The 41,204-nt window shown below is 35.3% G+C and carries 35 protein-coding genes, 1 pseudogene and 1 riboswitch; of the genes and pseudogenes, 29 read left to right on the top strand and 7 right to left on the bottom strand.

The window, feature by feature from the left end:
* The first annotated feature begins 30 nt into the window (after positions 1-30).
* Positions 31-143, top strand: a riboswitch (SAM riboswitch).
* A 249-nt stretch (positions 144-392) separates the two neighbouring features.
* The 3 genes from IQ05_RS07510 to metF all read left to right on the top strand — a co-directional run bounded on the left by IQ05_RS07510 (position 393) and on the right by metF (position 6,009).
* A complete protein-coding gene (locus IQ05_RS07510; RefSeq protein WP_144891596.1) occupies positions 393-1,442 on the top strand; it encodes a homocysteine S-methyltransferase family protein in 1,050 nt (349 codons plus the stop codon).
* A 428-nt stretch (positions 1,443-1,870) separates the two neighbouring features.
* Positions 1,871-4,972: a vitamin B12 dependent-methionine synthase activation domain-containing protein gene (locus tag IQ05_RS07515; protein ID WP_144891598.1), complete on the top strand. Its 3,102-nt coding sequence runs from the start codon at positions 1,871-1,873 to the stop codon at positions 4,970-4,972.
* 80 nt (positions 4,973-5,052) lie between these two features.
* Entirely contained in the window at positions 5,053-6,009 is a 957-nt protein-coding gene (gene metF / locus IQ05_RS07520; protein ID WP_144891600.1) for a methylenetetrahydrofolate reductase [NAD(P)H], read from the top strand.
* 119 nt (positions 6,010-6,128) lie between these two features.
* Here the strand turns inward: metF and gldA are convergent, their stop codons facing one another.
* On the bottom strand, positions 6,129-7,025 hold the full coding sequence (gene gldA / locus IQ05_RS07525; RefSeq protein ID WP_144891602.1) for a gliding motility-associated ABC transporter ATP-binding subunit GldA: 897 nt from the start codon (positions 7,023-7,025) through the stop codon (positions 6,129-6,131).
* A gap of 187 nt (positions 7,026-7,212) precedes the next feature.
* On the opposite strand from gldA, the gene IQ05_RS07530 reads away from it, so the two are divergent.
* The 14 genes from IQ05_RS07530 (at position 7,213) to IQ05_RS07595 (ending at position 21,211) form a co-directional block, all read left to right on the top strand.
* Positions 7,213-7,821, top strand: coding sequence for an outer membrane beta-barrel protein (locus IQ05_RS07530; RefSeq protein ID WP_144891604.1), 609 nt, complete (start codon positions 7,213-7,215; stop codon positions 7,819-7,821).
* Positions 7,822-7,931: 110 nt separating this feature from the next.
* The gene (locus tag IQ05_RS07535; RefSeq protein ID WP_144891606.1) at positions 7,932-9,179 is read left to right on the top strand and encodes a dicarboxylate/amino acid:cation symporter; all 1,248 of its coding nucleotides are present in this window, start codon (positions 7,932-7,934) and stop codon (positions 9,177-9,179) included.
* Positions 9,180-9,573: 394 nt separating this feature from the next.
* The gene (locus tag IQ05_RS07540; protein ID WP_144891608.1) at positions 9,574-10,401 is read left to right on the top strand and encodes a prephenate dehydratase; all 828 of its coding nucleotides are present in this window, start codon (positions 9,574-9,576) and stop codon (positions 10,399-10,401) included.
* A 43-nt stretch (positions 10,402-10,444) separates the two neighbouring features.
* Complete coding sequence (locus IQ05_RS07545; RefSeq protein ID WP_144891610.1) at positions 10,445-11,590, top strand: aminotransferase class I/II-fold pyridoxal phosphate-dependent enzyme; 1,146 nt, start codon at positions 10,445-10,447, stop codon at positions 11,588-11,590.
* A 211-nt stretch (positions 11,591-11,801) separates the two neighbouring features.
* Complete coding sequence (locus IQ05_RS07550; protein WP_144891612.1) at positions 11,802-12,659, top strand: prephenate dehydrogenase; 858 nt, start codon at positions 11,802-11,804, stop codon at positions 12,657-12,659.
* A 71-nt stretch (positions 12,660-12,730) separates the two neighbouring features.
* The gene (locus IQ05_RS07555; RefSeq protein ID WP_144891614.1) at positions 12,731-13,813 is read left to right on the top strand and encodes a bifunctional 3-deoxy-7-phosphoheptulonate synthase/chorismate mutase type II; all 1,083 of its coding nucleotides are present in this window, start codon (positions 12,731-12,733) and stop codon (positions 13,811-13,813) included.
* Positions 13,814-13,907: 94 nt separating this feature from the next.
* On the top strand, positions 13,908-14,573 hold the full coding sequence (locus tag IQ05_RS07560) for a hypothetical protein (RefSeq protein WP_144891616.1): 666 nt from the start codon (positions 13,908-13,910) through the stop codon (positions 14,571-14,573).
* A gap of 137 nt (positions 14,574-14,710) precedes the next feature.
* Complete coding sequence (gene rsgA, locus IQ05_RS07565) at positions 14,711-15,688, top strand: ribosome small subunit-dependent GTPase A (RefSeq protein ID WP_144891618.1); 978 nt, start codon at positions 14,711-14,713, stop codon at positions 15,686-15,688.
* A gap of 81 nt (positions 15,689-15,769) precedes the next feature.
* A complete protein-coding gene (gene dtd / locus IQ05_RS07570; RefSeq protein WP_144891620.1) occupies positions 15,770-16,222 on the top strand; it encodes a D-aminoacyl-tRNA deacylase in 453 nt (150 codons plus the stop codon).
* A gap of 1 nt (position 16,223) precedes the next feature.
* Positions 16,224-16,550, top strand: a complete 327-nt coding sequence (locus tag IQ05_RS07575; protein WP_144891622.1) for a nucleotide pyrophosphohydrolase — start codon at positions 16,224-16,226, stop codon at positions 16,548-16,550.
* A 100-nt stretch (positions 16,551-16,650) separates the two neighbouring features.
* Positions 16,651-17,892 (top strand): 3-phosphoshikimate 1-carboxyvinyltransferase, encoded by a 1,242-nt coding sequence (locus tag IQ05_RS07580; RefSeq protein ID WP_144891624.1) that lies wholly within the window; start codon positions 16,651-16,653, stop codon positions 17,890-17,892.
* 141 nt (positions 17,893-18,033) lie between these two features.
* Positions 18,034-19,083: a tRNA preQ1(34) S-adenosylmethionine ribosyltransferase-isomerase QueA gene (gene queA, locus IQ05_RS07585; RefSeq protein WP_144891626.1), complete on the top strand. Its 1,050-nt coding sequence runs from the start codon at positions 18,034-18,036 to the stop codon at positions 19,081-19,083.
* 313 nt (positions 19,084-19,396) lie between these two features.
* The gene (gene kynU / locus IQ05_RS07590; RefSeq protein ID WP_144891628.1) at positions 19,397-20,695 is read left to right on the top strand and encodes a kynureninase; all 1,299 of its coding nucleotides are present in this window, start codon (positions 19,397-19,399) and stop codon (positions 20,693-20,695) included.
* A gap of 87 nt (positions 20,696-20,782) precedes the next feature.
* The gene (locus tag IQ05_RS07595; protein ID WP_144891630.1) at positions 20,783-21,211 is read left to right on the top strand and encodes a YMGG-like glycine zipper-containing protein; all 429 of its coding nucleotides are present in this window, start codon (positions 20,783-20,785) and stop codon (positions 21,209-21,211) included.
* A 60-nt stretch (positions 21,212-21,271) separates the two neighbouring features.
* On the opposite strand, the gene IQ05_RS07600 is transcribed toward IQ05_RS07595, so the two are convergent.
* Positions 21,272-22,804: a cryptochrome/photolyase family protein gene (locus IQ05_RS07600; protein WP_144891633.1), complete on the bottom strand. Its 1,533-nt coding sequence runs from the start codon at positions 22,802-22,804 to the stop codon at positions 21,272-21,274.
* A 2-nt stretch (positions 22,805-22,806) separates the two neighbouring features.
* Positions 22,807-23,448 carry a flavin reductase family protein gene (locus IQ05_RS07605; RefSeq protein WP_144891635.1) on the bottom strand — a complete coding sequence of 214 codons (642 nt, stop codon included), beginning with the start codon at positions 23,446-23,448 and terminating at the stop codon, positions 22,807-22,809.
* Between the two features lie 166 nt (positions 23,449-23,614).
* Between IQ05_RS07605 and IQ05_RS07610 the strand changes: the two genes are divergently transcribed.
* On the top strand, positions 23,615-26,002 hold the full coding sequence (locus IQ05_RS07610) for a penicillin acylase family protein (protein WP_144891637.1): 2,388 nt from the start codon (positions 23,615-23,617) through the stop codon (positions 26,000-26,002).
* A 63-nt stretch (positions 26,003-26,065) separates the two neighbouring features.
* Entirely contained in the window at positions 26,066-27,448 is a 1,383-nt protein-coding gene (locus IQ05_RS07615) for an FAD-dependent oxidoreductase (RefSeq protein WP_144891685.1), read from the top strand.
* On the opposite strand, the gene IQ05_RS07620 is transcribed toward IQ05_RS07615, so the two are convergent.
* The 3 genes from IQ05_RS07620 to IQ05_RS07630 are packed head-to-tail and all read right to left on the bottom strand — an operon-like array spanning position 27,449 to position 30,650.
* On the bottom strand, positions 27,449-28,705 hold the full coding sequence (locus IQ05_RS07620; protein WP_144891639.1) for an NAD(P)/FAD-dependent oxidoreductase: 1,257 nt from the start codon (positions 28,703-28,705) through the stop codon (positions 27,449-27,451).
* 44 nt (positions 28,706-28,749) lie between these two features.
* Positions 28,750-29,112, bottom strand: coding sequence for a cupin domain-containing protein (locus tag IQ05_RS07625; RefSeq protein ID WP_144891641.1), 363 nt, complete (start codon positions 29,110-29,112; stop codon positions 28,750-28,752).
* Positions 29,113-29,129: 17 nt separating this feature from the next.
* Entirely contained in the window at positions 29,130-30,650 is a 1,521-nt protein-coding gene (locus tag IQ05_RS07630; RefSeq protein ID WP_144891643.1) for a helicase HerA-like domain-containing protein, read from the bottom strand.
* Between the two features lie 371 nt (positions 30,651-31,021).
* Between IQ05_RS07630 and IQ05_RS07635 the strand changes: the two genes are divergently transcribed.
* The 7 genes from IQ05_RS07635 (at position 31,022) to IQ05_RS07670 (ending at position 37,557) form a co-directional block, all read left to right on the top strand.
* A complete protein-coding gene (locus IQ05_RS07635) occupies positions 31,022-31,840 on the top strand; it encodes a MotA/TolQ/ExbB proton channel family protein (protein ID WP_144891645.1) in 819 nt (272 codons plus the stop codon).
* A gap of 73 nt (positions 31,841-31,913) precedes the next feature.
* Positions 31,914-32,525 (top strand): ExbD/TolR family protein, encoded by a 612-nt coding sequence (locus IQ05_RS07640; protein ID WP_144891647.1) that lies wholly within the window; start codon positions 31,914-31,916, stop codon positions 32,523-32,525.
* A gap of 18 nt (positions 32,526-32,543) precedes the next feature.
* The gene (locus tag IQ05_RS07645) at positions 32,544-33,089 is read left to right on the top strand and encodes an ExbD/TolR family protein (RefSeq protein ID WP_144891649.1); all 546 of its coding nucleotides are present in this window, start codon (positions 32,544-32,546) and stop codon (positions 33,087-33,089) included.
* A 37-nt stretch (positions 33,090-33,126) separates the two neighbouring features.
* Positions 33,127-33,927: an energy transducer TonB gene (locus tag IQ05_RS07650; protein ID WP_144891651.1), complete on the top strand. Its 801-nt coding sequence runs from the start codon at positions 33,127-33,129 to the stop codon at positions 33,925-33,927.
* A gap of 230 nt (positions 33,928-34,157) precedes the next feature.
* Positions 34,158-35,066: a PstS family phosphate ABC transporter substrate-binding protein gene (locus IQ05_RS07660; RefSeq protein WP_144891656.1), complete on the top strand. Its 909-nt coding sequence runs from the start codon at positions 34,158-34,160 to the stop codon at positions 35,064-35,066.
* The gene (locus IQ05_RS07665; protein WP_244289543.1) at positions 35,056-36,756 is read left to right on the top strand and encodes a tetratricopeptide repeat protein; all 1,701 of its coding nucleotides are present in this window, start codon (positions 35,056-35,058) and stop codon (positions 36,754-36,756) included. The genes IQ05_RS07660 and IQ05_RS07665 overlap by 11 nt, the downstream gene beginning before the upstream one ends.
* Positions 36,757-36,924: 168 nt before the next feature.
* Positions 36,925-37,557 carry a 7-carboxy-7-deazaguanine synthase QueE gene (locus tag IQ05_RS07670; protein ID WP_144891658.1) on the top strand — a complete coding sequence of 211 codons (633 nt, stop codon included), beginning with the start codon at positions 36,925-36,927 and terminating at the stop codon, positions 37,555-37,557.
* Positions 37,558-37,605: 48 nt separating this feature from the next.
* Here the strand turns inward: IQ05_RS07670 and IQ05_RS07675 are convergent, their stop codons facing one another.
* Positions 37,606-38,328, bottom strand: coding sequence for a class I SAM-dependent methyltransferase (locus IQ05_RS07675; RefSeq protein ID WP_144891689.1), 723 nt, complete (start codon positions 38,326-38,328; stop codon positions 37,606-37,608).
* Positions 38,329-38,401: 73 nt separating this feature from the next.
* Here IQ05_RS07675 and IQ05_RS07680 point away from each other — a divergent pair, with 73 nt between their 5' ends.
* From IQ05_RS07680 to IQ05_RS07690, 3 genes and pseudogenes are all read left to right on the top strand, one after another.
* Positions 38,402-38,896 carry a YkgJ family cysteine cluster protein gene (locus IQ05_RS07680; RefSeq protein ID WP_144891661.1) on the top strand — a complete coding sequence of 165 codons (495 nt, stop codon included), beginning with the start codon at positions 38,402-38,404 and terminating at the stop codon, positions 38,894-38,896.
* 63 nt (positions 38,897-38,959) lie between these two features.
* Positions 38,960-40,186, top strand: coding sequence for an ABC transporter permease (locus IQ05_RS07685; protein WP_144891663.1), 1,227 nt, complete (start codon positions 38,960-38,962; stop codon positions 40,184-40,186).
* 41 nt (positions 40,187-40,227) lie between these two features.
* A pseudogene (locus IQ05_RS07690) lies at positions 40,228-40,440 on the top strand (1-acyl-sn-glycerol-3-phosphate acyltransferase); the annotation flags it as partial.
* Positions 40,441-41,204: the final 764 nt, after the last annotated feature.

A 41,204-nucleotide genomic window follows, 5' to 3' on the forward strand; every position in this document is an offset into this window, starting at 1 on the left:
GTTCCTTTGCACTGTTCCTATATTTATTGAAAGTTATCACGAAAGGCGGAGGGAAAGACCCAATGAAACCTTAGCAACCCTTTATTTTTTAAAGAAGGTGCTACATTCTACTTTATACAATCAGTATCAAAGATAGATAACACAAGAATACTTCTACAGTATTTCTCAAACCTTTTCTTGACAACATATCGAATTTTTTAGAGCAGATAAATGGCACTTTTCAGTCATTATCGTTCCTGCTGTACGCTATATCTTTTTATTCGCCGAAAAAAGGCGAATAAAAAGGATGCCGCTGCCATCAGGGCTAAAAAGAAAAATAGTGAACTTTTGGAAATAGTAATCAAAAGTAAAAATCACCATTTCAAATTGTGATTTACAAGAAATAAAAAGTTATGTCAAGCATTTCAAAAGACAATTTAGGAGTTCCCCCTTCGGGGGCTAGGGGGCTTATTCACGAAGCCATTACAAAAAACATACTCATCCTTGATGGAGCTATGGGAACCATGTTGCAACGTTACAATTTCTCCGAAGAAGATTTTAGAGGAGAACGTTTCAAAGATTTTCCGCATTCGCTAAAAGGAAACAACGATTTGTTGTCGCTCACTCAGCCACAAGCTATAAAAGACGTTCACGCCGCATATTTTGAAGCTGGAGCTGATATTGTTGAAACCAATACATTCTCTGGAACCACCATCGGTATGGCAGATTACTATCTGGAAGAATATGTGTATGAATTGAACTATGAGTCGGCAAAAATAGCTCGCGAAGTAGCCGATGAATTTACCGCTAAAAATCCAGATAAACCTCGTTTTGTTGCGGGTTCCATTGGACCCACGAACAGAACAGCAAGCATGTCGCCAGATGTAAACGATCCCGGATACAGAGCTGTAACTTTTGATGATTTGCACATTGCGTACAAGCAACAAGTAGAAGCGCTTATGGATGGTGGTTGCGATTTACTTTTGGTAGAAACTATTTTTGATACCTTAAATGCCAAAGCAGCGCTTTTTGCCATTGAAGAAGTAAAAGACGAACGCAATCTTGATATTCCTATTATGGTTTCCGGAACCATTACCGATGCGTCTGGAAGAACACTTTCGGGACAAACCGTTGAGGCTTTCTTAGTTTCGGTGTCGCACATACCTTTGTTGAGTGTAGGATTCAATTGCGCACTTGGTGCCGATTTGCTCAAGCCATATTTGCAAACTTTGTCACAAAACACATCGTTCAACGTATCGGCGCATCCAAATGCAGGTTTACCTAATGCCTTTGGAGAATACGATGAAACACCAGAACAGATGCAAGCTTTTATCAAAGAATATCTCGATGATAATTTGGTCAACATCATAGGGGGTTGTTGCGGAACAACACCAGCCCACATCAAGTTAATTGCCGATATCGCAAAGGAATACAAACCGAGGGTTTCGACTGCTGTGATGTAGTTTTTGGTTGGGTATTGCTGTTTTTAATGGAAAGAAAAAAATGCAATTTAGTGGTTAGTTTGTCATTCTGAGGAACGAAGACCTAAGCGATAGCGAACTGTCGAAGCAATCTTTATTATGTGAGCAACTTGTTTAGGTCTTCGTTCCTCAGAATGACAAAATTGAAGAATAAAAAACGGAAGAATCAATAAAAAAAAAGAAGTGTGTTGTTAGCACAATGCCCGCGTGAGGGATAGTAGTGGCATCCTTTTGTGAAGCGATAGCGGAGCAAAAGATAGAACGAATAGCCCGACCCGACTTTTTTTGGAGGGACACGCCCAAAAAAGAATTGAAATAAAATGGTAAGGTTTTGAAAACTTTGCAGCAAATGATATCATAAAAACAACTCAGAACCTATGCTACTTAGGATCTTAGTAACTTAAATTAAAATGGCAGAAAAAAGAAGAAACCTAGTATTATCAGGATTAGAACCCTTAATCATAACACCCGAAAGTGTATTTGTGAATGTGGGGGAACGAACCAATGTAACGGGTTCGCGAAAATTTCTTCGATTGATTAAGGAAGAAAAATACGATGAGGCGCTTGATATTGCGCGCCAGCAAGTAGAAGGCGGTGCACAAATCATCGATATCAATATGGATGAGGGAATGCTCGATGGCGTTTATGCGATGACCAAATTCCTGAATTTGATAGCGGCTGAACCGGATATCTCGCGTGTGCCGATTATGATTGACAGCTCGAAATGGGAAATCATTGAGGCGGGTTTGAAAGTCGTACAAGGGAAATGTGTTGTAAATTCGATTTCGTTGAAAGAAGGCGAAGAAGCTTTTATTCACCATGCTAAACTGATAAAGCGTTACGGAGCGGCGGTAATTGTGATGGCTTTTGACGAAGTGGGTCAGGCTGATAATTACGAAAGGCGTGTTGAAATTTGTCAGCGTTCGTATGATATTTTGGTGGGAATTGGATTTCCGCCACAAGACATCATCTTCGATTTGAATATTTTCCCAGTAGCAACAGGTATGGAAGAGCACCGCTTGAATGCATTGGATTTCTTTAGAGGTACTAAGTGGGTTCGCGAAAATTTACCGCATGCACACATTAGCGGTGGGGTGAGTAACGTTTCGTTTTCGTTTAGAGGAAACGATACGGTTCGTGAGGCGATGCACTCGGTTTTCTTGTACCACGCCATTCAAAACGGAATGACAATGGGGATTGTAAACCCAGAAATGTTGTCGATATATGATGAGATTCCGAAAGATTTATTGGAACATGTTGAAGATGTAATCTTAGACAGACGCGATGATGCGACAGAACGTTTGCTTGATTTTGCCGAGAATGTAAAAGGCGACGGATCTAAAACAAATGAAAAGGCGGTATTAGAATGGCGTTCTGGAACGGTTCAAGAAAGAATCACGCACTCATTAGTAAAAGGAGTGGATGCGTTTATAGAAGAAGATGTTGAAGAAGCCCGACAAGCTGCTACAAAACCCATTGAGGTGATCGAAATCAACTTGATGACGGGAATGAATGTCGTGGGTGATTTGTTTGGTTCGGGTAAAATGTTTTTGCCACAAGTGGTAAAGTCGGCACGTGTAATGAAAAAAGCAGTAGCTTATCTTTTGCCGTTTATTGAAGCGGCAAAGCAAGTTGGCGACAAATCAGGGAACGGAAAAATCCTGATGGCTACCGTAAAAGGTGATGTTCATGATATTGGAAAAAATATTGTTTCGGTGGTATTGGCTTGTAATAATTATGAGATTGTCGATTTAGGTGTAATGGTGCCTCCAGAAAAAATCATTGCAGCAGCTATTGAACATGAAGTAGATATTATTGGATTGAGCGGATTGATCACGCCGTCTTTGGACGAAATGGTGTATCTCGCTAAGGAATTAGATAAAAGAGGACTGAAAATTCCAGTCATGATTGGTGGTGCTACAACTTCGCGTGCGCATACGGCCGTGAAAATTGCGCCTCAATACAGCCAAACGGTAATTCACGTGAACGATGCCTCGAGAGCGGTAACGGTTGCGGGTAATTTATTGGATCACAATCGAAAAATATATGCTAGTGATATTCGTGCAGAATACGATGCGTTTAGAGAAACGTTTTTGAATCGTTCCCGCGACAAGAATTTCTTGACCATTGAGCAAGCCCGTAAAAATAAATTACAATTGGATTGGGATAATTTCACGCCCGTGAAACCTAAAGTAATTGGCAAGCAAATCGTAGAAGTTGAGTTAGAAACTTTGGTGCCTTATATCGATTGGACGCCGTTTTTTAGAACATGGGAATTGTTTGGGAAATATCCAGCGATTTTAACTGATGAGGTAGTGGGTGAACAAGCGACTTCGGTTTTTGCAGATGCACAAGCGATGCTGAAAGTTATTTTGAAAGAGAAGAAATTAACTGCCAAAGGCATTTACGGCATTTTTCCGGCAAATCAAATCAATGATGATGATATTGAACTATACGAAGCCCCCCCCGCCCCCGAAGGGGGAGCTACTCTCGAAACAGCAAAACAAACTTGGGAAACAGCAAGTCCTATTATGTATGATGTTTTAAAAGAACGTGCTAAAGAGATGAGAAACAAACCAACAGAAGCTGAGAAAATGCTATGGAATGTTTTATCTAATAGAGGAGTAGAAGGATGTAAATTTAGAAGGCAACATGTAATAGGGGAATATATAGTTGATTTTGTGTGTTTGGAAAAAAAGCTAGTTATTGAAGTAGATGGATCTATTCATAATCATCCCGAACAAATTGAACTTGATAAAGAGAGAACTATTTGGCTAGAATCTAAGGGTTTTAAAGTGGTTAGATATACTAATAAAGAGGTGTTGAATAATTTACATGAAACAATTGAAAAAATCAGCAAGGAGTTGTCTACAAAGGAGATAGTTCCCCCTTTGGGGGTTAGGGGGCTCTTTTTGACTTTGCGTCAGCAATCACAAAAAACTAAAGGTGCTCCAAATATTGCATTGTCTGATTTTATTGCGCCAAAAGAAAGTGGGAAAGTCGATTATATGGGAGCTTTTTGTGTGACTACTGGTTTTGGTGTGGACGAATGGGCGGCTGAATTCGAAAAGGATTTAGATGATTATAATTCGATTATGGTGAAAGCATTGGCTGATCGTTTTGCAGAAGCTTTTGCTGAATATTTACACGAGAAAGTACGTAAAGAATTTTGGGGTTATGCCGCAGACGAAGATTTATCTACCGAAGATATGATTGATGAGGTTTATAAAGGAATTCGACCAGCGCCAGGATATCCAGCTTGTCCGGATCATTTAGAGAAACCAACAATTTGGAAATTATTAAATGTTGCGGAAGAAATTGGTGTAACCTTAACCGAAAGTATGGCTATGTGGCCGGCTTCATCAGTATCGGGTTATTACTTTGGGAATCCAGAAAGCAAGTATTTTGGACTCGGAAAAATCAAAGAAGATCAAGTAATTGACTACGCCAAAAGAAGAAATGTTTCCACTGATGTAGCCATGAAATGGTTGAACCCGAATATAGCAGACTAATTTAGTCATAAAGTCAAAAGTCATAAAGTCTAAAATAGACGTGGCTTTCGACTTTTGACTTTCAAACTTTAAGACTTAAAATGAAAGTAACACAACATATAGAAAAAGCAAAAGGAGAAACTTTGTTTTCATTTGAAATTATTCCGCCTCAAAAAGGGAAGAGTATTCAAGAATTGTATGACAACATTGATCCTTTGATGGAGTTCAAACCGCCATTTATTGATGTGACTACCTCACGCGAGGAGTTTATTTATGTTGATAAAGGCAATGGTTTATTGGATAAAAAGCTAACTAGAATGCGACCAGGAACTCTCGGAATATGCGCTTCGATAACCCATAAATACAACGTAGATACGGTGCCTCATGTATTGTGTGGCGGTTTTACCAAAGAAGAAACAGAGTATTTATTGGTAGATTGTCATTATCTGGGAATCAATAATGTGATGGCGTTGCGTGGTGATGCGATGAAGGACGAACAATCCTTTGTTCCGAAAGCGGGTGGAAATCGCTTTGCTATTGATCTAGTGCAGCAAATCAAATTATTGAACGAAGGCAAGTACTTGCATGAAGTTATGCATGTTGATAATAAGGCTGATTTTTGTATTGGTGTGGCTGGATATCCTGAAAAACATTTGGAATCTCCATCGTTACTTTCCGACTTGAAAAGGCTAAAAGAAAAAGTGGAAGCAGGTGCTGATTATGTGGTGACACAAATGTTTTTTGACAATGCTAAATATTTTGAATTTGTTGCTAAAGCCAGAGAAATGGGAATTACAGTACCTATTATTCCTGGCATCAAGCCATTGGCGGTGCAAAGACATTTGCAAATTTTACCGCAAATTTTCAGAATTGATTTGCCCGAAGATTTAATTGATGCAGTAGACAAATGCAAAACAAATGCAGATGTGAAACAAGTGGGTATCGAATGGGCTATTCAGCAATCCCGCGAACTAAAGGCTGCTGGAGTTCCTGTTTTGCATTATTATTCGATGGGTAAATCAGAAAATATCCGTCAAATTGCGAGTCAACTTTTTTAGCAATTTATTCTTTATATTTAAAAAGCTTCTAGTTCGCAAAGTCGAACTAGAAGCTTTTTTATTGTTTGAATTTTAAGAGAGTTTGTTTTTTAATCGAAAACATAACTGAACACTGCCAACTATTTAGTGATCTCCCTAAAGACCGCTTCTAAGTTTTTATTCTTTTGATTGAGTTGTAAGGTTTTCAAACCATTGTTTTGAGCAAAATCAAAGACTACAGAACGCATGTCTTTATCTGATTTAAAAGTCAGTTCCCACATCATATCGTGAACGTTTACATACGAAACAAGATTTTCAATTTTAGAAATTACTTGTTCCTCGACTTGAAAATCAAATTCCACTTCAATTACTTGTTCCTTATCTTCAGAAATTAAATTATCCAGCTTTTTATCGGTAACAATTTTTCCATTGTTGATGATGATAACACGATCACAAATAGCCTCAACCTCTTGCATAATGTGCGTAGAAAGAAAAACAGTCTTGTCTTTCCCTACGTTTTTAATCACATTGCGAATTTCCATCAGCTGGTTCGGATCTAAACCAGTTGTAGGTTCGTCAAGAATCAATACATCAGGATTGTGCAGTAGAGCATTGGCCAATCCGACACGCTGGCGGTACCCTTTAGAAAGTTGGCCTATTTTTTTGTGGCTTTCGGTACTTAAACCAGTCAATTGAATTACCTCTTCGATTCGAGATTTGGCAACTTTGTATACATCAGCGTTAAAGGCTAAATATTCACGAACATACAAATCCAAATACAACGGATTGTGCTCTGGCAAGTACCCAATAGAAAGTTGTACGGCTTTTGGATTGGTGTTTACATCCTGCCCGTTTACCGTGGCAGTTCCTTCATCAGCGGTAATGTAGGTAGTTAAAATTTTCATCAAAGTTGATTTTCCAGCTCCATTTGGGCCTAAAAAACCAACAATTTCTCCTTTGTTAATTGAAAATGAAATGTTATCTAATGCTTTTTGAGCACCGTAGCTTTTGGATATGTTTTTTACCTCTATTGACATAAAACTTTATTTGTTACAAAAGTAAATAGAAAATATATAGTTCTTCATTAATCGGCAAAATTTATATTTTAAGTACAAAGGATCCGAAGAATTAGTTTATAAAAAATAAATTTGAAATGTATGAAAAATATTAAGTAATGGTACAGTTCTTGTTAACAATTATTAATTTTTAACTATAAAATATACTATGAAAAAAACATTATTAATTCTTGCAATGGCTATGATAAGCTTTGCTAATGCACAAAAAGGAACGGTCTTGGTGTCTGGAAATTTGAGTTTTTGGTCTGATAAAAATTCTAATCAAGGGAGTGAATCTAAGGGTGAAAACTTTAATTTTTCTCCAAAATTAGGGTATCAGTTAAAGGATAATTGGACAGTAGGGGCGGAAGCTGGATTTTCATCTTCTAAAAATGAATACACTTACCTAGAAAATGCATTGAATAATCAAGAAAGAATAACTAAAAACTTCTCAGCCGGAGCTTTTGTTCGGTATTCAAAATCACTAAGCCAAACATTTTTGCTATATGCTGACCTAGGTGCGGGTTATAAGACTCTTAAAGAAACTGGTACTAATTCTTTTTCTGATCCAGAGTCTTATACAACCACGTTTGATGGTGTTTATGCAAGTTTTGCACCTGGTTTATTTCTAAATATTAAAAATAATTTTGGATTAAATTTTGGTATTGGTGGTTTGACATATTCAAATACAAAGAGTGATCAAAATAATGGAAAGAATAGTAATTTTTATTTCAATTTTGGGCAGTCATTTAATATTGGAATTTCAAAAAATTTTTAATCCCTATTCTCTATAAAATTAAAAAAAAAGCATTCATGACTTCATGGAAGCTTTTTATTTTTAGAATAATCTCATTTAGATTTATATATTTACAATTAAACTAAATCAATATGGGAAATAATCAATCGGGCAGTTTCTTAAAAAATTACAACAGTAATATTTTGCTGCTCGGTGGGATTTTTGTGGGGAGTATTTTAGGTTTGGTTTTTGGAAAAGGAGTGGAGGTCATTAAGCCGCTAGGTGATATTTTTCTAAATCTATTATTCACTGCAATAATTCCGTTAGTGTTTTTTACCATATCGGCATCAATTGCTAGTTTAGAAAAAACCGAAAAACTAGGAAAGTTATTCTTAATCGTAATTGGAGTCTTTTTGTTTACGGTCTTGGTATCTGCAATCCTTATGGTGGTAGGAGTTTTGATTTTTCCAATCCATCAAGATATTATTATTTCTAAAATTCCGCTAGAAATTGTAGCCGAAAATAGCACTGGCTCTCAGATTACGCAATTGCTCACCGCGGGTGATTTTTATGAATTGTTGTCGCGAAAAAACATGTTGGCGCTCATTCTTTTTTCCTTTTTAGTAGGTTTTGCCAGCTTGCAATCTGGCGAAAAAGGCAATGATTTCAATAGGTTTTTACGATCTGGTAACGAAGTAATGAAACAATTGCTACACATTATTATGCAAACAGCACCCGTAGGTTTAGGTGCCTATTTTGCTTACCAGGTGGGTATTTTTGGTCCGCAACTGTTTGGTGCTTATGCCAAGCCGCTAGGGCTTTACTATGCTGTTTGTGCTTTTTACTTCATTGTATTCTTTAGTTTATATGCCTACATGGCGGGCGGCAAATTAGGGTTTAAAGTGTTTTGGAAAAATAATATAACGCCTTCGTTAACAGCTATTGGTACGTGTAGCAGTATTGCAACCATTCCCGCAAATCTTGAGGGTGCCGAAAAAATGAATATTCCTGCTCACATTAGGAATGTCGTTATTCCCTTGGGTGCACCTCTGCATAAGGATGGTTCGAGTATGTCCTCCATTATTAAGATTGCCGTTATTTTTGCGATGTTTGGTAAGGATTTTACGGATCCAATTACGATTCTTACCGCTTTAGGAATTACAGTTGTGGTTTCTGTTGTTGAGGGCGGAATTCCTAATGGTGGCTACATAGGCGAAATCCTAGCGATAACCGTTTATGGTTTCCCCATGGAACAAGCCTTACCAGCAGCAATGATTATTGGAACTTTGGTTGATCCAATGGCAACTTTGTTAAATGCTAATGGAGATTTGATTTCGGCAATGCTGGTGGCAAGAATCGCCGAAGGAAAAAAATGGCTTTCTGAAAAAGCACTACTATAAATCACGTTCCATATTGTGTGTTGCAAGATAACTGAGGCTTGTTTGTACTTTACAACACAAGAATTGCAGTTGTATGAATGGTATTTTTAAAGGCTTTTTTTAAACATTACATAATTAATAACCAACTTTTTAGCGAATCCCTTTTTTGTGTCATAAAATTAACTTTTTTTTGGGTGCAGTAAAAAATTATGTATACATTCGCAGAGTAAAGTGATAAATACAAAAAATACAACAACATGTTGAGTAACCGATTTTATTTTAGCAACTCTTATTATTTCTTCTGGAAAGTAGAAAGGGATTGTTGCATGGTTATTTAATTCAAAAATTAAATTGATACTATAGATATACAATCCCGATGCAAATCGGGATTTTTTTTTGCTTAAAAGTGTGTAAAATGAATACAATTATAGGAATACAAGGCATTACGGGCTCGTTTCATCATCAAGTAGCTCAAGAATATTTCAATCATGAATATGTTCTTGACGAGTGTTTGTCTTTTGAGGAATTGGTAGACAGCTTGTTAGCGGGCAAGTCAGAGCAAGCAATTATGGCTATAGAAAATTCAATTGCAGGTCCAATTATTCCGAATTACGCGCTAATTGACAAGAATAATTTACATATAATTGGCGAGCATTATTTGAATATTCATCAAAATTTAATGGCGTTGAAAGGTCAAAAAATTGAAGATATTCTCGAAGTACATTCGCATCCGATGGCATTGTTGCAGTGTATGGATTTCTTGAAAAAATATCCCAATATCAAATTGGTTGAAGACAAAGACACTGCTGAAACAGCACGAAGAATTCAAGAAAAGCAACTGAAAGGAATAGCGGCAATTGCAAGTAAAACAGCTTCGGAAATGTATGATTTAGAAATCATTGCTCCAGAAATCCAAACGATTAAGAACAACATGACACGCTTTGTGATTATCAAAAAAGAAAATTCATTCGTTCCCGAAAGTGAAATCAACAGAGCATCGATAAAATTTGAACTGGATCACAAACGCGGGAGTTTAGCAGCTGTTTTAAACGTAATGAGCGATTGTAAATTGAATTTAACTAAGATTCAATCTTTGCCTAAAATTGAAACACCGTGGAAATATTCCTTTTTTGTGGATGTCACTTTTGAGAAATACGAAGATTATGCTAAAGCAAAATCATTATTGAATATAATGGCCGAATACTTTAAAGTCTTGGGTGAGTACAAGAATACTAAAATATAAATAACCTCAAGTTACCAAATTACACAGATATAAAAATTTACACATGATTACCACAGCAAAGCGTCTCCATATCATTGAAGAATACTATTTCTCCTCCAAATTGAGAGAAGTAAGGCAACTGGCAGCCGAAGGCAAACCCATCATTAATATGGGAATTGGGAGTCCAGATTTACAACCGGCGCCTGCAATTGTAGCTGCAATTGTAGCTGCGATGCAAGATGAAAACGCGCATCAATACCAAAGTTATCAGGGATTGCCGGAGTTGCGCGAAGGTATGGCTGATTTTTATTCCAAAAATTATGGTGTAACACTCAACCCGGTGACAGAAATTTTGCCTTTGATGGGTTCTAAGGAAGGAATTATGCACATTTCGTTGGCTTTTTTGAATGAAGGCGATCACGTTTTGATTCCGAATCCGGGCTATCCTACGTACACATCAGTGACCAATTTAGTAGGAGCGTTGCCAGTGTATTATGATTTAAAAGAAGGAAACCAGTGGGAGCCGGATTTCGAAGCTTTGGAGCAACTGGATTTATCCAAAGTGAAAATCATGTGGATTGGGTATCCACACATGCCAACAGGAGCTCGAGGGAGCTTAGAATTGTTTGAAAAATTAGTGGCTTTTGCTGCAAAACATGAAATTTTATTGGTGAACGACAATCCATATAGTTTTGTTTTGAATGACAGTCCGATGAGTTTATTGCAGGTAAAAGGAGCAAAGGAAGTGGCTTTAGAATTGAATTCTTTGAGTAAAACCTTTAACATGGCGGGTTGGAGAGTAGGAATGGTGTTAGGAAACGCCAGCGCTATTGATGCGGTTTTGAAAGTAAAAAGCAATATGGATAGCGGCATGTTTTACGGAATTCAAAAAGGAGCTGTTGAAGCTTTAAAAAGTGATAAAGCATGGTTTGATGCTATGAATGAAATCTATAAAAAAAGACGAATTGTAACAGAGGAGCTCGCTGAAAAACTAGGTTGTAAAGTGTATAAAGAAGGTGTTGGTTTGTTTGTTTGGGCAAAATTACCTGATGGAGTTACATCAGCAGAGGCGTTTATTGATAAAATCTTGCATGAGAAATCAATTTTTATTACACCAGGAACTATTTTTGGGAGTAATGGCGAAGGATACATTCGGTTTGCTTTGTGTGTTGCAGAAGAAAAAATTAGGGAAGCTATCAGCCGATTTTAAGCCCCCTGACCTCAAAAGGGGGAATGAAATAGCAGAGAGATGTATTGTGATAAGTTATTATTCATGATAAAATGAATTGGTTTAATGAAAAAATAAATTTCTGTATAACGAGGTTTCTTAGCCCTGATAGTAGTGGAAATCCTTTGCTGCCGGCGTTCGGCAGGAAAGATTGCAACGGATAGCAGGATTAGCTTCGGATAAAAATAAAAAAATGAAAGTATTTGTAGTAGGCATAGGCTTGATAGGTGGTTCGATGGTATTGGATATTAAAGATTTGTATCCGCACGCCACGATTTATGGGATTGACACCAATGAAAAGCATTTGGATCAGGCAATTGAATTGGGTGTTATTGATGAAATGGCAACATTTACAGACTTAATGCATGCTGATTTTGTTATTGTTTCGGTTCCTGTAGATGTAGCGCTCACTGTTGTTCCTCAAGTTTTGGAGGCGATAGGAGACCAAACGATTGTTTTTGAGGTGGGTTCGACAAAATTACCTATTTGTGAAGGTATTGCCAACCACGCCAAAAGGAGAAATTTTATAGCCACGCATCCTATTGCTGGAACGGAATTTTCGGGACCATCGGCAGCGATAAAAGGGTTGTTTCAAGGAAAAACAAACATTATTTGCGAGGTAGAGAAAACCACTTTCAAATTGCAAGAGCGCGCGCTGGCATTGTTTCAAGAAATGGGAATGCGGATTAGGTATATGGATCCAAAATCACATGATAAGCACATTGCGTATGTGTCGCATTTGTCCCACATCAGTGCTTTTATGTTAGGGAAAACAGTGATTGACAAGGAAAAACATGAGCAGGATATTTTTGATATGGCAGGTTCTGGTTTTGAAAGTACGGTGCGTCTTGCTAAAAGTTCGCCCGCGATGTGGACACCCATTTTTAAACAAAATAGAAAGCAAGTCGTGAAAACTTTGAATGAATATATCTTGAATTTATCTAAATTTAAGGAGCTTTTAGAGAATGAGGATTACGAGGCGATCTACAATGAAATGGAAAGTGTGAATAAGATTAAAGAAATATTGAACGGCATGAATGTTAAGAAGTGAGCAGTTAACAGTTTGCAGTATTCACGAAAAAAGATAAAAAAACGAAACTTAGAAAATAAAATTTAGAAAAGATGGAAAATAAGAAAGAAATGAGAAATTGGTTGGAGGCATTTAATTTGACCCACCCATTAGTGATAGCAGGGCCATGTAGCGCTGAAACCGAAGAGCAAGTGTTGAAAATTGCACATGAGTTAAAAGATTCAGATGTAAGTATTTTTAGAGCAGGAATCTGGAAACCAAGAACGCGTCCAGGAGGATTTGAAGGCGTGGGGGAAATAGGTTTGAAATGGTTGAAGAAAGCCAAAGAAGAAACAGGTTTGCTAATGGGAACTGAGGTAGCCAATGCTGCACACGTAAAATTAGCTTTAGAATATGACATTGATGTCTTGTGGATAGGTGCTAGAACAACGGTAAATCCTTTTGCGGTTCAGGAAATTGCTGATGCATTAGCAGGAACAAAGAAAATTGTTTTAGTAAAAAATCCTGTAAACCCAGATTTATCATTGTGGTTAGGTGGTGTAGAGCGTTTGTACAATGCAGGAATTGAGAAATTAGGAGTAATTCACAGAGGATTTTCGACTTACGAGAAAACCAAATACCGTAATATTCCAGAATGGCAAATAGCTATTGAACTGCAAAATAAATTCCCTGACTTGCCATTGATTATTGATCCTTCACACATTACTGGTGATCGCAAAATGATCTTAGAGGTTACGCAAGAAGCATTAGATTTGAATTACGATGGGATGATTATTGAAACGCATATTGATCCAGATAATGCCTGGAGTGATGCGGCACAGCAAGTAACACCAGATGCATTGAAACAAATTTTTATTGATTTGAAAGTGAGAAAAACGGATGATGTATCAGATGATTTTACACAGAAAATGAAAAAATTAAGAGCTAATATTGACGTTTTAGATGCTACTTTGCTAGAGCTTTTAGGCAAACGTATGAAAGTAGCTGATGAAATTGGTTTGGTTAAAAAAGCAGCCAACGTAGCAGTCCTACAAAATAACCGTTGGAACGAAATTTTAGGTAAAATGATTTTAGATGGAGAAACAAAAGGACTTTCAGAAGAGTTTGTTTTAAAATTATTCAAAGCCATTCACCAAGAAAGTATCAGCCATCAAGATAAGGTGTTGAATGCATAATTTTTTTTCTAAATAAATAATAAAAACCTACAATTTACTTGTAGGTTTTTTTGTAATATTGGCGCACCAATTTTAAAATAAAAAAATATAATTTATGAAGCTTTCATTAATGCCTTTGAATCTTAGTTTTAAAACTCTTTTTGTTTTTATTTGCTTACTATTAGCTGCACAGAGTTTCTCACAAGAGAAGCAAATTTATGAATCCCCTAATATGGCAACGCTAATTGCAGACCACAAAACGGTTGCTATTTTACCTGTAAATGCAACAATTGCTTACAAAAAATTGCCAAAAGGATATTCTGATCAATCAAGAAAAGATGAAGAAAAAAGTATGAGTTTGCAAATGCAGAGCGGACTTTACACTTATTTGTTAAGAAAATCTTCGGATTTTACAGTTGAAGTTCAAGATGTTGAAAGAACAAATATGTTATTAAAAAAAGCAAATCAGTATGAAAATTTTTCAGAAATTGCTCCTGAGGATTTAGCAAAAACATTAGGTGTTGATGCTGTTATTAAATGTTCTTACGCATATGAAAAAACTGGAAGTGAAGGCGTAGCAATTGTAAAAACATTATTAATAGGTTTTGGAACTGGCAAAGTTGCAACAGGTGGATTAACAATGCAAATTAATAATGGAACTGATGGAGGATTAGTGTGGAGATTTTATAAACAAATGGCTGAAGATGTTATGAGTTCACCAGCAGCTATGATGGAAAGAATGATGCGAAAAGTGGGGAGGAATTTTCCTTATCAAAAGTAAAATCAGTTTTTTTAAAATTTATATCCCTTTGACATAATGAAGTTAAAGGGATTTTTGTTTTTGGATGCCATAAAAAAACTCCAAATTTTATCTCGAAGTGTCGGGATAAACTTGAAACAATATTTTACCTTTGTCCTATGACAGGAATCGTTTATAAATCTACAGGAAGTTGGTACACCGTAAAATCCGAGCAAGGAGATTTTATAGAATGCCGTATGAAAGGGAAATTTCGGATTAAGGGAATAAAAAGTACCAATCCCATTGCAGTAGGCGATGTGGTAGATTATGAACTCGAGGAAACTTCAGATGCGGTTACGGGTACCATTTTTAATATTCATGACAGAAAAAATTACATCGTACGCAAGTCGGTTAATTTATCGCATCAAATGCATATTATAGCCTCAAATATTGATCGTGTTTTTTTATTGATCACTGTGAACAATCCGCCAACAACTTTTAATTTTATTGATCGATTTCTTATAACTGCGGAGGCGTACGGAATTGAAACGGTTTTGGTGTTTAATAAAATTGACACTTTTGACGAGGCTACCTTAGACGAGCAATTGTACATGCAGCATGTGTACCAGCAAATAGGATATGCTTGTTTGCGCGTGTCCTCAACTGAAATGAAAGGAATTGAGGAATTAAAAGCCTTGATGATAGGAAAAGTAAGCATGTTCTCTGGGCATTCAGGTGTGGGAAAATCTACATTGGTAAACGCTATGGAGCCTGCGTTGCATTTGAAAACAAAAACCATTTCAGACGCCAGTAAACAAGGACAACATACCACAACTTTTGCTGAAATGTATGATTTATCTTTTGGCGCCAGCATTATAGATACGCCCGGAATCAAAGGGTTTGGGATGGTAGATATGGAGCCGGCTGAAATTAGTGGTTATTTCCCCGAGTTTTTTAAATTGAAAGAGCAATGCAAGTTCAATAATTGTTTGCATAAAGAAGAGCCTAAGTGCGCCATAAAAGAAGCATTAGATCGAGATGAAATTGCTTGGTCACGCTACAACAGTTACCTTAAAATTTTAGAAGGTGACGATGAACATTACCGAACTGACATTCATAACGAAGATCGAATTATAAGCGATAAAACTAGAGAGTAATATTTTTAAAAGTCATAATTAACGAAAGATATAGATTTTTTTACTTTCGACTTTAAGACTTTGTAACTTTATGACTGATTAATGAAAGTAGTAATCCAAAGAGTTTCTCAAGCTTCAGTCACAATTGACAATCAAATTGTAGCTAATATTCAAAAAGGATTGTTAGTGTTGGTTGGTATAGAAGATGCGGATACGCATGAAGATAGCAGCTGGCTGAGTTCTAAAATTGTCAATCTCCGGATCTTTGGAGATGAAAACGATGTTATGAATCGTTCTATAAAAGATATCAGTGGCGATATTATTGTGGTGTCGCAATTTACCCTTCATGCCTTAACTAAAAAAGGCAATCGCCCATCTTATATTAAAGCATCAAAGCCAGAAATAGCAGTTCCTCTGTATGAACAATTTGTTGCCCAAATAGAACAAGATCTTAGCAAAAAAGTACAAACCGGAGTTTTTGGTGCCGATATGAAAGTACAATTATTAAACGATGGACCTGTAACCATTATCATAGACAGTAAAAATAAAGAGTAATATGAACATAAAAAACGCACAACTAGACGTAGATACCTGGATCAAAGAACATGGTGTTCGTTACTTTAACGAATTAACTAATATGGCACAACTTACCGAAGAGGTAGGCGAAGTAGCCCGTATTATTGCCCGCCGGTACGGTGAACAGTCTGAAAAAGAAAGTGATAAAAATAAAGATCTTGGCGAAGAATTAGCAGATGTGGTTTTTGTAGTCTTGTGTTTAGCCAATCAAACGGGGATTGACTTACAAACTGCTTTTGATAAAAAGATGGATTTAAAATCCATAAGAGATAAAGACCGTCACAAAAACAACGAGAAACTAAAATAATTTGTGTTGCTTTAATTATGAATTATAAATGTGGAGTGGTAAATTGCGAACTTGAATTATACCACTTATAATTCCTAATTCACAACTCATAATTACAAAAATGAATTTAAAAGTAACTACGAATTCACCTTTTACGATTGACGATGTACAATTAAACATAACAGGTTCCAAAAGCGAAACCAACCGTCTACTATTGTTGAAGGCTTTGTTTCCTACTATTACGCTCAATAACACCTCTAATTCTGATGATAGCGAGGTCATGCAAAAAGCCTTGAAAGGCCATGCAGAAATAGTTGATATTCATCATGCAGGAACGGCCATGCGATTCTTGACGGCGTATTATGCAGTGCATGAAGGTCTCGAGGTAATACTGACCGGTTCTCAACGCATGACGGAACGTCCGATACAAGTTTTGGTCGAAGCGCTACAACAATTAGGAGCCGTAATATCATACGAGAAAGAAGTAGGTTATCCGCCCATCAAAATTAGTGGGCAAAAAATAACGGCCTCAAAAGTGTCCATCCCAGCTAATGTAAGTAGTCAGTATATTTCTGCTTTGTTATTGGTGGCACCAAAATTAGAGAACGGAATCGAAATTACGTTGGTAGGTGAAATCACCTCCGTTCCCTACATCAAAATGACATTAGCATTATTGAATGATTTAGAGGTAAAAACTAGGTTTGAAGGCAATGTAATTACGGTTTATCCTAAGAAAGAAGTAGCTGCAAAATCCATGATAGTGGAATCTGACTGGAGTTCGGCATCGTATTTTTTCAGTCTAGTAGCACTTTCCAGTAAGGCTTCAATAACCTTAAAAAGTTACAAACAAGATAGTCTTCAAGGCGATTCCGCTTTGGTCGAAATTTACAAAGAACTTGGAGTTGTTACCCATTTTAACGGGGATCAGATGACATTAAGCAAGCAATCTGATTTTAAGCTGCCAGAACAAATCAGTTTTGAATTAAACAACACACCTGACATAGCTCAAACCATTGTGGTTACTTGCCTTGGTTTAGGAATTGGCTGTCACCTTACAGGACTTCATACTTTAAAAATTAAAGAAACAGATAGGCTAGAAGCACTGCGAATTGAATTAACAAAATTAGGAGCAACTATTTCAGTGACACACGATAGTTTAACGCTTATAGCAACAAAGCAATGTATCCCAAATGTATCTATAGCCACTTATAATGATCACCGCATGGCAATGGCATTTGCACCGCTTGCCATAAAAGTTCCTATAATTATTGAAAATGCCGAAGTAGTTTCAAAATCATATCCTGATTTTTGGGATGATTTAAGAACAATTGGGTTGCATTGTCAAGATGAAATGGCCCTCTAAGTGCCCGCTAAACAACGACTTTTAAAAATAAACCCTAAAACACTTGACAACGCCTGTCTCACAATCGTATATTTGCATACGATTTATATCTGGTATCATTTAAATAGGTACTGCATAAATCATAACATATAACTTTTTCAAATGAAATTATCACATTTTCAATTCGATTTACCAAAAGAACTTCTTGCAGAGTATCCTGCCGAAAACAGAGACGAAGCACGTTTAATGGTTATTGACCGTAAAAAACAAACCATAGAACACAAAATGTTCAAAGATGTTATCGATTATTTTGACGAAGGCGATGTCTTAATTTTAAATAATACTAAAGTTTTTCCGGCTCGTTTGTACGGAAATAAAGAAAAAACTGGAGCAAGAATCGAAGTGTTTTTATTGAGAGAATTAAACTCTGAGCAAAGACTTTGGGATGTTCTTGTTGATCCAGCTCGTAAAATTAGAATTGGAAACAAACTATATTTTGGTGACGATGACTCTCTAGTTGCTGAGGTTATTGACAATACTACTTCTCGCGGTAGAACGCTACGTTTTTTATATGACGGTTCATACGAGGAATTCCGTAATAAATTAACAGAACTTGGTGAAACTCCAATCCCTAAATACATTTCTAGAGATGTAACTCCTGAGGATGCAGAGCGTTACCAAACTATCTATGCTAAAGAAGAAGGTTCAGTAGCAGCACCTACAGCTGGTTTGCATTTCTCTAAACATTTATTGAAAAAACTAGAAATAAAAGGAATCAATTTTGCTGAGGTTACGCTTCACGTAGGCTTAGGAACTTTTAATCCTGTTGAGGTTGAAGATTTATCGAAACACAAAATGGATTCTGAGGAATTAAAAATTACTCAAGGAGCCTGTGATATCGTAAACGCAGCTAAAGCTAAAAAGAAACGCATTTGTTGTGTAGGGACAACTTCTATGCGCGCTGTAGAAAGTTCTGTTTCATCACAAAACACACTTAATCCGTTTGACGGATGGACAAATAAATTTGTTTTTCCACCGCATGATTTTGCTATCCCAACGTGTATGATCACTAATTTTCATACTCCAAAATCAACTTTATTAATGATGATTTCTGCTTTTTGTGGACACGATTTAATGAAAAGAGCATATGCCGAAGCAATCGAAGAGAAATATAAGTTTTACTCTTACGGTGATGCCATGTTGATTCTATAATACAACATAATCATATCATAAGTATTAAATCTCGTCATTCGTGGCGAGATTTTTTTTGGTGTGACCCTCCCAGAAAAAGGTCGGGTCGGGCTATCCGCTTTATCTTTATTTTCTTAAAGAAAGAAAATAAAGGATGCCGCTGTTATCCCTCACACTAACTCGTCCGTCAATCTCGATCCTCTTCTATCAGGATTTTTAATGATAAAGCTCGGTTCTAACTCTGGTTTTTGGGATTTCATGAAGTTCCTAATTCGTTTAAACACTTGCTACTATCGCTGCATTTTTTGTACATTTACAAATCTAAACCGAAAGTATGAAATTTCAAAATACCCTTGAATTTGCAAGGCAACTAGATATCCAAGATCCTTTAAACAAATACCAAGAGGAATTTATATTTCCGCAAGTAAACGGAAAAAAAGTAATTTATTTTACTGGAAATTCACTTGGATTACAACCCAAACGCACCAAAGCTTTTGTCGACGAAGTCATGAATGATTGGGCAAACCTTGCTGTAGAAGGACATTTTTATAGTGATAAACCATGGTGGGATTACCACGAACGTTTTGCTAATCCGTTAAGTAAAATTGTTGGAGCACTTCCTTCAGAGGTAACCGTGATGAATACCTTAACCGTGAACCTTCATTTATTAATGGTTTCTTTTTACCAACCTACAAAATCCAGATTCAAGATTATTTGTGAGGAGAAAGCATTTCCTTCGGATCAATATATGTTTCAAAGCCAAGTTGATTTTCATTCAAGATCGGTAGGTTTTGATCCTAATGAAGCATTAGTAGAAATTAAAAGACGCGAAGGCGAACATAACATCCGTCTTGAAGATGTGTTAGCAAAAATAGAAGAAGTAGGTGATGAGTTGGCTTTGGTTCTCATTGGTGGGGTCAATTATTACACCGGTCAAGTTTTTGATATGAAAACGATAACTGCTGCAGGGCACAAAGCAGGTGCTTACGTAGGATGGGATCTGGCACATGCTGCAGGAAATGTAAAGTTAGAATTACACAATTGGAATGTAGATTTCGCTTCATGGTGCAGTTATAAATACATGAATTCAGGGCCAGGAAATGCATCTGGTTGTTTTATTCATGAAAAGCATCATAACAATAGTGAGCTTCCAAGATTTGCAGGATGGTGGGGACATAATAAAGAACGTCGATTTAAGATGGAGCAAACTTTTGATCCCGTTCACGGTGCCGATGGTTGGCAAATTAGTAATTTACCCATATTGTCATTAGCTCCTTATTTGGCATCAGTAACTATGTTTGATGAAGTAGGTATGGATGCTCTAATTCAAAAAAGAGACAGTATTACATCGTATTTAGAGTTTATTTTACATGAAATCGATAAAGAAGTTGAGAGTACTTTTGAAATCATAACACCACAAAACCCTTTAGAAAGAGCTTCCCAACTTTCTGTCTTACTGCATGGTGAAGGCCGCAGTTTGTTTGATTATTTAATGGAAAATGGGGTAATTACAGATTGGCGTGAACCTAATGTGATTCGTTTGGCGCCTGTACCTTTATATACCTCTTATGCAGATATGTATGAGTTTGGTCAAATTTTAAAAAAAGGAATTTTAGAGAAAGCGAGTCTATGAATTATGTAAATTAAACTTGGAATTAGATAATTGAACTAGGGTTTTTATGTTGTTACTTTGTTGTTTAACAATAAAATAAAAATAATTATGAAAATAGTATACTTTATGTTACTTGCTATGGCGGTAGTTTCTTGTCAAAATCAAGGTAAAATGGATGTTGCAAAAGCAAAAGCAGCAACAGTTGATTCTATGAAAGTAGAAATGGAAAAGCAAAGAGTAATTGACTCTATGCAGCAAGTAATGGTGAAAATGGAAGAGGCTAAAGTCGAAACCCAAAAAGAAGTTGTTGTAGTTAACCAGCAAGCTCCTCAAGGAACAACAACTACAACTACGACAACTAAAAAGAAAGGTTGGAGTAGCACTGCTAAAGGAGCAGTAATTGGTGCAGGAGTAGGAGCTGCAACTGGAGCAATTATTAGTAAGAAAAAAGTGCAAGGTGCTATTATTGGTGGTGTTGCAGGTGCCGGAGTTGGCGCTGGAACTGGTGCCATTATAGATGCTAGTAAGAAAGAATAGTTTATTTAGAATATAAAAAAAGCGTTTCAATTCTGTGAGGAGTTGAAACGCTTTTCTAGTTTAATACAAATCCATATTGTTTATAATATCATTTGCTTTGAGCTTGATCTTGTATAAATCCTCAGGATCAATTTTTTTAAGAAGGTTGAGCATCATTCCCATGCGCTGGTTTCCCTTAAAATATTCTTTCTTTTCGTCCAGAAAATTCCAGTAAAGCGTATTAAATGGGCAGGCTTTATCTCCAAATTTTTCCTTCACATTGTAATGGCATTTAACGCAATTGTTACTCATTTTATTGATATAACTTCCTGAGGAAACGTAAGGTTTTGTTGCGATAATTCCGCCATCTGCGTATTGTGACATACCTCTTGTATTGGGCATTTCTACCCATTCGATGGCATCAACGTATACACCTAGATACCAATTGTCTACTTCGTCAGGATGAATTTGCGTTAATAAAGTAAAGTTTCCTATTACCATCAAACGCTGAATATGATGTGCATAGGCATCCTTCAAACTTTGATTAATAGCATGACTCATGCAATTCATTTTAGTTTGACCGGTCCAGAAAAAATCCGGCAGTCTATTGGTGTTGTTTAAAGCATTCATTTTAGAATAGTTGGGCATTTCTTTCCAATAAATTCCTCTTATGTATTCACGCCAACCTAAAATTTGCCGAACAAAACCTTCAACCTGTGAAATGGAAATGCTGGATTCATGTTCATGATAATATGCAACTACAGTTTCAATCACTTCTTTTGGTGAAAGCATTTTGCTGTTCATGGCAAACGATAAACGAGAATGAAACAGATATTTTTCATCTGTATGCATGGCGTCTTCGTAATCTCCAAAGTGGCGAAGCAAATGATCACAAAAATAACCAAGTTGCTCTAATGATTGCGCTCGGCTGGTAGGCCAGTCAAAGTTTTTCGGGTCAATTGTACCAAATGTATTGATGCCAGCTTTTTCAATTTGAGAGAGAAGCGCTTCGATATCGGTCCCAAATTTTTTTGCTGCAGGAACTGGAACTTCTCCTTTGTATTTTTTTCGATTATCTGCATCAAAATTCCATTGATTACCAACAGGTGTTGAGCCATCCATCAAAACATGGTGCTTTTTACGCATGTGTCGGTAAAAATTTTCCATTAGTAATAACTTCTTACCTTCAAAAAAATCGGTCAACTCCTCTCGTTTGGTGTAAAAATGTTCCGTTTCGAATGCTTGGGTCTCAATGGTAAGTTTTGAGCAAATCAATTTTAATTGCTGATCCAGACGGTATTCGTCAGGTAATTGATATTCAAATTTGGTAATGCCATATTTTTCAATACAATTGGCAATCAATTGATCTAAATTTTGAGGATTATCTAAGGCTGTAATTTCGAAATAGAGTACTTGATGACCTTTATCTTTAAGGTCTGTGTAAAAATGCCTCATTGATTGAAAGAATGCCACAACTTTCTGTATGTGGTGCTTCACATAATCTGTTTCCTGACGCATTTCGGCTAGCAAATAAATGGTAGTATCATCTTTTTCTTGAAACCAAGAGTGCGTCGCATTCAATTGATCACCAAGGATTAACCGTAGTTTTTTCATGTTTATTTTTTGAAAAAGGAAGTTGTTGGAATTTCTTTTCGGGCATACTGGAAACGGTCCATTAATTTGGGTAAACAATACCCGTCTAAACCATTTATAGCCACAACATTTCCACGATCTATTTGCAACCACCCATCTTTATGTTCTAATTCTTCTTTGTAAAAAAGATGTTCAATAGATGCAATAACATGTATGGTGTCATTTTCTACAATATGGTATTCATTAACATATTTACACAATAATTGTACTGGACTCCCCTTAACAAAGGGAGTAGGGATGCCTTCTTTGAATTCCTCTTCAAGTGTTGTTTTGTCAAACTCAGAAACTCCTAATTCATAATTGGCCGAGGTGTGATGTGCAGCCTCAATCATATCTGCTGTGATGTGATTTACGGTAAAGTAGCCAGTATCTTTAATGTTTTTGTACGTATCTCTTGGAACCGTAGTGGGGCGCATAATAAATCCAATCATTGCGGGATTACTCCCCAAGTGGGTTACGCTACTAAAAATAGCAACATTTGATTTTCCATCAATAGATTTTGTCCCCAATAAATTTGCTGATTTATATCCTGTACACGAATTGATTAAGTTTAATCTTTCAATTTTTTCCATTTGAGATATGATATCTCTTGAAATATGTTTCATAAGTCGTATTATTTTAAACAAAGATACTTTTTGTTTAATTAATCAAGAAATAAATTAAACAAAATATAGAGATTTTAAATTATTTTATTGCATCGTACTCCAGTCGTAATTATTTGTTTCATATCACTTCCAAATCCTATATATTTGTTTTTCAATTTATCCCATGATGAAAACACTAAAAAAATCTCTTTTTATTTTGCTTCTACTAGTAGCCGTTTTAGCAGGTTCCATTTTTTTGTATGCGCTATACTCAAAACCTACATATGAGGGTGAGGTAGTGTTAAAAAATATTCAAAAAGAAACAACCGTTCATTTTGATGAATTTGGTGTTCCTCATATCTATGCAGCAAATTCAAAAGATGCCATGGTTGCATTAGGGTATGTCCATGCACAGGATCGATTATGGCAAATGGAACTAATGCGCCGCATAGCTCCTGGAAGGTTGTCAGAAATCTTTGGATCAGTAGCATTGAAAAATGATAAATTTTTTGCCGGCTTAGGGATTGAAGAAGCCTCAGCCAAAGCAATAGCAGCATTAGATAAAAATAGTCCAAGTTACCAATTGACGATGTCTTATCTTGATGGGATTAATCAGTATTTAGACCAGGGGAAAACGCCGATAGAGTTTAGTTTGATTGGAGTGAAGAAAGAAAAGTTTACTATAAAAGATGTGTATAATATTTTTGGATACATGTCTTTTAGTTTTGCAATGGCTCAAAAATCAGATCCTTTGTTAACAGATATTCGCAATAAATATGGTGCCGAATACCTTAAGGATTTAGGAATAAATGGTGAATTTAATACTACGAAAATAAAAAACGCATCCGAAAATCCCCAAGAGTATGCAGCTATATCTAAGTCTATTGCAAAACTTTTAGACCAATCACCTGTGTCTCCTTTTATAGGAAGTAACAGTTGGGTTATTGCGCCAAAGAAAACTAAAAACGGAAAAGTTATTTTTGCTAATGATCCACATATTGGGTTTTCTCAACCGGGAACTTGGTATGAAGCTCATATTGTTGTACCAGATTTTGAGTTATATGGTTGTTATTTAGCAGGAACACCCTATCCTTTATTAGGGCACAACAGAGATTATGCTTATGGATTGACCATGTTTGAGAATGATGATATCGATTTGTATCAAGAACAATCCAATCCTAAGAATGATAAAGAGTATAAAACTCCTAATGGTTATGGTACTTATGAAATTAGAAAAAAAACAATAAAGATTAAAGACTCAACAGATTGTGTTTTGAGCGTAAAAATAACACGACATGGACCTATAATGAACGACTTGATGGATGGTTTAGAGCCTAATAAACCCGTTGCATTATCTTGGATTTATACCCAACAACCCATCAATATTCTAGACGCAGTTTATTCGCTTTCGCATGCGAAAAGCAAAGCTGATTTTAGAAAAGGGGTAGCATTAATAGCAGCTCCAGGATTAAATGTAATGTACGGCGATGCTAAAGGAAATGTTGCATGGTGGGCTACGGGTAAGTTGTACAAGCATAATAAAGGAGTAAATCCAAACTTCATCTTAGACGGAGCTTCTGGAAAAGATGATATTGTTTCGTTTTTGGATTTTTCCAAAAATCCTTCGGCAGTAAACCCAAGATGGAATTACGTTTATTCAGCAAATAATCAGCCGGAACCTATAGATGGATTTAATTATCCGGGATATTATTTGCCCGAGGATCGCGCCAAAAGAATTGCTCAATTATTAGATGCTAAATCCTCTTGGGATAAAGAAGCTGTTGGAAATATGATCTTTGATAATGTTTCATCGGTTGCGCCAAATGTAGTCAAGGAGTTGATTGCAAATTGTAGTTCTAAAGCACTTTCGGGTACTCAAAAACAAGTAATTTCTATTTTAAAAGATTGGAAAGGCTCTAATAATCTGGATGATGTAGCTCCTACAATCTACAACAAATGGATCTTTCAATATATGAAAAACACTTTTGAAGATGAGTTAGGAAAGGAAAAGTTTGAAATGTTCCTAGGCACCCATGTCATGAAACAGACTATTGCGAATCAAATACAAAATAAAAATTCTGTTTGGTGGGATAACATCAATACTAAAAACAATAAAGAAACCAGAGCAAATATAGTGTTGCAGTCATTTAAGGAGGCTATATCAGAGCTTGAAAAACAATTAGGCCCAGATGTATTGGCTTGGACTTGGAACAGAGTACATACTTTAGAACATCAACATCCTTTGAGTAAAGTCGCAATTTTGAAAAATATTTTCAATGTGGGTCCTTTTGAGGTATCAGGTTCTAGTGAAGTTATAAATAATTTGTTCTTTAGTTTTAGTGGTAGCGGTGAATATCAAGTAAAAGGCGGGCCTTCTACACGAAGAGTAATTGATTTTTCGGATATTGAAAACAGTTTGAGCATTTTGCCTACTGGACAATCAGGGAATCCCATGAGTGCCCATTATGATGACCAAGCAGAGTTGTACAATACAGGTAAATTTAGGAGGATGCTTTTAAATAAAGAGGAAATTCAAAGGACTTCTACTAAATTAACTTTCAAGCCCAGTAAATAATGTCACTTTTTAAAGAGCTTCCGCTAATTAATGACTAGTTTTGCTTAACATATCATGAAAATAATGCAAACACCTCAAAAAATTGCCGTAGTAGGTTCAGGTTTAGTAGGAACACTATTGGCGATATATCTAAAAAAATTAGGTCATACGGTTCACGTGTATGATAGAAGTCCTGACATTCGAAATATTCAATTTTCAGGTCGATCTATCAACTTAGTAATGTCTAATAGAGGATGGAAAACATTAGAAGATATAGGTCTTGATTATGAAATACGTGCTATCGGTATTGCTGTAGACAAACGAGGAATACATTTACAAGACGGAAGTTATGTAACTCAAAATTATGGTAAGGAGGGAGAGGCAATCTTTTCACTTTCAAGAGGGATTTTAAACCGTAAAATGATAGATCTTGCCGAAAAGGAAGGGGTGGAATTCTTTTTTAATCAAAAAATATGGGACGTCACCTTAAATGATGCTACTTTACACATAGGTGAAACGGAGCGTGGTGAATGGACAGAGATTAAATTTGACAAAGTTTTTGGAGCTGATGGTGCTTTTTCACGCATTAGACACAAAATGCAACGTCAATCGATGTTCAATTATTCTCAAGAGTTCATGAAAATAGGGTATAAGGAATTGCATATTCCTGCAAATCCTGATGGTTCACATAAAATAGATGCCAACTCATTACACATTTGGCCAAGAGGAGATTTTATGTTAATGGGTTTATCTAATCTTGATGGTAGTTTTACATGTACTCTTTTTATGCCTTTTGAGGGAGATAATTCATTTGAAAAGCTAAAAACGGAGAAAGACTTGGTTGATTTTTTCGCTAAATTCTTCCCTGATACAAAAGCTGTAATCCCGAATCTGGTGGAAGATTTTTTTAAGAATCCAACCAGTTATTTGGTAAAAATGAAATGCTATCCTTGGACCTATGATGATAAAGTTGCTTTAATAGGTGATGCCGCTCATGCAATAGTACCTTTTTATGGTCAAGGGATGAACGCGGGATTTGAAGATATTACTATTTTACAAGACTGTATTGATAAACACGGAGACAACTGGCGAGCAATTTTCTTAGAATATGAGCAACTTCGCAAACCAAATGCGGATGCAATTGCAGAATTAGCAGAAAGAAACTTCATGGAAATGAGCTCAAAAACTGCTGACGAGAATTTTTTATTGCAAAAGAAAATTGAAAAATGGTTCTCAGACAAACATCCTGATAAATGGACTCCTCTTTATAGTTTGGTCACTTTTAGTCTTATACCTTATGCCGAAGCGCTGGCTCTTGGTGAATACCAAAACAAAATAATGGAAGAAATTTTAAAGATGGATGAAATTGCTACTATATGGGATTCCAAAAAAGTAGAAGATAAAATACTGGAACTTTTACAATACAACAAAGGACTCTTTTTTAGAGTCCTTTGTTGTTTTTTTTAGTTATTTTTTTGTGGCGGGTTTTAGTAACACACGCAACGTACTATCATTATTAAAGTAGCTAAACATCCAGTTTACAAAAATAGATAGTTTGTTTTTAACGCTCAATATTAGCATGAGGTGAATGAACATCCAAGTGAACCAAGCCAATCGTCCTTGAAAGCTAAATTTTGGTAAATCTACAACTGCTTTTCTTTTGCCTACTGTGGCCATGGAGCCTTTGTCGTGGTACTCATATTCAATTTTCTTTCCATTCTTGAAAGCTAATTTGAAGTTTTTAGCTAAAATTTTGGCTTGTTCAATAGCTACACTTGCTACTTGTGGGTGTCCGTTTGGATATTTTGGGGTTGTCATAAATGCAATATCCCCTAGGGCATAAACGGAATCTAATCCAGCAATGCCATTAAAACGGTCTACTTGAAAACGGTTGCCTCTTGTTAATGCACTTGTTGGTATTCCTTCTAGAGTATTTCCAGTAATACCTGCAGCCCATATTACATTTTTTGAACGGATTATTTCTCCATGTTGTAAACTTACCGTCTCCCCGTCATAATGACTTACTAGGGTATTGGTCATTACAATCACTCCTAAATCTTCAAGATATTTCTTAGACATTTTTTGGGATTCAACACTCATTGGATTCAAAACATTGGGTGAACCCTCCAGTAAATAAATGGTTAGTTTTGAGAAATCTTTGTCAGGATAATCTTTTGGGAGTATATTTTTTTTCATCTCTGCAAGTGCCCCCGCAAGTTCAACACCGGTTGGTCCTCCACCTACTACAATAAAGTTCATTAAAGATTGTAATTCCTCAGCAGGTGCAATCAATGCGTCTTCAAAGGTCTGCAAAATTTGGTTGCGCAATTGTATCGCCTCCGGTACTGATTTCATTGGGAATGCATGTTTCTCAATTTCAGTATTGCCAAAATAATTTGTGGTACAACCAAAAGCGACCACTAAGTGATCATAATCAAAATCAGCAATGGATGTTTGGAGAGTTTTATTTTGAGCATTCACACTAATGACATCAGCAATACGGATACGAACATTTTTTGAATGTTGAAATACTTTTCTCAACGGAAAAGAAATACTTGCAGGCTCTAGTCTCGCGGTGGCTACTTGATACATCAAAGGTTGAAATTGATGGTAATTGTTTTTATCAATCAATAAAACGTCGTAAGCAGTGTTTTCTAAGTCTTGCGCTAATCTTAAACCAGCGAAACCAGCTCCAATGATTACAATTTTTTTCTGATGTTCCATGTTTGTTTTCTTTTATACGTATAAAGATACCATTTATCTTTTGCTTACGCTTCTCTATTAACTTTTTCCATCGAAAATGCAGGTTTGCAAATAGCAATGTATTCACAAGGCTCGTCAAAAGGATTGGAATATTGCACTGGTGTATTTTTTTCAATTTTTATTGATTGACCCGCTTCAAGAATAACAACTTCGTCTTCTATTATGAATTGTTTTTTACCACTAATAATATAAGTATACTCCTCAAATTGGGGAGTTTGAAAAGGCTCACTCCACTTTGGGGGAGCCACCATGTGTGCAATTGAGATGTCGTTGTTTTGAGTTGCAATTAAGCCATGGTGTTCTTCAATCAATTTTCCGTCAGTGGTTGGGACTACAAAAGGGTTATTTTGAACTAAATATTTTTTCATATTTTGATTTTATAGCATTACTTTTTAAATATTTTGGTTAAAACTCCAAATACTCCTCGGATAAAAGTTGCACTCGTAAGTACTTTTAAAACAGATTTACCCACAACGCTAGCAGTGCTAGGCCCTTCATTTTTCTCTTTTTCAATTTTTTCTTCCTCAGTATTTTCAGCTACGCTTTCATTGACCTCGGTAATCTTTTTTTGCAGCATTTCATAGGCGCTTTCTCTGTCTACAACAGCGCTGTATTTTGAGACAAGTTTCGAAGAATTATTAATAGCGTCAATTTCACCTTCGGTTAAAACATCCATTCGACTCATAGGTGCTCTCATCATGGTTGCAGCAAGAGGAGTAGGGATACCCTTTTCATTTAAGGCTGTAACAAGTGCTTCTCCAATACCCAAACTTGTAAGGACATCTTCAGTGGTGTAATATTCAGAGGTAGGATAATTATCAGCAGTTTGTTTGATGGATTTTCGGTCATTGGCTGTAAAAGCCCTTAGTGCATGTTGTATTTTTAAACCTAATTGAGCAAGCACACCACTAGGGATGTCCATTGGGTTTTGAGTTATAAAATAAATCCCAATCCCTTTTGATCGAACTAGTTTTACAATAGTTTCAATTTGTTCTAATAAGGTTTTGCTTGCTTCGTTAAATATCAAATGTGCTTCGTCTATAAAAATGACTAGTTCAGGTTGTTCAACATCTCCTTGTTCAGGCATCTGCTGGTAGATCTCGGCCAGTAAACTCAACATAAAAGTCGAAAACAATTTCGGTTTGTCTTGAATATCTGTTAGGCGCAAGATGTTCACGTATCCTTTCCCTTTTTCATCTATGCGCATCAAATCATTGATATCAAATGACATTTCGCCAAAAAACAAATCAGCTCCTTGTTGCTCAAGTTCAATTATTTTTCGCAGGATAGTCCCCGTTGTAGCTGTTGATATCTTACCGTATAATTCCTCAATCTCTTCTTTGCCCTCATCGGTTATATAATTGATTACCTTTTTGATATCTTTTAAATCGAGTAATGGCATTTTATTGTCATCACAATATTTAAAAATTACTGCTACAACCCCAGCTTGCGTGTCATTTAAATTAAGTATTCTAGAAAAAAGGACTGGCCCAAATTCTGAAACAGTGGCTCGCAATCGCACTCCGTTTTGCTCAGACAAGGTTAATAGTTCAACTGGAAAACTTTCTGTGTTGTACGGAATGTTGATTTTGGCATGGCGATCAGTTATAAAATCTTTTTCTTCGCCCTGTTTAGCTATCCCGCTAAAATCACCTTTAATATCCATCATCAATACAGGAATACCAAAAGAGGAAAGCTGTTCAGATAGTACTTGAATTGTTTTTGTTTTTCCAGTACCAGTAGCGCCAGCAATTAATCCGTGGCGGTTAAGTGTTTTTAACGGTATTTTTACGTAAGTATTTGGTACAGCTTCTCCATCTAAAATAGCACCGCCTAGGGTTATACTTTCGCCTTTTGATTGAAAGCCCTGTGTTATATACGTGGTGAAATCATCTTTTTTGCTCATAATAGGTTTGAATTTAAATCGTATGCAAGTTATTATTTTTTATAAAACCAACAATTTAAGTATTTCCTGCAGTGTTAAAGCTTTTTTGTTATAAAAAAGGTGAAATATATTTTTTTTATTGCATGTCTTGTTTTTGAAATATTATAATAAATTTTCTTAAAAAAATAAATTATTTTTCGTGAAAACATTCAATTATATGTGAATATGGATTGAAATGAAGATATTGGGCTTTAGAATGTGTTATTGAAATAAATTTAATTACAATTAAATAAAAAAAAGTTTTTTTATTTGAACTAAAAATATAAATTTGCCTAACTACAAGTTTAATATAACTAAGATAAATTTATTTAAAACTATTAAAATTAAAAAAAATGGCAAACGTTAAAAAAGAAAAAGCGGCGAACGGAGGAGGAATGATTTCAGGAATCATTATTGTAGCATGTATCTTTGTTGGATGGTTAATTTGGAATTTCATAATGGGTGATGGCTCTAACTTTGAAGGTGGTGTTAATACAGGTCACCCACTGCCAGGAAACATGTTAGCAATGGTATACAAAGGAGGTCCAATTGTACCAGTTTTGTTAGGATTACTTTTAATGGTTGTTGTATTCTCATTTGAGCGTTATGCTGTAATTTCAAAAGCAGCTGGTAAAGGAAATCTTGATCAGTTCATGACTAACTTACAAAAAGATATTAAAGCTGGAAACATTGAAGGAGCTATTGCTGCTTGTGACAAACAAAAAGGTTCTGTTGCTAACCCAATCAAATCTGCTTTATTGAAATACCAAGAGGTTAAAAGAGAAGGTTTTGATAGTGAAGCTGCTGCTGAAACAATCCACAAAGAAATTGAAGAAGTTACTTCATTAGAAATGCCAATGTTAGAGAAGCACATGACTGTACTTTCTACAATGGTATCTTTAGGGACTCTTGCAGGATTGTTGGGAACAGTAACGGGGATGATTAAAGCATTTAGTGCATTATCTGCTGCAGGTACTCCTGATCAAGCTGCTCTTGCAAATGGTATCTCTGAGGCCTTGATTAATACGGCTACAGGTATCTCTACTTCTGCTTTAGCAATTATTGCTTACAACTTCTTTACTTCTAAAATTGATACTTTGACTTATTCTATTGATGAGGCTGGTAATACAATTGTGAACACATACAGACACTTCAGAAGTGCTCAAAAATAATTAATAATTTATTTTGCAAGAAAGTAGCTCTATTTTTGCTGCTGCTTTCTTGTAAATTTTAAAAAATATATTAATGGCTATAAAAATGAAGAAAAAAGCAGGGTCTACGGACATGACTGCTATGTGTGATGTGGCTTTTTTATTGTTGTCTTTCTTCGTAATGACTGCAACTGCAAAAATCCCTGAAGCATTGCCAGTTGATACCCCTGCATCAACAGTTCAGTCTAAATTGCCAGAAGATAATTTAGCAACCGTTACCATAGGTAAAGGAAAAGTATTTTATGATTTAAAAGGTAGAGAAGTTCGTAAGGAAGCTTTGCAATTGATGGGTCAAAAATATGGTGTTGAATTTACTGAAAGTGAAACTGAAACATTTGCTTTGATGGAAGGTATTGGAGTTCCAATCGCTAACCTGAAACAGCTTATTGCAATGAAAACTGCGGATAGAAACAAACCAGGTGTTCAGCCAGGTATGCCTAAAGATTCTCTTGATAATCAATTAAAAGAATGGATTTACAATTCTAGAATTGCAAATATCAAGGTGAATGATAAAGAATTACAATTTGCTATCAAAGGAGACGCGAAAGAGGAGTATCCTGCCATTAAAAAAGTAATGGATATTTTACAAGACCAGAAAATCAATAACTTCAATTTGGTTACTGGTTTAAGAGCAACTGAGAAATAATTAAAAAAATACACTAAAATGGCTGAATTAAATACTGGCGACGGTGATGGCAAAAAAGGTGGTAAGGTAAGAAGTAAAAAATCCAACTCAAAAGTAGATTTAACTGCTATGGTGGATTTAGCTTTCTTATTAATTACGTTCTTTATGTTGACTACTACTTTGTCAAAACCACAATCGATGCCTCTGGGTTTACCAGACAAACAAGATGATCCTACAGAGAAACCGATTAAAGTTGATGAAAATCGTACGTTAACAATAATGTTAGGTGATAATAACAAATTGGTATATTACATGGGATTGTTAGCTACACCTATAGCTGGTCCTAAAGAGATTGCTTACGGTAAAGAAGGTATTCGTGCTGAGTTATTAAAAAGAAAAAAATCAGTAGTTGAATATACAGGTAACAAAGATAAGGGGTTAATTGTTATCATTAAACCTGGTAAAAAATCAAACTACCGTAATCTAGTAGACATACTTGATGAAATGGCTATAGTAGGTGTTCCCTCGAATGCTATTGTTAATGATTTCACTCCAGAAGAATTAAAATTGTTAGAAAGTAATTAATATTTTAAATTACTAAATAACCTAATAAGTAAGAAAAATGAAATTAGATATATTCACAAACCAATGGCTTGATATTGTTTTCGAAGGTCGTAACAAAGCATACGGTGCTTACGAACTTAGAAAAACAAATAACAGTACTGCCACTAAAGCACTTATAATAGGAGCAATAGTATTTGCTTTTGCGGTTAGTATGCCACTTATTTTAGGTTTACTTCCTGATTCTTCAGATGGGGATGATACATTAGATACTAAAATTGTTAGTATTAAGTTGCCTCCTAAAAAAGAAGAAGTAAAGAAAAACCTTCCGCCACCTCCACCACCTCCACCAAAAGTGGATCAAGTGAAGTTTGTTAAGCCAGTTGTGGCTAAAGCAGAAGAAGTTACTGAGGAGCCACCAAAAACAGTGGAAATTAAAGACAAAAAGTTAGGTGCTGAGACAATCAAAGGAGATCCAGATGCTGTTCTTAGTGTTGAGCCTGTAGGTACAGGTACTGCTGCGGTAGTTGAGGAAGCTCCAGATAACACGGTATATAGTACTGCAGGTATCGAAGTGAAACCTGACTTTCCTGGTGGGATGGATAAGTTTTACAAATTTGTAGGTACAAATTACGTAACACCAGAAGAAGAAGGTTTAAAAGGTAAAGTTTTCGTATCATTCGTTGTAGAGAAAGACGGATCTTTGACTGATATCAAAGTTATTAGAGATATTGGTTATGGAACTGGAAAAGAAGCAATTCGTGTATTGAAAAAATCACCAAGATGGTCTCCAGGTGTTCAAAATGGTAAGCCAGTAAGGGTTTTATATTCTTTACCTATTACTATTCAATCTGCAGAATAATGTTGAACAACATAGTAAACAATATTAAGAAGAAATCGCTTAGAGAGCGATTTCTTCTTGTTTTAGGAATTTTGTTTTTTCTACTTTATCTAATTTTGGGATTGTTTATAATATTCATGAATAACTTTCCGTTAGATATGGATAGGATATATAGGGTTGCATTTGGAGTTATATTGATAGCGTATGCATCCTTTAGGTTTTTTAGAATTATAAACAGCAACAATTAGTCTATGAAAAAATTATCTATCTTATTCTTGTCTCTAGCCGTTCTTGTAGCTGTGTTTTATTCTTGTAATAAGTCAAATAAAGAAGAGACTATTTTAAAGGGTAATGCTACAATTTATGTGGATGAAACATTAACTCCTATTGTTGAAGACCAAGTTGCTGTTTTTGAAAGTGAGTATGATGCAAAGATTAATTTGGTTTCAAAATCTGAAGCTGAAACTTTGAATACACTTTTCAATAAAACTTCTACTATTGCAATTCTTTCAAGGAATCTTACTCCTGAAGAAATTAAGATATTTAAACAAAGGAAAATCAATCCTAAAATTACTCCCTTTGCTACTGATGCAATTGCATTTATTTCAAATGCAAGTAATAAAGATTCTCTTGTAGCGTTACAAGATGTATTGCATTTTATGCAAGGTAAAACAGGGACTAAAATTAAGGGTTTGGTATTTGATAATTTAAATTCAAGTACGGTTAGGTATTTAAGCGATTTAGCAGGAATTAAATCAATTCCTGAAAATGGAGTTTTTTCATTTAAAACAAACGATGAAGTAATTAAGCATGTTGCCTCAAACGATGGTTTGATAGGTGTTGTAGGTGTTAACTGGCTCACTCAGCCTAAGCCTGCCATGGTTGATTTTATTGAAAAAGTGCGTATCCTTAGTGTAAAAGGATTAAAAGGAAATGGGTATTTTTATCCTTCTCAAAATGATATTGCAGAGAAGAAGTATCCTTTGGCACGTGATTTGTATATAATAAATTGTCAGGGATTCTCTGGTCTAGGTATGGGATTTGCATCCTTCGTCGGTGGAGATATTGGACAAAGAATAGTATTAAAATCAGGTTTGTTACCTGTACGTATTCCCACAAGGAAATTTACAATAACTAATAGTCAAAAAGATGAAAAATAAATTAACTACAATTAAGATGAATAAAATCTCAACATTGAGCGTGGCTATTTTGGCAACAGCTTTTACTACACAAGCTCAAGATATTAATCAAGCAAAAAAAGCTATCGATGCAGAGCAATTCGAAAGTGCTAAGTCTATCTTGAAGTCAATCATTAAAGCAAAACCAACTAATGGTTCTGCCTTTTTTACTCTTGGTAATGTATATCTAGAACAAAACATTCAGGATTCTGCAAAAATATTTTTTGACAAAGGATTAACAGCGTCAGAAGATGGAAGACTTAATAATATTGGTCTTGGCCAAATGGATTTGGATAAAAATGATTTAACTGCAGCGCAAGCAAAGTTTGCTCTTGCATTAAAGGACATGAAAAAGAAGGATATTCAAGAGTTTATTTATGTGGCAAGAGCATATATGAATGCTGAAAAACCAGATTATAAAACTGCTATTACAACTTTGACTAATCCTGCTATTAAAAATAATCAGGATGCGCAATTGCAATTAGCTCTTGGAGATGCTTATTATGGTGATGGAAAACAAAATGAGGCTTATGTTGCTTACAGAAGCGCTTTTCAGTTAGATAATACACTATTAAAAGCAAAAATGCAGTTAGGTGTTTTGTTAAAAGGTGCAAAGTCATATGACGAGGCTTTAAAAGCGTATGATGAAGTAATTGCTTTAAACCCAAATTACGGTCCTGTTTACAGAGAATTAGCTGAAACGTATTATAAAATTGCACGTAATAAGCCATCACAAGCTGCTGCAAATTATAAAATAGCATTAGGTCACTATGATAAGTATATGTCTTTGACAGATTATTCACTTAACTCAAGAATGCGTCGTGCGGATTTCTTAATCTTAATTGAGGATTATGCTGCACTTGAAGTGGAAGCAAATAAAATGAGTGAATTAGATAAAGTGAATCCAAGAATTTACCGTTATTTAGGTTATGCAGCTTATAAAAATGGTAATTTAGATGTTGCAATTAAAGCCTTGCAGGATTTTATTGCAACACCTGGTAATAAAGTTATTGCTTTAGATTATTTAAATTTAGGTTTAAGTAGAATTAAAAAAGCAACAAGTGCTGACGGGCTTTCAGTTGATCCAGCAGGATATACTCAAGGTTTAGCCGATATTAAAAAAGGTGTTGAAATGGAACCGCTTGCTGTTCAAAGTTTAAGTGAAGTAGGTAAAAAAATGTTCTCTCAAAAATTGTATAATGAAGCTTCTGGTATCTTTGAGTTTGGAGCAAATACTAAAGAGTCTACTACTTATCTTGATGACAACGTGTATTATGGTTTAGCTATTTATTATGCAAACATCAATAAAGCAAAAGAAGGTAAAGCGGATGCTGCTGCATTACAAAAAGCAGACGCCGCATTTGAAAGAGTTTTAGCTGCTTCACCAACTTATTTAGAGGCTTACCTTTACAGAGCTAGAACAAACAGATTGCTTGAAAAAGATGATTTAATGGTTAAAAACTACGAAGATTATGTAGCTAAAACAACTGCTCTTGGTGATGCTGAACTTTCTAAGCCAGCTGTTAAGACTAAATTCATAGAAGCTTACAACAATATGGCTGCTAGTTTTGCAAACAGTGATAAAACTAAAGCTATTGAATATTTCAACAAAACACTTGCTCTTGATGCTGCAAATAGTTACGCATCTGAGTCTTTGAAAATTTTAAAATAATTTTTTCAAATTAAGTTATAAACCGGTAGTATTTGCTACCGGTTTTTTTATGTCTTTATCTTTGTTCGTTAACAATGTTTAGGTTTCATGAACTACAATTTATAATAGACAATTGTTTTTAAAACTTCTCTTTTCAAATTCCCTATCTTTGTGCTTTAAAAAATTAGAATGTTATCAAAAGAAATACAATTAGAGGTTAATAAAGGAGCAATGCTTCCGTTAATGGAGGAGTTTTATACCATACAAGGAGAGGGCTATCATACAGGTACTGCGGCCTATTTTATTAGAATTGGTGGTTGTGATGTAGGATGTCATTGGTGTGATGTTAAAGAAAGTTGGAATGCAGAGTTGCACCCACCTACCTCAGTTGATTTAATTGTTAGTAATGCTAGTAAATATGCCGAAACTGTTGTAGTTACTGGTGGCGAACCTTTAATGTGGGATATGACTTTATTAACGCAACAATTGCGAGATAATAATAGAAAAGTTCATATTGAAACTTCTGGTGCGTATCCTTTAACAGGTTCTTGGGATTGGATTTGCTTATCGCCAAAGAAGAATAAACTACCTACTCCAACAGTCTATGAGGCTGCTCATGAATTAAAAGTTATAATTTATAATAAACATGATTTTATTTTTGCCGAAGAGCAAGCAGAAAAAGTGTCGGGTAATGCTATTTTATTTCTTCAACCGGAATGGAGTAAAAAAGAAGAAATGACTCCATTAATCGTAGATTATGTGATGCAAAATCCAAAATGGCGCGTTTCTTTGCAAACACATAAATATTTGAATATCCCATAAGAACATGCATTTGATAATGCAGTTTTTTTAGTTTGAGTAGATTTTTTTTTAAGGTAAATGTGTGAGTTTTGCTAAATAATCAAAATGTTCTCCTTCTTGAATTAATTCACATTTAAATCCATTTGCGTACGCAGCATTTTGTAACGTATTGTAATCTAAATAGAGCCAAGGAAATGAGTTCTCTATCTCGTTTTTATATTTTATTTTAAATGTAATTTCGCCATAATAGCCATTGCTAGGTATCCATTTCCCTCCGTCTTCATCGTTATCAAACATATAAATGATATCCGAAGAATCTATTAAAATTTGACCATTACTTTTTAGCAAACTTTTTAGTTTATGTAAATAGTTGGGAATATCTTTTATTGTACCAAAAATCCCTGTACCATTCATTAATAATAAAATGGTGTCGTATTGTGTTTCATTTTCATTGAGCTTCAAATCTAAAACATTCTGGACTTTTGCATTAAGTAGACCTCTTAACTTGCATGCCGCAATGGCGTTATTCGAAATATCAATAGATTGCACGTTTAGTTTGCATTCGTTTTGTAAATACAAACTATGACTTCCGGCACCACAACCCACATCTAGAACAAGTCCTTTTGATAACTGCATTGCTTTTTGTTCAATAATAGGCATCTCATTAAAAGAACGAAACAAGTAGGCAATATTCATTTCATCTTCGTCGGATATTGAAGTTTCTGTAATTAAATCCTCTGGTGAATTATTGGTAACATAATCGAGTATGGCTCTGCCAAAAAGGTCTTTCATCATTTTTTTAAATCTTTATCATTTTCAGATGTCAAGTTTGTTACTTTTGTAGTTCAAATTATAAATCTGCAACTTGAAAAATATAATAATCAATCTTCCCAAAGAGGCCAAAGATAAGCATATCGAAAACAAAAAGTATTTTGATAAGTTAAAAAAGAAGATTCCAAAGAATTTAGATTATTTAATGCAAGACCTACACAACGCTGAATTTAAAAAAACGGATTGTTTAAAATGTGCAAATTGCTGTAAAACCACGGGGCCATTGTTTACTGATGCCGATATTGAACGGGTTTCAAAATATTTACGTCAAAAACCACAACAGTTCATTGATCAATATTTGCGCATAGATGAAGATAAAGATTATGTTTTGCAAAGCGTTCCATGTACATTTCTAGATAATGATAATGCTTGTATGATTTACGATGTGCGTCCAAAAGCTTGTAGAGAGTTTCCGCATACTGATCGTAAAAAATTTCAGCAAATCACCGATCTTACTTTAGTGAATGTTACTATTTGTCCAGCTGCCTTCAATATTGTAGAAGAGATGAAAAAAAAATTACCTTTATAGTATAGTCCTAGGTAATAATTTTATTCCAAACTAGTTGCATAACCTATAAAAGTCCATTTTACTTTGAATATAGAATATTTCATCGCTAAGCGCCTCGTTTCATCTAAGGATTATAAAAGTAGCATATCATCGCCTATTATAAAAATTGCTATTTCGGCAATTGCAATTGGTATGATCATGATGATTGTTTCTGTGGCAACAGGTATTGGATTGCAACAAAAAATCCGTGAGAAAGTCGCAGCCTTCAATGGTCATATAGTGATTTCCAATTATGATACCAATCAATCGGATATGACATTGGTGCCTATTACCAATAAACAAGATTTTTATCCAAATTTCTCAGCAGTTCCCGCTGTTACACACATTCAAGCTGTAGTAAGTAAAGCTGGAATCATTAGGACTGAGAGTGCTTTTGAGGGGATTATTTTCAAAGGAGTAGGAAAAGATTATAAGTGGGATAATATAAAAGAGTACTTGGTTCAAGGAAGAATACCAAACACAACCCAAAGTTTAAATGAAGAAGTTGTGATCTCTCAGTTTATAGCCAACCGTTTAAATTTAAAAGTAGGGGATTCTTTTAATACCTTTTTCATGAAGGACAATGGGTATAATTTACGGAACTTTAATATTGTTGGAATATTTAATTCAGGATTTCAGGAATTTGATTCCACTTATATTTTGGGAGACATAAGGCACATGCAAAGAATCAATAAATGGAAACCAAATCAAGTTGGTTCATTTGAAGTTTTTGTGGATGATTTTGATGCTATTGAAGCAATAGGGGAACAGGTTTACGAACAAACAGGTTCCACACTCGATTCAAAAACCATTACCGAGAAATACAGTTATATATTTGAATGGTTAAAATTATTTGATTTTAATATCATTGTCATACTTATTGTCATGATTCTTGTTGCTACCATAAACATGGTTGTTGCTCTTTTAGTTTTAATTTTGGAGCGAACACAAATGATAGGTATTCTTAAAGCGCTTGGAGCAAATAACTGGTCAGTTAGAAAAATATTTTTATACAACGCTTCATATCTTATAGTAAAAGGTTTGTTTTGGGGTAATTTTATTGGTGTCTCATTACTTTTGGTCCAGCAGCAATTTGGAGTTATCCAGCTACCGCCTGAAAACTATTATGTAAATCAAGCTCCAGTCTATATAAATTGGTTGTATATTTTGTTATTGAATCTTTTAACTGTACTAGTCTGCTTGGTAGTCCTTGTGATACCTTCCTATATAATTACAAAGATTTCGCCAGTACGTGCAATTCGCTATGATTGATCTAAGTATTTATTTTTAATCATATCAGGTGTGAAATTTTGAAAAAAGGATTGCGCATGAAAAAGAAAGGCATTCTTCAATCGTTTATCATCAAAGAACCACTTGATATCGATTATGAAAATGACACCATTGATGAAATTGTAGAAAAAGTAGAATACGCAATTGAACAACATGCATCGTTTTTAAAAGTAATACCAGCAGAGATCATTCAAGAGCAAGAGGAATTAAACAAAACCCGTAGATGGGAATATTAAATTTTATTTGGGCGTTCCCTTATATAAAACCACAAGAGTAGCAGTTGATCCTGCTACTCTTGTGGTTTTATATAAGGTCGGGCTCTTCGCTACAAGTCCTCGTTCCTTCCTTAAAGTCGTCACTGTGGGCTTTTCGCTGCTATTCCTAACGCAGTTTGAGATTCTAGAAAACGTTTTTGTTAGAGAAGTAAAAACATTACCTACTATATGAAGGTGTATTGTATTGTTATAGTAGCAAAAAGAATACTACCTATTATATAATAGAGTAGGGATTACTTATTACAACACTAGAAAAACCAGTACACCTTATATAGATTGGTATCAAATACCCTCCAAAGGCTTGATTTCACTGTTCGGTTATCAAAATTCAAGTTAACTGGAAAAAAGTTTAGGTTTTAAGAAACGAGTAATCAGTGCTTTAGTTTAAAAGTTAAGAAAAGATTAAAAAAAGGCGAATAAAAAGCTTGTAAAAGCGAATAAAGGTTGTATTTTTGCACCCGCAATGACGCAGACGTTCTTTAAAATACTGACAAGAAAAACAAAGTTAATAGAGATTTACTCTTTAGAAAAAACTTTAAAAAAAGCTTGTGAGATTTAAAAACGAAAGTTATCTTTGCACCCCGCAAAACAACGGAAGTTCTTTGAGAGATTGATAAGAGAAAGAGAAGCGAATGAGATAAAAATTATCTCAAAAAAACTTCAAATTTTTCTTGCCAGTTAAAAAAAGAATAACTACTTTTGCACCCGCTTTGAGAAACAAACGA

Origin of the sequence: Flavobacterium tiangeerense, from assembly GCF_007830355.1 — a bacterium.
In the GTDB taxonomy this organism is placed as follows: domain Bacteria; phylum Bacteroidota; class Bacteroidia; order Flavobacteriales; family Flavobacteriaceae; genus Flavobacterium; species Flavobacterium tiangeerense.

Excerpts from the sequence above, each read along its gene's own strand:
- IQ05_RS07510 (WP_144891596.1), top strand. The coding sequence starts at position 393 with ATGTCAAGCATTTCAAAAGACAATTTAGGAGTTCCCCCTTCGGGGGCT.
- IQ05_RS07515 (WP_144891598.1), top strand. The coding sequence starts at position 1,871 with ATGGCAGAAAAAAGAAGAAACCTAGTATTATCAGGATTAGAACCCTTA.
- metF (WP_144891600.1), top strand. The coding sequence starts at position 5,053 with ATGAAAGTAACACAACATATAGAAAAAGCAAAAGGAGAAACTTTGTTT.
- gldA (WP_144891602.1), bottom strand. The coding sequence starts at position 7,025 with ATGTCAATAGAGGTAAAAAACATATCCAAAAGCTACGGTGCTCAAAAA.
- IQ05_RS07530 (WP_144891604.1), top strand. The coding sequence starts at position 7,213 with ATGAAAAAAACATTATTAATTCTTGCAATGGCTATGATAAGCTTTGCT.
- IQ05_RS07535 (WP_144891606.1), top strand. The coding sequence starts at position 7,932 with ATGGGAAATAATCAATCGGGCAGTTTCTTAAAAAATTACAACAGTAAT.
- IQ05_RS07540 (WP_144891608.1), top strand. The coding sequence starts at position 9,574 with ATGAATACAATTATAGGAATACAAGGCATTACGGGCTCGTTTCATCAT.
- IQ05_RS07545 (WP_144891610.1), top strand. The coding sequence starts at position 10,445 with ATGATTACCACAGCAAAGCGTCTCCATATCATTGAAGAATACTATTTC.
- IQ05_RS07550 (WP_144891612.1), top strand. The coding sequence starts at position 11,802 with ATGAAAGTATTTGTAGTAGGCATAGGCTTGATAGGTGGTTCGATGGTA.
- IQ05_RS07555 (WP_144891614.1), top strand. The coding sequence starts at position 12,731 with ATGGAAAATAAGAAAGAAATGAGAAATTGGTTGGAGGCATTTAATTTG.
- IQ05_RS07560 (WP_144891616.1), top strand. The coding sequence starts at position 13,908 with ATGAAGCTTTCATTAATGCCTTTGAATCTTAGTTTTAAAACTCTTTTT.
- rsgA (WP_144891618.1), top strand. The coding sequence starts at position 14,711 with ATGACAGGAATCGTTTATAAATCTACAGGAAGTTGGTACACCGTAAAA.
- dtd (WP_144891620.1), top strand. The coding sequence starts at position 15,770 with ATGAAAGTAGTAATCCAAAGAGTTTCTCAAGCTTCAGTCACAATTGAC.
- IQ05_RS07575 (WP_144891622.1), top strand. The coding sequence starts at position 16,224 with ATGAACATAAAAAACGCACAACTAGACGTAGATACCTGGATCAAAGAA.
- IQ05_RS07580 (WP_144891624.1), top strand. The coding sequence starts at position 16,651 with ATGAATTTAAAAGTAACTACGAATTCACCTTTTACGATTGACGATGTA.
- queA (WP_144891626.1), top strand. The coding sequence starts at position 18,034 with ATGAAATTATCACATTTTCAATTCGATTTACCAAAAGAACTTCTTGCA.
- kynU (WP_144891628.1), top strand. The coding sequence starts at position 19,397 with ATGAAATTTCAAAATACCCTTGAATTTGCAAGGCAACTAGATATCCAA.
- IQ05_RS07595 (WP_144891630.1), top strand. The coding sequence starts at position 20,783 with ATGAAAATAGTATACTTTATGTTACTTGCTATGGCGGTAGTTTCTTGT.
- IQ05_RS07600 (WP_144891633.1), bottom strand. The coding sequence starts at position 22,804 with ATGAAAAAACTACGGTTAATCCTTGGTGATCAATTGAATGCGACGCAC.
- IQ05_RS07605 (WP_144891635.1), bottom strand. The coding sequence starts at position 23,448 with ATGAAACATATTTCAAGAGATATCATATCTCAAATGGAAAAAATTGAA.
- IQ05_RS07610 (WP_144891637.1), top strand. The coding sequence starts at position 23,615 with ATGAAAACACTAAAAAAATCTCTTTTTATTTTGCTTCTACTAGTAGCC.
- IQ05_RS07615 (WP_144891685.1), top strand. The coding sequence starts at position 26,066 with ATGCAAACACCTCAAAAAATTGCCGTAGTAGGTTCAGGTTTAGTAGGA.
- IQ05_RS07620 (WP_144891639.1), bottom strand. The coding sequence starts at position 28,705 with ATGGAACATCAGAAAAAAATTGTAATCATTGGAGCTGGTTTCGCTGGT.
- IQ05_RS07625 (WP_144891641.1), bottom strand. The coding sequence starts at position 29,112 with ATGAAAAAATATTTAGTTCAAAATAACCCTTTTGTAGTCCCAACCACT.
- IQ05_RS07630 (WP_144891643.1), bottom strand. The coding sequence starts at position 30,650 with ATGAGCAAAAAAGATGATTTCACCACGTATATAACACAGGGCTTTCAA.
- IQ05_RS07635 (WP_144891645.1), top strand. The coding sequence starts at position 31,022 with ATGGCAAACGTTAAAAAAGAAAAAGCGGCGAACGGAGGAGGAATGATT.
- IQ05_RS07640 (WP_144891647.1), top strand. The coding sequence starts at position 31,914 with ATGGCTATAAAAATGAAGAAAAAAGCAGGGTCTACGGACATGACTGCT.
- IQ05_RS07645 (WP_144891649.1), top strand. The coding sequence starts at position 32,544 with ATGGCTGAATTAAATACTGGCGACGGTGATGGCAAAAAAGGTGGTAAG.
- IQ05_RS07650 (WP_144891651.1), top strand. The coding sequence starts at position 33,127 with ATGAAATTAGATATATTCACAAACCAATGGCTTGATATTGTTTTCGAA.
- IQ05_RS07660 (WP_144891656.1), top strand. The coding sequence starts at position 34,158 with ATGAAAAAATTATCTATCTTATTCTTGTCTCTAGCCGTTCTTGTAGCT.
- IQ05_RS07665 (WP_244289543.1), top strand. The coding sequence starts at position 35,056 with ATGAAAAATAAATTAACTACAATTAAGATGAATAAAATCTCAACATTG.
- IQ05_RS07670 (WP_144891658.1), top strand. The coding sequence starts at position 36,925 with ATGTTATCAAAAGAAATACAATTAGAGGTTAATAAAGGAGCAATGCTT.
- IQ05_RS07675 (WP_144891689.1), bottom strand. The coding sequence starts at position 38,328 with ATGAAAGACCTTTTTGGCAGAGCCATACTCGATTATGTTACCAATAAT.